Origin of the sequence: Dictyobacter arantiisoli, assembly GCF_008326305.1 — a bacterium.
Lineage (GTDB): Bacteria > Chloroflexota > Ktedonobacteria > Ktedonobacterales > Ktedonobacteraceae > Dictyobacter > Dictyobacter arantiisoli.
Genome location: NZ_BIXY01000014.1, coordinates 57672 through 101758, shown reverse-complemented (window position 1 = coordinate 101758; position 44087 = coordinate 57672). Strand labels below are relative to the sequence as shown.

Genomic DNA, 44087 nt, shown 5'->3' with positions numbered 1-44087 from the left:
GGAGACGGAGAGCCAGGCTGGAAAACCCTCTGGAAAGGTTGGCTATACATCCAAACGCTTGTAGAAGGAATTCACCTGGCTTCTGAACTCACACTTGAATAGAAATATGTGGGTAACAGACAGGGTCGCAACCGAGGTGCGCTTTGCCGTTGCTCGTACGATTCCCTCGGTCGTGGCATAGTGTCCAGGAGAGCGTTGGGGGCGAAATGGAGGTACGAGACGAGGAAAGCGCACCTCGGCTGCGGCCTTGGCACGCACCTACACTTCTCCATCGAGATCCTCGTTCGTTGAGCGGTCTTGTCCGTGAAGGGTGGCTCCTACGGTGGAGGGAGATTGCAAGATTGAGTTGATCCACCCGACAATAGGTGATAATTGGTTGATTGAGAGGACAGATTGATGCTGTTTCTAACCGAGCCACAGACACAATATAAGGAGAGCTTCCTGGAGGCTTTACAGGAGTTTCAGCAGGAAGGGGTCTTTTTACAATACAACCGGAATTATCTAATGAGCAACTTTGATAGCTTTGTGGAGCAGATGCGTAAAACTGCTTTTGCTCCACATTCCTCTCTCCCACCCAATTATGTGCCATATACTTCTTACTGGCTGATCGAAGGCGATGAGCAGTCTGGTGTCTATGTCGGCACTCTGACGGTGCGCCACGAATTGAATGCCTTTCTTTTGAAGGTTGCCGGTCATATCGGCTATCAAATTCGCCCTTCCTGGCGGCGCAAGGGCTATGGCCGCCAGATCTTGCAGTTAGGATTGCGTAAGGCGCTGGCCCTGGGGATTACACGTGCGTTGGTGACCTGCGATGAAACCAATATTGGTTCGAAGAAAGTGATTGAATATAACGGCGGACAATTTGAAAATGCAGTCTATATTGAAGGCTCTCCCGTCAAAAAGTTACGCTATTGGATTGATATCGCTTGATCGTGGATTGATAGCGCTTGATAGCGGATTGATATCGTTTGATCGCAAAATCCTGATGCTCGTTCATCTTCTATGAAAGAAAAAGGAGTGGTTTCATGTTTGATGTAGCTCCTCTTGTGCCCGAAGCGCGTGCCGTTGCTCAGGCCGCCGCTCGCATTTACTGGCAGCATCTTCAGAATGCTCTGCAAGGTATCCTGATCCATGGTTCGGCCCTGAAAGGTGGCATTATCGAGGGCTGTAGTGATATTGATTTTCGGCTCTATCTCTCTGCTACGCTACTCACACCAGCGGGACAACTGCCCCTGCCGCTCAGCATGGCAATCCAGCGTGATCTCACAGCGATTGATCTCGCGCCTTTCCAATATATCCAGGCATATGTCACCTCCTCGCAAACGGCCCATCAGCATGGAGGACCGCTTCCGGGAGCCTATCATATGCTCTATGGTACGCTTCCCGTGCCAGAAGCAACCCTGCCAGAGCTGCTACAACGCGCCAGAGAGACAATCGAGCGTGCCCAGCATGTCCCTGCCAGAGTAGCGGCCGAACTCCTGGAAGCCGGTGGAAATCGCCTCCAACTGCGCGTCCGCTATATGTGTACGGATGTCTGGCCCGTGATGTATAGCGTCCTGGCATTACAGGCTCCGCAACCCCTTGAAATCTGGCGGCTCTCCAAACAATCAGCTATGTATCTGCTGCCCGCCAATGCTCCGCTGGGACGGAGCATACGCCGCTTCTCGCAATGTGTGCATACCTATTATGAGCAATCTCACAGCACCGAAAACGCCCTGGCCGTCCTTGAACAAGGCGTTGCCTTTCTGGAAGCCGCCACGCACTGGTACGCAAGCTATCGCTAAGCGGCATCTGAAAATCCTACTTATCCTGATCAGTGAGCACCCTATAGCCTGTTAAAAGGTGATAACACTATGCTCACGGGCGCTGGCCTGGGCTGCTTCGATGACGCGAATGACATCGATCACACTGGCAGGATCTACCGGGACCGGAGCAATCTGGATAATAGAATCGCGCACCCCGGCATAGAATTGTTCATAGGCTCCTGGGACCGTTTCAATGGGTCCATCAAGATGCAGTCCAGTACTTTCGAGCGTAGTTGAGACGCGGCCCCATAATTCGCGGGGCTCGCTGCCCCAATCGGCTGCTCCAGGCTGTTTGCCTGCCCTGAGCGCGTCTTCCTGAGGATCGAGTCCCCATTTTTCATAAGTGCCGTGCAGCCCGCAGAGGCGTACGCGTGGCCCGGATATCCTGGCGACCTGACTCATCCAGAGATGAGCGGTGATGCCGCTGGGAAAGCGCAGAGCTACAAAGCTATCATCATCGACCAGGGCTCCGGGGCGGCGGATCTCCATTTCAGCGTAGACCTGTTCAGGCGTTCCAAAGAGGTGTAAGGCTTGATCGATCAGATGGCTACCGAGATCATAGAGTTGACCGCCAGCCGCCTGGGGATCGGCTGACTCGCGCCAGACACCGTGCCGTGGGGTTGGACGATAGCGCTCAAAGCGAGATTCAAAGCGGGTAATCGGTCCCAATAGATTAGATGCCAGGATCTTTTTGACAGTCAGAAAGTCGTTATCCCAGCGTCGATTCTGGAAGATGGTAAGGAGCTGACCGGTATCCTGACTGGTGCTCAGGAGTCGCTGGGCGTCAGCGACAGTGGCGGCCATAGGTTTATCGACGACCACCGGGAGACCTGCCCGCATGGCGGCGCTACCCAGTGTGACATGAGTACTATTGCTGGTCGCGACGACTACGAGGTCATAGTCACCGGCATCGTGCCAGAGCTCTTTGACATGCGTTAGGATTTTGGCATGAGGATAGCGTTGATGAGCGCTTTGCTGGCGTTCTGGCTTGCTGGTCACGATAGCAGAAACCTGCATCCCGGGTATCGCATCGATCAATGGGGCATGAAATACTGAACCGGCTAAGCCATAGCCGATAATTGCGACGCGTACAGATGGTGACGCGTTTATTTCTTGAGTTAACATGATATACTCCTTTGTGCTCATGGAGAGTGTGCGTTTGCTACAAAATAGCCGACCTTGATGTATAATAATGATATTTGCTGAATGATTGCAAGATGTGCAGTGCCTGCGACCTGAAAGAGAAGGTTTTTGGAAGGTTCAGTTCGTACAGAAGATGATAGCCCCACCATTTCGGCCAGGGCTATCATTAGTGAATACATGCGGTTATATTACTTCTCTTGAGGAAGGTCTTCTTCAGCGGGTAAGCGATTGGGATCGCGTGCGGCATCGGTTCCATAGATGTTGTTGCGCCAGGGCGATTCGGTTTCGATGTCGGCCGCCGATTGGGTATTGACCGAGGTGTTTTTTTTAGGTCTACGCGTTAACATAGGATCTTCATGATGCTGCGGGAAGCGCTCCATACGCCCATCTTTATCTCCCAGGGCGGTGCGATCCATGGAGGCATTGCGGCCACCAATGGTGTCATGCACGGGATCGAGCTCGGGCTGTGCCGTGGTTTCGGCTGGCTCATTGGCCCGGCTGGCGGTATCCTTTTCAGCCTGTCTGCGTAAGGCTTCAGCCTGCTCCTGGGCAGCCTGCGCAGTGCGCTCACGTTGCCGCTGGTGTTCAGCCTCTTCTTGCTGGCGTCGCCGTTGGCGAAGCTGCTCTTCCTGTTGAATGGAGCCCTGACGGGATTGCAGCGCCTGCTGATCCATCATGGGATCAGCGTTCATTGATGCTTTCTGTTGCGCGGTGATTTCATTCTTCGCTACACTACTGCCCTGATGGAACAGGTAATGGGAATCCATCGGATCGAGAGCCCCGGCGGGTGCCTCTTCAACCATTCTGGCGAAATTCTCAAGATCATGTTGGAGGACTTCCTCGAAGCGTATGTTCACACCCAGCGAATTGACGATTTTTCCGACTACGCCTGCTGGTGGTGTATAGCTGATATAAACAGAGACCCGTGTGCGGCTGGCATCAACTGCGGCAAAACGTACCCGTCCTTTATTCTCTAGCCCATTTGTCGAGCGCCAGCCAATCTGCTGATTGGGAATCCAGTCTTCGTTGATGGCATCCCATTCATGTGTTCCAACAATCTGAGCCACCCAATGGCTGCGTTGCTCGTCATCATACGTAACTTCTTTAATGAAGCTCATAAACTTGGGGAAATCATTGAAATGGCTGAAGAAGGCATAGACTTGTTGGAGTGGTGCCTGTACGACCACTGAACCCTGATGTTCTGACATACCGTTGTTCCTCCTTTATCCACATAACAGGGACATATCTATAGGTAAATGTGTGTCTTTTTGATGATTGACAGTTCTGACAACTAAGAATGAACTGACCAGGTTTGCTCTGCTTTATCTAGCAGTATGGGGAGCAAACCTGGTCATAGTTTTTTTTCTGGGCTGATAAGCTATCCTATATCATGTACACGTAAGAGAAGCCCAAACGGTTGTCCTGATGAAGGAGAAATGCTTACTCTTCGCCCTGTGGTTTGGCGGAAATGACGGGTTTACGGGGACGACGTGAGGTCATCGGGTCCTGTGCAAAGTTGGGTATGCGAGCTCGCATACCGTCCTTATCACCCAATCCATGGGCCCAGGCCGCATAGGTATGGCGAGGATCTAAGGGAATAGAGGCTGCTTTGCGCCGCGCCTCTTCGCGTTCCCGCATCTCCTGTTGGCGTTTGATCGCTTCCCTGGCTAAAATTTCGGATTGCTCACGTTGCCGTGCCTGTTCACTTTCCAGTTTTCGTTGCCGTTCAGTTGCCTGGGTGGCTGCCAGTTGTTGACGTAGTGTGGCCTCTTGCGCGATTTTTGCCTCACGTTCCGATAAGGCCTGTGGACTCATCATGGGATCGCGTTCCATGGCTGCTTTTTGACGGGGCGTGATATCCCCTTTGCGGGCCGCGCTCTCCTCATGGAACAGATAATGTGAGGACATAGGATCAAGTGCTCCAACGGGAGCCTCCTCGACCATACGTGCAAAGTTAGCGAGATCTTTATGCAGGCTGGCGTCAAAGTAGCCATTGGCTCCAAAATGATTCCCGAGATTGCCCAGTGGTCCGGTTGGAGGAGTATAGCGAATATAGACATCCACGCTGGTACGGTTAGGACCCAGAGCATGGAATTTTACCTTGCCCGTATTCTTCAAACCACGTGTTGAACGCCAACCAATCTGTTTATCTGGAATCCAATCTTCATTGATGGCATCCCATTCATACTGACCTAAGACTTTGACAACCCAATGGCTGCGCATATCATCGTGATATGTCACCTCTTTGACAAAGCTCATAAATTTGGGAAAATCGTTGAAATGCGTGAAGAGTTCGTAGACTTGATGAACCGGCGCTTTAACGATTACCGAGGCAGAATGCTCAACCATAGCTGTTCCTCCTTCAAGAGGGAGATGCACTCGCTTGTATACCACGCGCTACAAGGCAAAGTTAGCGATCAAACAGCGATCGATATGTAGGAGAGGATCGATACAATACACGTGCATGCATATCTACGTATAACTATTTGCGTTCTTGTATTGCGAAAGAAATCGTATATCGCTAGCAGCAGCAATGATATCTTAGTATACCATGCTGTTTTATGATAATCAATGCTACTGCATGCTGTCGGTTTATCAATACTTGAGCTTGTCAGGCATATGTAAGGGGCCGCAGACAATCTATCCCCGGGCTGGCTGGCGGAGGTGCGGACGGGCATCGACGCGATAGAAGATGATGAGGACGATGAGGCCAGTGCAACTGATGACCAGATTTGAGACCGAGAGAGGGATGCCGGGAGGGATGACCAGATAGATAGTCTGTGGTAAGCCATCCCAGGCTCCGTGCAGGATGGAGACAAAGAGATAGGTGATAATGACGGCGGGTGTGATGTGGAAGCGGTTGTTGTAACTGTTATGAAACAGGACCGAGGCCAGTATCGCGGTCCAGGTGCCGTGTCCAAAGGGAGCCAGCAGGCCACGGAAGATGGTGATAACAATTGAGCTTCCGAAATGTCCTTGTCCCATCATGAAGGTAGTGAATGCATAGCCAGTACTTTCGAGGGCCGCGAAACCCATACCAACTGCAGCCCCAAGCAAGAGACCATCCAGAGCTGAGGTATGGCGCATCTTACGGGCCAGCCATACAACCGCCAGGATCTTACATCCCTCCTCGATCAGCCCCACCAGCATGCCAGCACCAAATGATAGCCTTCCATTCGCGGTTGGTGGGGGAACGAGCAGGGCTTCCAGGACCGCCGCGCCCAGTGTCCCCAGGATGCCTCCCATACCGAAACTTTTGGCGATTGTCTCCGCCGACAGAGAACTGATATTCTGATGATCATAGAGAAAGATTACAAATACAATTGGAATGAGAAAGTTGCCGATGATAATGACAGTGGGATAGAGATTACTATTCTCCGTCCAAAACATCACCAGGATAGAGATCACGAATAGGAGCAGACCGATAATGAGTGCCGAGAGCCATCCATGTCCTCGTCGCTGTGGCATCACTAGCTCGTTGGCTGGCTGTTCAGGTGGGACGCGGTTCGATGGCACCATACTCTTAACCCCTTTCGGCAAAAGCAGCACACAAACTCTCTGTATCCTATACTGGCCTGCAGAAGCGTTGCTTCATTCTATCGCAAGCAACCAGACTTTGCATGCTCGTCCATTCCCATCCCTTTTATCAAGCTATGAGACCTTGCCAGCGAATAGTGTACGCTGCTGGTGGATAGTAGTGGTCGATTGCACTCACCTTTTCCGATATGGGTGGACCCTTATGAAGTTACTGATGAAACTTCAGTTTATCGACAACTTTGTCGACGACTTTTCTCTCTGCTCTGATGGCGAGACCTACCAGATTCAGACTCTCTCGTTCGACACTGCGTACAGCATCACGATTGGCAGCATCATGGGTGGTCGAAAACATCTCTTCGGTATAAAGTGCAGGTTGTACACCTCGTGAGAGCGCGCGATCCAGCACCCGTGCTAAGGCGGCACGATCAGCTCCATAAACCAATATAGGTTGACCGATGAGCCGCTGATACTTATTCCCGGATGCATCCTCGTATGATTCTCCAATACTGTCCGGGTAAGAGGCAGCAATTCCGCTTGTCAGGAATGCTGCTACATTCATCTTCTGCCATACTGCTAAATCGTCTCGAATAATCAATGCGATTTTTGTATCAAAAAACATAAAAAGAATCCTCGCTTTACAATCTTTTGTGAAAACGTCCACGTGCGTAGTACCCTCATGAGGTTTCGTCGTGATATTTGCTTCTCTCTCAACTGCTATCAATTCGCAGATGGATGTTCCGCCTGCTTCCAGACAGCAATGGTCACGAGCAGATTCCGCAGAAGCTTTCTCTCTTCAGGAGGCAAGTCGCCGAGAAAATCCTCATTCATCTGGTCCATCTCACGGTCAAGTGGTGCTTGAAGATCGCGCCCACGAGCAGTGAGGGCCACCCTATTCACACGGCGATCGGTCTCATGCGCCTTGCGCTCGATCAGCCCCGCATGTTCCAGACGATCAAGCAGTCCTGTCATCGTTGCGCTATCTAACAGCAGGCGCTCGCCCAATTCGGCACCGCTCTGCTGATCGTGCTCCCAGAGGACCTTGAGCAGCGCGTACTGTACGGGCGTGATTCCATAGGGAACCAGGCGCAATTTGGCCGACTGCGTGACGCGCTGATATGCCTTGCCGAGATAGAAGCTTAGACAATCCTCAATCTTATCCATGAAAACCTCCTCTTGAGAGAGAAACAATCCTCTCTTACCGCACTGCATGTGGACAAGTATAAAACACACAGAATGCTTTTACAATAGTTGCTTGTATGCAAGATACTTTGTGCAAAGGCATCCACCCTTCGTGAGGCAGAAGCCATCTTTGGAAATCATTTAGCGGCTCAATGAATGGGATCTATGGAGTTTGGGGAAGCAGGAGAGGGCAGAAAGAAAGGCACGAGCGTGTTGTACGCCGTGCCTTTCCTGTCAAAAAGCTGATATGCTCTGTCGATCAGGGTTTTAATACCGCTTTTTCCTGCTGGATGAATTGAACTTTGCCCATAACTTTTGTGGTACGCTTTGTGTTTTGCTGATAGGCATAGAAAGGTCCACTATGGTTGTCGGGCACATGTCCACGGAGATGCGTACCCTGTTCTACATATTCCTCAAGCTCAATCGTGCCATACTGATGGAATTGAGCCACCAGATCACCACGATCGTAGGGAAGGATCACATCGAGGCTGACGAACTGCTCGATCAGGGCGTTGCTGATGCTGCGTAACAGATCCTCAACACCTGTGCCTTGCATGGCTGAGACTTTGACGACCGGCAAGGTCGCGGCGATCCCTTTGAGATGAATCACGAGATTCTCTGGCAAGAGATCGGCCTTATTCAAGGCCAGCACCATTGGCAAACCGCCCGCGCCGATATCTTCCAATACCTGCTCGACGGCCTCAATTTGATGGTGAACGTAGGGATGTGAGGCATCGACAACGTGAACCAGGAGATCAGCTTCGGACACCTCTTCCAGTGTGGCGCGGAAGGCCGCAACCAGCGTCGTAGGAAGGCGTTGTACAAAGCCCACGGTATCGGAGAAAAGTATCTCCTGACCGCCTGACAGCCGTACGCGACGGGTGGTAGGATCAAGCGTGGCGAAAAGCTTATCTTCAGCCAGTGTCTGTATCCCTCCAGCTAACTGATTGAGGAGTGTGGACTTACCTGCATTGGTATAGCCTACCAGGGCAACGACGGGCGCGCCAGCGTATTTACGGCGCTCACGATGGAGCTGGCGCTGGCTACGTACCAGATCCAACTCTTCTTCCAGTTGATCCTTCTGACGCCGTAGCATACGGCGGTCAACCTCGATCTGCTTTTCACCTTCACCACGCTGATTGGTACCACCACCGCTCTGACGGGATAAGTGGGACCATTGACGCGTCAGGCGTGGCAGATCATACTCGACCTGTGCCAACTCAACCTGTAAGCGGCCCTCACGTGTACGGGCACGCTGACCAAAGATGATCAAGATCAGGGCCGTACGATCCAGTACCTGTATTTCCAGTTCGCGTTCAAGATTGCGATGTTGATTAGGGCGTAGCTCCAGATCGAAGATCACCGCATCACAATCCTGCCCATGCAGCATTTCGGCTAATTCTTTTACCTTTCCCGAACCCAGCAGGGTCGCGGAATGGGGATGATCCATGCGCTGTATCACACGTTCAACGCACGTTACGCCTGCTGTCGTTGCCAATTGCTCCAACTCATCCAGCGACTCACCAATGGGCCAATCCGTCTCTTTTGAATCGATACTGACCAGGATTGCCCGCATCGGGGCATCGGCGAGCAAGCCGCGCATCGGTTTCTGTTCATTGTTCTCATCTTTTTTATCGTTTGTACGAGGTAAATCGTGTTCCGGCAAATTATGCTCCTTTAAGCTCTCTTCTCGGAAGCTGTCTGGTGACAGCGTGTTTTATCTATGTGTTTGTTGTTTGGTTGGGTTTGTGTTTATCCATTCCTGGTAGGTGCGTTGCCGTGAGAGCTTGTATGCTATGACTGTATAGCTAACAACTGAGTGGTGGTGTGCCTGCTAATAGAAGGATAACATGCATCTTATTCTTGCGTAGGGAGAAAATGAAAGTGCAGATGAGATGGATAACAACGAAAAGCCTTCATTAACAGGTACCGTACCACTCAGCGCAGCCAGTATCCTCTGAGGGCATACTAAAGCTGTCACCACCTGTGTTACACGGTTGATCCATGGTTAATTAAAAGCTATCACGCGTTGTTTCTCCTATAAATGATGTTGTACTATCAATAGTACCCAATAAAAACTCAAAAGTCAAGACTTTTCACATCTCATGCGTGAGAGCAGGACGCCAGATCCAACGCATGCGGGAGTGCGCAACCAGCTCACTCTCGTGCTGTGACCCAACCCCGTTACCTTTGCTCGTACAACGCTCTCGCCCCAACGCTCTGCACTGTCCACTGGCACGGATGTTGGGGAGGAATGGCCTACGAGTGGGATGCTCGTAGGATGAGATTTGGAATACCCTATTTTTTTTGGATGAGATAGGTGTTTTCGAGGAGATTGACATCCAACAGGGGATTGCCAGTGGTGCGGCACCAGACCTTAATATCCAGCGGTGCGGCTGGATCATTGGCGATGACAAGGAGCGTCTGACCTGTTGATAGATCCGCTATGGCATCTGCAATATTCTCTAATAAACGACTGCATCCTTCTGTACCAAGATCAAGTATCCGATCTGCCTGTGTCGTAGCGTTTGAACCATCCATATGAGAAGCCCTTTCGCGAGAATATACTAGCATATCGATCTTTGTGCGCCGCTGTCATCTTTAAAATAGCATCATTTCTTGTAGAATGATGAGATTGGAACCATTGTAACACATCCCTTATGGCTCTGGCATGTGTATTTATGACAATCTTGATCAAGTTTCTATGTACGAATTATGATGAAGAAAATCTATCCCGTGTGATTTCCAGTTTCTATCTCAGACATAAAAACTTGACAAAAGAGGACATTTCTCGCTACACTTACAGAAGACGCCTTTTTAAATGCGTAACTTTGATGAGCACTGCCCAGTTTATAGTGCAGCAGGGGAGTTGATACACTTTGCTACAGACACAATCAAATTCTCAATATTTTATGCATAGCATGCGTTCCCGGATACCCATGCCTCATATGAATATGATGGCAATGATGGTATGCCGTAAAGTGTCTGTGTCCTCCTTCTCGTGCGATAGCGGATCTCTGAAGCAGTAAAGTATCTCGACAGAGCAAATTCAGGAGTGCAGATGACACCATCTGCACTCCTTTCTTTTTGCGTTTCGTTGCCTCCCTTTCAGTTTATAGAGGATGAAATCATGACAATAGAGCCCCTTACTGATACCGCCAGTAGTACGTCAGCTACTGATAAGCCACGTTACTATGTGACGACCGCCATTGATTATCCCAATGGTGCGCCACATATTGGGCATGCGTTGGAGAAGGTTGCCGCCGATATCGTGGCCCGCTATCATCGCTTGCGCGGACACGATACCTTTTTTAGCATGGGTATTGATGAGAATAGCTTGCATGTCTTGCAGACGGCCCGTGCCCACAATGTCGAGCCCCACGCCTGGATCAATGCGTTGGATGAACAGTTCCGCCATGCCTGGAGCAAGCTCGATCTATCTTATGACTATTGGATGCGTACCACTGAGCCGCAGCATATCCGTGCCTCCCAGGAGATGTTTCAACGTGCGCTCGCTAAAGGGGATATCTACCGCGCTACCTATTCTGGCTGGTATTGTCCCAACTGTAATACCTTTTATAATACTGAAGATTTGATAGGTGGACGTTGTCCAAGTCATCCCTCGCTATCCCCAGAATGGCTGGATGAAGAGAATTACTTCTTCGCGCTCTCCAAATATAGTGACCAGCTTCTGGCGCATATCGAGTCGCATCCTGATTTTATCGTGCCTGCCTCACGCCGGGCCGAAGTGATCTCTTTCATTCATCAAGGACTCCGTGACTTCTCTGTCTCGCGTCAGGTACGGGCGGGTATCGAAAACTGGGGAATTCCGGTGCCTGGTGATCCACAGCACGTCATTTACGTCTGGTTCGATGCCCTGACTAACTATCTGACTGCCGTAGGTTTCCTCTCTGATGAGCAGCAATTTCAGCATTACTGGCCTGCCGATGCGCATGTAATTGGAAAAGATATCACGCGTTTCCACTGTCTCTACTGGCCCGCTATGTTGCTCTCGGTTGATTTACCACTTCCCAAACAGATTGCTGTGCATGGTTTCCTCGCATTGGAGAGCCATCGCATCTCCAAAACACTCGGCAACGTCATCGATCCCGTGACACTCGTCGACAAAGTTGGTGTGGATGCAGTACGTTATTATCTGGCCCGCCAGCTCTCATTTGCCTCAGATGGAGACTTCTCACGTACTGGATTGTTGCGCTTCTACAATGATGAACTCGGCAACGATCTGGGAAATCTGCTCAATCGTGTCGTCTCGATGCTCAACCGTTATCGCCAGGGAAATGTCCCGCTAGCCGGACCCGCGGGAGCACTTGAGCTGGAGCTACAGGGTATGGCGAAAAGCATCCGTCGCCGAGCCGAGCAATCTATTGAGCGCTGGGAGATTGGACAGGCACTGTCGACTATCTGGACCTTTGTGAAGCGTGTGAACCAGTACATTGAGCAGAATGCTCCCTGGCAACTCGCCAAAAATCCCGCCGAGGAACAACATCTGGATACTGTGCTTGCCAGTGCTGCAGAAGCCACGCGCATCCTTGCTATTCTCCTCGCACCCTATCTACCCACCTCCGCTTCTCGTATCATGGAGCAATTGGGATTGCCACCGATTGAGGCTGGAGCCTGGGATGAACAGAGTGCCTGGGGGAGTGTTCCACTTACCAGGATTGCTGGTGGCACGCTACTCTTTCCTCGTATTGATCCAGCAATTGCTGCCACCCTCTAGAAATTTAAATAGTGAGCACCCATACCTGTACTATGATTCCTATTGTCTCTGCGGTCTTCTCGCATGTTTTTTCGCACCTATGGTGCTCAAACATCTTTGTAGTGTGTGATGGAGAAAAAATTCGCAGAACTTTTTCTCCATCACACACTACAAAGGGTGGGCGCGATGCATTTTTGAGCTCACGTTTTCAAAATTGTATAAAGCCGAGCTGAGAGAGCGCTTGATTCCCATGCTTTTCACGATCTCAGTGCATGAATTTTCGCACCGATGGTGCTCAAGCATCTTTTTAGTATGTGGTGTAGAAAAAGTTCGCAGAACTTTTTCTACACCACATACTAAAAAGGGTGCAGGCGCGCAAGCGCCTGCCTGCAAGTGAGCGACAAGATTCTATTCCTTCTCTTGATCTTTTTTTGGATGGAATATTGGATAGTTGTTTGGTGTTTGCGTTGTTAGTAATATATGAATAGAGATAAAATGTAATAGTATAGGGAGCGAGAAGCGCGGTTTTCATCAAAGGCAGGGACATTATGGTTGCATTATTGCTAATGTTTGTGGTTGTGCTTGCCGTTCTACTTAGTGCTGTCCTTGTAAACATCTTTCTTAATTTAAGCGATCCTGAAGAGGATAGACCCCAGCGTCCTCCATTGCTGGATGATATACTCTTTGAATAAATGTCCTCCGTAACGCTCCTCATCTTTCATGTCATTCTGGCTTTCCTGGCCTTATTTTGCTACCAGATATCCTCTCTATGAGCACTGTTTACGAGTGTACATACAGAGGATGTTTGATTTTTGGCCTGTACTGTAGACTAAAAGTGTGGTATTTATCATGCAATGTATGCGTCACGATAGTGGAGAAAGAGGTTATCAGGCGATGAGACAGCGGCATTTTTTTTCTGGCTCTTTGAATGAGGTTCCGGGTGCTTTTTCTTGCTATGCTGTGCTCTGGAAAGCTCTCGCCAGTTTGGGGATGACTATCGGTGTGGTGGCCTTGTCGGCGATGGACGCGCATCCCATACAGGTTGGTGTTTTGCCTGAACAGGAGGTTGAATTGCCGCCTGCCTCAGCGGAAAAAACACCACTTGTCCATAGCATATCTGTAGTCTTGCCTGCCTATAATGAAGAGGCTGTGATCGAGCATACCCTCTCTGTCGTGGTGAGTGCATTGAAGAATTGGACGCATGATTTTGAAATTGTGCTGGTGAATGATGGCAGTAAAGATCGTACACGCACTCTGGTGGAACATACAGTACAGGTTGAACCGCGCATCCGCTTGATCAACCACCCTGCCAATAAAGGCTATGGCGCAGCTCTGGTCACTGGTTTCCATGCCGTTTCCAAGGATCTCGTCTTCTTTATGGATTCAGATGGACAGTTTGATATTCGCGATCTTGAACAGTTTTTTCCCTTGCTGGAGGATCACGATGCCGTGCTGGGCTATCGCAATCCTCGTCACGATCCCTGGATTCGCAAATTGAATGCCTGGGGCTGGAAGCAGTTAGTACGCCTGGTCTTTGGGGTGCAGGTCCGCGATCTGGATTGTGCCTTTAAGCTCTATCGAGCAGAATTCTTCCAGACGCTTGATCTTGAAACAGGCGGCGCGATGATTAATGCTGAGATTATGTATAAATTCAAACGTGCGGGCTATAGTTATACCGAAGTGGGTGTGAAACATTTGCCACGCGCTGGCGGTGAGGCAACGGGTGCAAAACCTCAAGTTATCCTGCGTGCATTGTACGAACTGTGTATTTTTGCCCGCAAGTGGAAGAAAGAAGAGCGTCTGCGGACAAGCAGGCATACTTCTCTGCCCAAATAGTACGCCTCTCCCCTCCTCTTCTCTCCTCTCTCTCATGCATTGGATAAGGACATTCCCCGCCAGCGCAGTGCGTGCGTTGAGCGGGGAAGGATGTGGATGACTCCAGTTAGTTTTTATATCCTCCCCAGCGGTTAGCACGCCGACGCGCTTTTTGCGCCTCTTGTGTATTACCCAGTGACTCATACACCTCAGCTTTTAATAACCAGGCACGAGGATAATTTTTATCCATTTCAGTGGCCTCGTTTAAGGCATCGAGCGCCGCTTTATTGTGCCCCAGTCGAATCAGTCCTTCGGCTTTATTGCACCAGGCTACCGCACTGCGGGGATTGATCAGCAGGGCACGGGTGTAGGCGTCGACGGCCCCGGTAAAATCATGCAGTACTGAGCGCGCATTGCCCAGACCATTCCATGCGTGGAAACTGCGTGCGTCAATCTTCAATGCCTGTTCATAGGATGCCCATGCCTCTTCAGGTGTGTTCATATCCAGTTGTGTATCAGCTTTACCATTCCAGGCCGCCACATAGAGTGGATCGATTGAGAGGGCCCGTTCAAAGTGGACCAGCGCCTGTTGATAGCGTTGTAGGCGGTTGAGCACTAATCCTGCGCTCACCCAGACCACAGCATTGTTTGGTTCAATCTCAGTTGCTCGCTGGTAGGATTCCAGGGCGCGACGATAATTTCCCTGATTATACAGCGCGGTTCCCTTGCCATTCCAGGCGTAGAAATTCAGTTGATCCATGCGCAAGGCTTCTTCGTACGCCTGCAATGCCTGTGAATAGAGCTGTTGTTTGAGATACTGATCACCCTCACGGCACTTTTCACGAATACTGCCTGTGCTGACATTGGCCTGCGCTGATGGATATTGCTGATTTTGATTATAGGTACTATTGGGAGAGATCCGCGCTTTATTCGTGCTCCGTACTACCGGGGGCGTACTAACGCGCGAGGAATTCGTCATATGGCGTGGCGTGCTGCCAGACGAATCATGGAGCACCGAACCAGAGAGCGAATTCCGTCCCCTCGCACCAGGACGATAGGCGTAATCGAAGGCACGCATAAATTCCATCATATCCGCATAGCGATCTTCGGGATGGGTCGCAAGGGCGCGCTGAAGTACCGTATCCAGCACGGATGGCAGATCTGGATTCAGCGTCGTAACCGGGGGAATAGCACCCCCGCGTGGATCTAATGGATGGTAGCCGGTTAACATTTCATACAGCACGACTGCGCTACCATACTGGTCACTGCGAGGATCGACGATGCCGCTACTCTGCTCGGGGGCCATATAGCCGACCGTGCCCCGGACCGTAATCGTCTTGCCCACACGTGCCCCGGGTTCCAGGGAGCGAGCAATGCCAAAATCAGTAATTACCAGGCGATAATCCTCTTGATGGATTAAAATATTTTCAGGTTTAATGTCACGATGAATAATTGGGCGTTGGCGGGTATGAGCATAATAGAGCGCACTGGCGAGTTGATGAAAATTATGGATAACTTCCTGAATCGGCAGCGGGCCATTTACCTGTGCGAGCCGGGTTCGCAAAGAACCATACGTATATAAAGGCATGACGAGAAAGACGCTTGAGCCATCCTTGCCATAATCGAGTATGGGAGCAATGTTGGGGTGATCTAGCGTCGCGGCGATCCGTGCTTCTCGCAAAAAGTGATCGCGTTCATTGGGCGTAGTTTTACTGGGTAACAGCACCTTGATGGCAATGTGACGTGATAGGTTTCTATCTATACCGCGAAATACTGCCGCATAACCACCCTTGCTCAGAAGAGCCTCCACAATATAACGACCAGCCAATGCGGTGTCTAATAACGGTAATGCACATGCTCTACAAAATAAATCGCTGTCCCGGTTGTCATATCCGCAGTCAACCTGATCGGCGCAGCGTCGCATTCCCTCCTCCGTATATGCATGACACCTTTCGTAGATGTCGGGTAGCTAGGGGCACCTGGTCAGTGGCACCGATGAGATGATTTGTCGCGTGAGATAGATAGCAGGCTTCTGGATAGATAACTGGCTCGGCATTGACCACTAGCGCGAACGAAGTTTTGCCAGATGAATGAACGTTTCCCTCTTCTTTATTTCTGCTCTTCTTCTTGTTGCCTGACCTGTTGGTCGAGTGAGCTGGCCCAATCCTGGCAGGTGACGGCTTCTGATGTGCGACCGAGCTTTTCCAGCACAACCGCTTTATTATACCAGGCATCTGGTTCTTCAGGCGCAAAGGATGTTGCTTGATCCAGGGCGGCCAGTGCCTCATCGAGTCGGCCCAGGGCGAAGAGTGAGAGTCCTTTATTATTCCAGGCTGCAATGTAATGCACATCGAGCGAGAGCGCACGATCAAAGGCGGCCAGTGCTTCTTGATGGCGGTGCAGTTCATGCAACAGACTTCCCTGATTATACCAGGCTGAGATGAGGCCGTCATCGTATTGCAGGGCGTGATCATAAGAATCGAGCGCATCTTCATAGTTCCTGAGTGCTGCTAATACGTTGCCTCGATTATACCACGCGCCAGCTAATGTTGGGTCAAGTGCTAAAGCTTGATCATAATCTGCCAGGGATTCCCGATAAAGACGTAAATCTCGTAAATCATTGGCCTTATCAAACCAGATCGTAGCATTGTTGGGATCAAGCTCGACGGCTCGTTCATGCAGGACGAGCGCCTTATCGGATTGCTTCAGACGGCGCAGGATATTGCCCTTGGTGTCCCAGAGCGCGGGTTGGCTGTCGTCAAGCGCGAAGGCACGATCAATAGCAATCAAGGATTCGTCATAGCGATGTAAACTGTAGAGAGTATCCCCCATCGCTTGCCAGATGGTGCTTTGCTGAGGATCCAGGAGCAAGGCGCGATCAAAAGCAACCAGGGCCTCTTCAGCGTAGCCCTGTTCTGCCAGCGCCATGCCGCGTCCACTCCAGGCGTACACATAATTTGGATCAAATGTGAGCGCCTGATCATAGCAGTACATCTCTTCATCATAGCGTTGAAGATCGTGCAGTACACTGGCCCGTGAGGTCCACAGTTCTGGATCATGTGGGCTGAGCGAAATCGCGTGGTTATAGGCTTGTAATGCCTCCTCTGCTCTTCCCAGATGCAACAGGGTGGCCCCCTTACCGCTCCATGCCTCGACTGAAGCTGTCTGTTGCTGGGATGCCATTTCGTAGGCAGCCAGTGCCTGTCCATAGACACCCTGCTCATACGCCAGATTGCCCTCCGAGAGCCAGTCATGAGCTTCAGGGATGGGCGTTTGTCGATTGGCGATGGGCTGACCCGTTTTGACAGCGCTCTCTCGCGCGCCGGGCACCGCGATCCGTAGTTGTGTCGCCTCTTCATCCCTGGTACTGACAGGTACAGGTGTTTGTGGAAAGAGGTCACTCGATATACGATTCACAAGCCGGGACAGCGTTGAGATAGGCGGTAGCTCAGGATTGGGCGCAGCTCCTGTTTTCACCATAAAGGCTACTGGACCATCCTGCCCATAATCAATCACGCGGATGCTGCCTGGATCATTCACATGGCTGGATAAAGACACCGCTAATTCAGCATCCTGCAAGAAATCCTCGCGCTCTCGGGCACTTGTATCCTTTGGAATAAGTGCCCGCACCGTCACTGGCTGTCGGGCATGCTGATCAGTAGCCTGGAAAGTAACCGTCCCACGATCCTTTCCGACCAGGGATTCTATTTGATAGCGGCCTTGTAGCAAGGTGCCCTTGATGGGGATACCGCAGTGTGAACAGAAGCGAGCCCCGTCTCGATTGTCAAATCCGCAACTTTTGAAGTCCAAACACTTCCCCATGACCGTCCGTCCTCCCTGTCCTACGCAATTCTTGTGTGCATAGAATGCATCGTTTCTCTACTGTATAGAAATTATTACTGCTTTGTCAATAGAGAGAGAGTGCCCACTCTGACCTCTATGACAAGAGAATGGAGCACATCAGTATCATCATTTGCACATAGTGTATCACTGCTGAGCAACATGATGCTGTAAATTCTTCTCTCTTATCTCATCTTCTTCCTGCTCGACTGGCTTATAGCGAGTATCGAGCGCAATGTCCATTGACTTGCTGAAATGTTTCTTTTTATACCCCCATCAATAGATGACTTCGAATGGTTTTTTCCCTGTCCCTGCAATTTTTTCTCACAGCATTCAAAATAGAGTTTCTGCTATATATACGCTCATCACCACGCTTTTGCGCTATATATTTACCAATAAAGACGCAAGGATCGTTTTTCCTCCTCCACAAGTGAGGATCATGCTATCCTCTGTTTATAAAGACGGAAGGCGGAGCTTTCAGGATGTAACATAGTACCTCTGATTTCTATTGTTATAAAGCGTTTTATGCATTGCTCATCTATGCTGAAAAGGAAAAAGAAGAGATGGTTGGCTTCGCCCTCAATCATCTGGTTGGTCGTGAATGTAGGATCGGTGAGACGGTTTTGCGTGGGCTAGCTTTACATGGCACCTTACACTTGCTAAGATTTATTTTATATATATAGTATAGCTTGTTGGTACTCTCTGTATAGAGAAATGCATGCCTACAAAGATTCTGAGGATGCTATATAATAAGGACGGAATGTAAGCTGTTTGTACCTGTAGGTTTGGCTCGCGCAGGCTTTTGTGCAGTCATCTGTTCCCTACAAGAAGTATTCCTAAAAGGATCTGATATGACGACCTACAAAGATGTATTTGGTGCTCGCACGCCATTGGATGGTGTGGCGGGCACTATCTATTACTATCGCCTGGCGGCACTGACTGAGCGCGGTGTGCAAGGCCTTGAGCGACTTCCGTTTACTGTGAAAATCTTGTTGGAGAATTTGCTGCGTCACGCTGGTGATGAATTGGTGACGGAAGACGATGTACTGGCACTGGCTGCCTGGCAGCCCGGCACCGCATCCTCTAGTGAGGCCGAGTATCCTTTCTTGCCTGGACGTGTCCTGCTCCAGGACTTCACTGGTGTGCCTGCGGTTGCTGATCTGGCAGCGATGCGTTCAGCAGTTGCTCGTTTGAATGGTGATCCGCAGAAAATTAATCCGCTGGTGCCTGCCGATCTGGTGATCGACCATTCAGTCCAGGTGGATTCCTTTGGTTCGACACTGGCGTTTGCGCGGAATGTGGAGCGTGAATATGAGCGTAACAGTGAGCGTTATGGTTTGTTACGCTGGGGCCAGCAGGCGTTTCATAATTTCCGCGTGGTGCCTCCTGGCACTGGTATCGTTCACCAGGTGAACCTGGAATATCTGGCGTCGGTCGTGATGACCAGGGATGATGCTGGCGAGACAGTGGCATATCCAGATTCATTGGTGGGTACTGATTCACATACAACCATGATCAATGGCCTGGGTGTGCTGGGCTGGGGTGTGGGTGGTATTGAAGCTGAGGCCGTCCTATTGGGCCAGGCGCTCTATTTATTAACGCCAGAGGTGATCGGCGTACGCCTGACTGGAAAATTGCCAGAAGGCGCAACGGCGACCGACCTGGTATTGACTGTCACACAGATACTGCGCAAGCGCGGTGTGGTTTCAAAGTTTGTCGAATTTACTGGTCCTGGTCTCAGTCAGTTAGGTCTGGCTGATCGTGCTACCATCTCAAATATGTCGCCAGAATTTGGCGCGACTGCTACGCTGTTTCCAGTGGATGAGATTACCCTGCGCTATCTGCGCGATACCGGGCGTGATCCCGAGTTGATTAATCTCGTGGAGCGCTATACCAAAGCCCAGGGACTATTCCGTACCGATGATCAGCCTGAGCCCCGTTTCGATGATCTGTTAGAACTGGATCTGAGCACCATCGAACCCAGCCTGGCCGGTCCTCGCCGTCCACAGGATCGTGTGCCAATGAGCGCATTATCCCAGACATTCCGTAGCGCCTATGCTGATCGCTTTACTCTTGTTGAAACTGGTACTGGTGCCGCGACTGCGGTCGCCGAAAAACCTGCCACAACGATGGTTGATCTGGGTGGAGTACAGACGCATCTGACCAATGGTTCGGTCGCGATTGCTGCTATCACCAGTTGCACTAATACCTCAAATCCATCGGTGATGATCGCTGCTGGATTGGTTGCCAAACGTGCCGTTGAGCGAGGGCTTTCGGTCAATCCTGCCGTTAAGACCAGTCTGGCTCCAGGCTCGCGCGCCGTCATGGACTATCTAGAGAACGCGGAATTGGTACCTTATCTGGAGGCTCTGCGTTTCCATCTGGTCGGTTTTGGTTGTACCACCTGTATCGGGAATAGTGGCCCACTGGCCGAGCCGATCGCTGAAGCTGTACAGGATAATGACCTGATCGTGGCGGCTGTCTTGAGCGGGAACCGCAACTTTGAAGGTCGTATCCATCCCCAGGTGCGTGCAAGTTTCCTGGCCTCTCCCCCACTTGTTGTTGCCTATGCCCTGGCTGGTACGGTTGATATCGATCTGACAACTGATCCAATTGGAACTGATGCCAATGGTGATAAGGTTTATCTGCGTGATATCTGGCCGTCCCAGGAAGAGGTACGAGAACTGGTTGAGAAGGCTGTTACGCCAGCCGTGTTCTCGAAGAACTACGCCCATGTCTTTGAGGGTGACGAGCACTGGCAGGCACTCTCCAACTCGACTGGTCCCCTCTTTGATTGGGACCCCAATTCCACCTATATTCAAGAGCCGCCCTTCTTCAAGGATATTACGCCCGAGCCAGCCCCCTTGCATGACATCCAGGCAGCCCGTGTACTGGTGATGGTGGATGATTCAATCACCACGGACCATATCTCGCCCGCTGGCAGTTTCGCCGAGAAAAGTCCCGCCGGACAATATCTGGTAGAACATGGGGTAGCTCGACGTGATTTCAATACCTATGGTGCCCGTCGTGGCAATCATGAGGTGATGATTCGCGGCACCTTCGGCAATATCCGCCTGCGCAACCGTCTGGTGGAGGGTAAGGAAGGCTTCTATACCCGTCATCTGCCCGATGAAGCTGAGACCACCATCTATGATGCTTCCATGCAATATCAGCAGGATGGCGTTCCTTTGATCGTGCTCGCAGGCAAGGAATATGGTTCTGGTAGCTCACGCGACTGGGCTGCTAAAGGACCCCTGCTCCTTGGTATCCGTGCTGCTATCGCAGAGAGTTTTGAGCGTATCCACCGCAGCAATCTGGTCGGTATGGGAATTTTACCCTTGCAATTCCTGCCTGGTCAAAGTAAGGACACATTGGGCCTCACCGGACGTGAAACGTACGACATTCTGGGAATTGAACAGGGTTTGAAGCCGCGTCAGGAGATCACGGTCAACGTGACGCGTGAGGATGGCTCGACCTTCTCCTTCCAGACCATTGCCCGTCTCGATGGTGCAATTGATGTAATCTATTATGAGAACGGAGGTATCCTCCCAACCGTCCTCCGCCGTCTCTTACAAGCATAATGCAGAGGGTGCAGGAGACGGCAGTCCCGGCCGAGTGTGGGAAGTTTCCTCAATTTGCCCCTGTACCCCCTAAAGCGCATGCAGGGAGTGCAGGGGACGGCAGTCCCGGCCGAGTGTGGGAAGTTTCCTCAATTTGCCCCTGTACCCCCTAAAGTGCATGCAGGGGGTGCAGGGGGACCGCAGTCCCCCTGCCGGGGCGTGGGGTGTCCCCACTCCATTCCTTCTCCCTCCCCGCCGCAGGCGGCCTAAAAGAGGGTAGGAAAGCCCTGGCTTTCCTACCCTCTTGTGATATCTCTTGTCACACAATGATACAATGATGAGATCAGACTATGTTTGTCTTGCAACATCTGGAAGCGATGTCGAATTATGTATATCTCAGTTCAAATGCTTCAGCGTATGAAGCGTGTGCAATGTGTTCTTGATCAGTTGCATCCGTCTAATGAGGCGGAGGCGTTGTGTGTGCCTGGAACAGAGCCACCACACAATACCGTGATCGTCTTTACTGGCTCGTTTAATCCTCCCACAGTGGCGCATATTGCCTTGCTTAAACAGGCACAGCACTACATACAGGCACGGCATGGAATGCACCTCTATGCTGCTTTTAGTAAGCGTACCGTGGATAAAGAAGGCGTGGAGCGCCCGTTAATCCTGGACCGCATTACGTTGCTACAAAGCATTCTCCATAAACGGATGCCCCGGACCGGTATTCTCTTATTTAATCGTGGCCTCTACGTTGAGCAGGCGCAAGCGATACGCCGTACTTTTCCTCGCGTGAAGCGGGTACTTTTCTTGATGGGCTTTGATAAAATTGTCCAGATCTTTGATCCGCATTATTATGCTGATCGCGACGCCGCTCTAGAGGCTCTGTTCGCGCAGGCTGAATTATTGGTGGCGCCGCGCGGCAATGGGGGCGAAAAAGAGGTGGCGGAACTGCTTGAGCAGCCACAGAACAAGCGCTTTGCTCAGTATGTACATATGCAGCCCTTTGATTCCGTGTATCGGGATGTTTCTGCTACACAGGTGCGGCAAAGGGGAAGTCAGTACGAGCGCGATACACTACGGGAAGTACGTCGTTTTATGCATTATACCCGCGCTTATGCTCCTCCGATCAAGCGCCTGGATGGCAGTGAAGTTGATATTTACAAAGAGCGGGTGACATACCTGAGTCAGCGTCTGGGACCAGTTTCCTGAAAGATCCAGGGCGGCAGGTAGGCCGCTGTCAAAGCTAGAGAAGAGAAGCAGCATACCTATTCCGGCATCATACAGCAGAGAAGCGCAGCGCGAAGGTTGTATTGCCAATTTGAAGCACATCCCCTTCATGGAGTGTGCAATGGTTGATCGGCTTTCCGTTGACAAAAGTACCCGTCGCAGAGTGATTATCCACAATTTCATACTCACCATGGTTGACTTCATGAAGCGTTGCATGGTGACGACTGACCGTCAGATCCTCCAGGAAGATATCGCATTCGCGGCTACGTCCAATAATCATTTTGGGCAGGAGCTCAATGCTGTGCATCGTGCCTGGACTTTGGGTACCGGTGATGTGCAGACGGGCGATGGTAGTTGTGCTGGATGCTGGGGTCTTCCCGATATGTAATTCGCGTCCCCGTGACGAGGGTAATTGAAATGGACGCGTACCTTCGTTGGCAAAGAAGGTCATCTGCGTATTGCCGAATTGCAGTATATCGCCGCTATTCAACAGCTGTTCGCTGATCACCTGTTCATTGACAAAGCTGTCGTTACTCCCATGGTCATCGCGTAAAACATACCCATCGTGGGTAAACAAAATACGGGCCTGCTTGCGATGAACACTGATATCTTCTAAAAAGATATCGCTATCGCGGCTCCGGCCGATTGTTGTACACTCTTTCCACAATTCGATACGCTTGCCGACCAGAGAGCCTTTCTGAAGGACAAGGTATGCTCCCGATACTATTTCTTGTGGCATATGGCTCCACTCTATTTGCACGCGGATTGCAAGGATTATTTGTCGGGTTTTTCTCCCACTATTGGACTGAGTATAACGAATGCGATCAACGCATGTCAAGATGCATTGGCTAATAGAGTTGCTAGCCGCGCGTTCCGGTCGTCCTCCATTAATTGGTGATTAGCATAAATGGTTGTCAACCTTGCTTAAACTAATTGAGCAACATATACTGTATTGACAAGTTTGCTTATTCGTAATTTTACCAAAACGCATACATTATGGAGTAAAATACATGGATGCAAATACTCTTATTTTAACAGCGCTGGCAACAGGGGCTCAGGCATTTGCTACTGATGCCATTAAAGACGCATACCAGGGACTCAAAACTCTCATCCAACGCAAATTTGAACACAAACCCAAAGCTCAAGAAATCCTTGCAGACTATGAAGGCGATCCCGATATCTATCAAAAACCTCTTATGAAAGCCCTTCAACAAGAACAACTAGACCAGGATCCCGACGTTATCCAGGCCGCCCAACGCGTTATGCAACTCGTCCAACCCCAGCAAGCCTCCATGGGCAAATACAACATCCAGATCACTGGAGATGTCCATGGCTACGCTCAGGGCGATAACCAGAATGTCACAATGAATTTTGGCTCTACGCCCCAAAAAAACAAGTAACGGCACCTACATAAAAAATGGGGAGAGACATACGCATATCTCATGTATAACTCTTCCCTCGACAAAAAACAGAGCTAGATGACACCCAACCAAACAACTCACAATGCCCATTAGCAAAAAAATATACGTGCTGATCCTCATGAAGCTTGTGAGCTCGATTACCAGATGTATTCAAAACAGATGAGTTTAAGATCCTCTCGTTTGAGCCTGTTCTTTTGTGTTGGTTCCTCGTTTTCTTTTCCCTTTGGTTCGCTTATTTCTCCGATGTTCCTGGCTGCCTGCAAAAGTTCTTCGAGGTTTCTATTTCGTTTGAAGAGATCATAAGCTTTCTTCAGGCTCTTGATGTAAACACGAGGTTGCGGCGCTTGCAGTCGTTGCAGCGCTTCGAGAATCTCGGCTCGCTTATCTATAGATTGAGTAAGATAAACGCTCAAAATTTGAGTAACTGCCTGTTGGCTAGGATCAAGTTGACGCGGTGCTTCTTCACGGGCAACTTGTTCTGCCGCGTGGCGCATGATCGAATCTATCACTTTTTCCTGTAATGTGAAGATGTTAATTTCGTCGGCAATTGGCATGAAGCGTGGCGTATCAGGCTCACATTGAATACGGTTAGTGATCAGATAACGATTCTCTTCTATTTCACCACCCTGATGGTGTTGGCTAATATCGATATAACGCCAGAAGTGCTGACGTTTTACTTCTTTACTTTCCTTGCCACTTTTGCTCTGGCCGTTCAGTCGCGGCTTTTTTTCTTTGGTAGTGAAATAGAAAAAAACGCCCTTCGCTCCCTGACCCATAAGACCGCTGTGAATACCATCGGGTAGCAATTCGAGATGCTGGCGCATCCCTTTGTCGAGTAAATCCTTGAGGCTCTGTAAGAGAAATTCGCTGCTGACCAACTCTGCAAATTGTTCCTGCTCTTCGACTACTCCGTTATCCTCACCTTCAATGCGCTTTAAGGTATTGAAGTTCTGGGGATGAGCAACTTCACCAAGAATACTGGCGTCAAGCAGACCGTTGCGATCAATTTCTGAGATTTTGAGTGAGAGGCTCTCAACGAGACCCAGCAAATGTTCCAGGCCATCATCAGGAAACATGTTCATCACCCACAATGTCTCAAAGCTCGTGCCGAGACGATCGATACGGCCTGCGCGCTGAATCATGCGCGTGGGATTCCAGTGCAGGTCATAGTTGATGAGGATACCACAATCTTGTAAGTTCTGGCCCTCGGAAAGCACATCAGTTGAGATGAGAATGTCTATCTCTTGATCTGTGCCAATAATATCGTCACGTTTGTTGATACGTGGAGCAAAGCATGTGACCAATTTAGCACGTTCACGAGCGTCTGCGCTGCTATCCATGCGGCGAATAGTGGGATCACCAAGCAGGTGCCGCCATGCCACCACGGAAGGATTATTGCTACATAATTGCTGTGTTACGTAACGGGCGGTATCTTTGTAATAGGTGAATATAAGGATCTTTTTTCCCTTGAGGTCGCCTGCCAATAACTCTTTTAGTTGATTAAGCTTGGCATCTTGACCTGGCGTAATCACGTTAATATGCTGCCATATTTCGCGTAGAGCAGTGACATCTTTGCGCAGGTCGCTCTTCAGCCGTTTGAGATCGTATTGAGCGGAGTCGAGTTTGGGTAGCTTCTCGATAAACTGGCTGGCCTCGGCATGGGAGTCAATATCGTCGGCGCGAGAATCTGGAATCGTGGCATCATCCTCTTCGTCTTCACGCTCCAGGAAACGTAGCGCCTTCTGAAAATGAGCACTATCCAGAACTTTGCCCGCGTTGATATAGCTTTCAAAGGTCTCTAGAAATTCGAGGGCACGCCGTACACTGATACGAAAAGCTTCGATACTGCTCTCGAAGCGTTTAAGGTAGCGACTCTTAAAAATACCTGCCAGAGCCTCTTCACGCCCTTCTTCAAAGGTGTCACGCTCAATGCCTTTTCTTTTGTAGGTTTCAAGACGATATGGGGCCAGTCGCAAACCTTCAATCTGATCCACAACACGATTATAGATGCCCTCGTAGGTGTCTTCAAGCTGGTAGCGAATCGTTCGCAGCTTGCGCTCTGGCCAGCGAATAGGCTCACCTTTGATGAGCGCGTCAGGATAGGTCTTCTTGATGAAGGGACGGGTACGGCGCACTACAACCTCTTCCAGTAGATTGAAAAGGGCGACGCTGCTCTCTTGTTGACGAGTATTGCGGCGTGCGGCGGCGAAGTAGCTTTTGAGATCACCAATCCCGGCTGTGGCAAAATAACTGAGGTCGCCACCTGTGAAGAGATTGATCTGATTGTAAAGATCAAAGACGCTGTTATTAATGGGCGTAGCGGTAAGTAAGATCAGTTTTTTGCGTGTGCCACTATTCGCACCCCGACGTTGGTTAGCCGCAAGCAAGCGCTCAAGATTTTCATAACGGCGTGTGGTATGATTACGGAAGTTGTGGCTCTCATCGATCAGGACGATGTCAGCATCATGAATGTCGTAGAAGTCAAAGCTTTCACGTCCCAGTGCCTCCTGAGTGATGACACGAGCCGAGATACCCGCGCTGAACAGTTCATCGTGCCACATTTTTTGCAGGGCTGCGGGACAGATGACAAGCGCTTTATAGCGACGATGATAGGCATAATCTTCGAGCAGCTTTTTCCCAATCCAGGTCTTACCAAGGCCCACGCTGTCAGCTATCATTACTCCATCATAACGCTCAAGGATGCGGCGCGCTTTCTTGACTGCGTCCTCCTGGAACTCGCTTAATTCGACGGCGGAACGTATGCCGTTGTTCGTATCGTTCTCGCTCTCTACCTCGTCGCGGAAGTATTCGAAGATGGCTTTCATATAGATTTGATAGGGGGTATATTCTTTGCGTCCAAATTTGGAGGAGTTGAGCAGGTCGATCAAATCATCTTTGAAGTCGCTGGCCTCATTCCAACTATCCTCATACCAGGTATTAAGCTGATGCATAGCGAGGAGGCCTGGTATGTTTGCTGCGCGCATTCTTTGATCGTCAGGTAGGGCGGCAAGTTGCTGGCGTTCGGATTTTTCGATGATGCCGAGCATTCTTTTCGGGGCGACCTCTTGCTCGTCGAGGGTGGCGCGGTGAACCAGATTCAACTCACGACTGGCATAGAGACCGGCGCGGGTGAAATTGGAGGAGCCGACAATGGCGGTCTGAGGAGAGAAGCGTAGAAAGTCGCTATCGCCGTAGAAAAGATAGCACTTGGCATGGAGAAAGCTCTTTGTGTAATGACGTACCAGCACATTATCCTGGCGCAGGAAGGCGATTAGATCCTCTATCAGGCGCAGCGTCTTCTCATTAAAGCTCTCCTCTGACAGTTCACGGATCAAGCCTTTGATCGGCTTCTCTGCTTTCTCAGTCAGACCAATATCGCTGCCGCTCTCCAGATCATCTCCGAGCAGCAGGCGAAAGGTTCCCAGGGCCGTGATGGCCGGGGCAAGCAGATTCCAGCCTCCCACATTAAAATAAGCCGTAGCGATATCCAGGGCATGGCCCTGATGGCGTTGTAAGAGTCGGGAGAGCACTTCGCTCATATAGGCGTGCTGATTGTCTATCACAAAGGGAAGATCAGGCAAAAGCTCATCGTGTGACCACAGACTACTCTGTTGCATCTTCGTATCCAGTGCCTCTGACGCGGTTTCAGGATAGGTACGCTGCTTCTCGTCTGACTCATCATAGCTCATTGGACGCTTCCTTCCACCACGCGAATCTCATCCTCTGTCAGTCCGTAAAGCTTATAGACAATCTGATCGATTAATGTATCAGTCTGTTTGAGTTGCTTCTTCATCGGGAGTACCTGAGTCAAATTGGCTCGGTAACGGTCCTGAATCTCTAGCCACTTGCTTGACGTGAAGGGTAGCAGATAGCGCTTCTTATTCTCTTGCAAGATACGCTCCAATGCTTCCACGCTCAGTGCATCCTCGCCCTTCTGATAATCGCCAGGATAGTTGAGCAGATCACTCTTATGCGTCAATGCATCAATGCCTACCTTACCACTCTTAGGATCAGGCTGCGGCTGGATACGCAGATACTCTGCCAACCAGTCCAGAAACTCCCGCTGTAATGCCCGCTTCTCTTTATTAAGACGCAGCATATCATCGGTTAGCAATACCAACAGGTCATGTATCACATCAGACTCTTCTGGCTCCTTCGCCAGATGTTGATCTACCGAACTGAGAATGCTTTGCTGACCACTGAGATTGGAAACATAACTCTCATAGAGCTTTTGCGCTTGTCGCCTATGAAATTCTCGCAAATGCTCCGACTTGGCAAAGTTGATACGGCGAATGGGGAAGGCTTCTATATCAGTTATTTTTAGCTGCGCAAATGCATCGCCTATATTGTCTAACATAGATTGGTTATAATAATCAATTAGCCTAGAATTAATAAGAGCTAAGAGATACTTGGTTGTTAAATCTCTTTTAGGCAGAATGACATAGAGATTTTTTATTGCAAACAATTGTCGGTTGTCTAAGCCAGCTAAAATTTTACTACCAGTCCTTCTAAGCAGAATTTTTTCGTCAACCTTGTACATTTTAATGTCAGCATTGCTTTTTAACTCTTTAGGGACAAACTTTACATAGTTCCCCGACCATTCACTATAATATCTACCCACGTCCGTCCCCATTAATATTTCCTGATAGCTATCTGTTAACTTTTCATCGGATATGTATTTCTGATTATCTCTTGTCTCGATACCTCTATAAACAGTGAATGAAGATGAGAGTGGTTCAGAAAATTTCTTTAACGAATCCACATCACTTTTTCGCCGAAATAAATAAAAGCCACTTTCAATGTTATTTATAATATCTTGATAAAAAAGGTTATTTGGAAGTAACTGTATTTTGTCTGATTCGCTCCTATTTGCTAATTTTATCTGATAATTCATAAAACGAGTTTCTTTTTTTGATATGAATATGCTAGTTTCGACTACCTCTTTAAATACACCAAATCCAAGATTTGCTATTTGCAAGATCTTCCCTTGATGCATCATAAGCTTTCTCAGATTTGAAAGGTATGTATTGGTTAACCATAGAGATGGAATGATATAACTAACGAAGCCACTAGATTTACAAACGGAAAATCCTTTTTCAATCATCAAGGCGAAAAGGTTAGGATTATATTGAGAGGAATTATAATTTGCATTGAAATGTTTGATTAAATCTTGTCCAACCTGAGATTTGATGAGAACTCTATATGGTGGATTACTAATAACAGAATCAAATCCTCCAGATTCCTCCGGTTTTCTTCCTTTTTCATCAAAAAAGACATCAGGGAACTCTAACTCCCAATGGAAAAATTTGTTCTTTTCTAACTGTGCAATCACTTGTGCTGATTCCATGGCTTCTATATCTATTTGATTCATATTATTATATATCTGCTGAATCATATCTTTTAAATAAATTTTTACCGTAAGTTGAGCGCCTTTATTCCCAAAGTGCTCACTTGTCCATACATTCATTATATTTTTATATGGATCAATTTTCTTTGCGTATTCAGCATAAAATAATTTCGAAGCTTTAATATCTTCTATTGATATATCAAATTTTTTACTAAGATTTATTATTGCATTGGCACCGTTAGCTATATCTGAGTATTGGTTTCCCCAAAGGCTATCTTTTAGAACTCCTTCTATAGTAAGAGAATCAGTACCTATCAGCGAATTTCCACATTTTAAGTGATGATCTAAGAAAGAGAGAGGAGCACCGACTGTAAAGCTGTCAAGCCAGACGCTGACCTTGGCAAGTTCGACGGCCATAGGATTGAGATCGACACCATAGACGCAGCGTTTGAGAATCTGGCGTTTGAGCAGGTTGATGTCAGTTAATTTATTGCGGTCGATGAATACGTTTTGTATCTCCATCTCTTCGAGGATAGAAGTACGGATCGCTTTGAGCGCTTCGGTGACGGGATTGAGAGGAATACGGTTCAGGAAAGCCAGCATACGGCGTGTGATAAAGTCGACCGTCTCGACCAAAAAGTGTCCACTGCCCATCGCTGGATCCAGCACCTTGATATCAAAAAACTCATCCACTAAAGCCTGATTGACCAAACTTTTGTCCAGAGTATTTCTTTTATGATTGGGATCCCCTAATGCTTTATTGCGCTTTATACTGTTTCTTAATTTATTCTCCTGGTCACGAAACCTGGGTAAGATCTGTATTTCTTTCTCGTCCATGATCGGTCCCACGGTCTGGGCTACGATATACTCGACAATGTAGTCGGGAGTATAGTAGCTGCCACTGGTTTTCCGCTCGTGGTGATCGTTCTCGATATAGACGGTATTGCGTGGAATAAGTGGCGTCTTGCCAGACTTATATAGACCGCTTTTGATGGCTTCAGTAAAGGTAATAATCTTGTTCCCTTTGACCTCGACCATCTCTTCTAGCGCCAGACGTAGCTTGAATTCCAGCAACCCTTCATAAATACTGCCGAGCTGGCGTACACCCAGACTCTTATAATCAATCATGACAAGAGCATCTGAGCGATTACTATCTTTATCCCGTGTAAGCAGATCCAATCCTGTAACCAGTGCCTGATCATTGATCTGATGCTGCTTTAAAATCTCCTCTGGCGTGGCCTGCGCGATCAGCGGAAACCCCTCTGTATCCATCCCTCTGAAGTTGCGTTCCGCAACCTCGGTCTGGAAGAGTCCACCGTTATAGACCGGAATATTCCATTCCTCATTTCCTTTATCGATGGCCTTAAACAGGGCTTGCAACTGCTCATAGTAGTCGTAGCGATCAGTCTTATATTTATCCAACTTGTCATAAGCCTGAGCGCGGTTATTCTTAAGCTCATCCGCAATCTTGCGCTTCATCTGGCTCAGGCTATGAGTACGATAGCCATGTTGTTCATAGATCGGCAACAGGCTACGGCTCTCTGCGTAGAGCAGGAAGAGCAAACGATACAGGAAAGTGAGCGTTGCATCGAAAAAGGGTTTGAGCAGGCGCTGTTGCTGCTGTTCATCATAGATTGAAAGATCTAGTGGTAGTGTTCCTTTTGCGCGGGCTGAGGCCACCAGCCCACCTGCGAAATGAGCAAAGACCTCATCAAAGATCATCTTCTTCAGCGAGTCGCCCAGTTTAATCGCATACTCGGTACTCTCATGCAACACATAATCCAGGAATGTTTGCTCTTCTTTGTAATCATCGTAATTGCGTAGCACAAAAGCCTGTGCCCGAAAAAAGAGCCAGAAATAGCGGAAAGCATCCTTGGCCTCTTGTGGATTATCACGCGAGATTGCCAGGGTATCTTCCAGATCGATTTCATAATAGTTCGTAGCGCGATTATGCGCCTTTGCTGAATAAAGCCGCCAAATCTTGCCATTGGTCAGAATAGCCCAATTGACCTGCTGCTCTGGCTGCTGATCAAACAATGACACAATCGCCGCGCCAGGATTCTCGAAGTCGGTGGAATTGAGATCAAGGGCATCCTCATTATCCCCATTGAAGACATCCGCCTTATCTGAATAACCATCCAGATTGCGATTCCATTCGTAGGCCAGACAAACACTCATCTTGTTTTGTTCTTTATCAATGGGCTGACCTTCTGCTCGTCGAGGCAACCGACTCGAAAAGAGCACATAGTCAGGCAAACGTTGCCCGGTTGTCGTACGTGGACTACGCTCTATAGTATAGTCAAAGCCCAGCGTACGTAGTGTTTCATCGAGTAAACGTTCACGTAACACGCTAGCTGGTTGACCAGCCAATGCATCCCCAGCCTCCTCATATGCCTGCTTGAGCTTATTCCAGGCGCGTGTGAAATTAGCATCATGCTCAACATCTTTCCATGGCTGCTTCTCGCGTAAAGTCGAGTTCAGATAATAGTCTGAAAAGAGTGCCCGGTTGGTAAAATAATCCTCGCTCCATTCGGCCACATCAAAGGCACTACTTAAAACCGCACGTTGTGTAATGACAGGGCGCTCGGCAGGCCAGAAAAAGCGATTGAGAACGCGTACAACCTTATCAGAAATATCGGTGCGCGAGAACGATAGTGAGCGGAACTGTGCTGGAGCCGAACTAGTAGCCAGACCTGGCAGGGGTTGCTGTAACGCCGCTGCTGCGCTAGCGTGGCGATCAACATAGACGATCTCAATTTCATTAAAAATCGGGTCAGCGAGGATCACCAGAAATTCGCCATTGAGCTTGACCAGATCTTTAAAGATCTGCTTTGCCAGTGTCTGTGTCACAGTCGGTAAGAGATAGAGGTAGACAGTAAACTCTCCCATCATGTCTTTGCGTTGGGCCACTCGAAAGAGCTTGATGCCTTGCTGAGAGAAAGCATGACGAGGATGGAGTTCCTGTAAGAGGGATTTTAGCTCAATTTCTGAGAGTACGTTCGCAGAATGCTTATCAAAGCCGAGGGAAGAGAAAAAATCGGCGCACAGCTTGTCAGAAGAGATTTGCCGAACGTTAGCCTTGGTGACAACAAATGTGGCATTTTGTGGCATTGCTATCAGCTCGAATTTCTATGTAGTTCTGCTCTATAAAGCGACAAGTTTATCATGTATATCAATATAGGCAAAAGGTTAACATTATTGCATATTATTGTCAATAGTATTAATAAGTAGTTGATAGTATCAGTCTATTGTTAAAAGTAATAGTATATAATTGATAGTAACAACAGAGTGCCGATGGTAGAATAACTTATCAATTAACGTTTGATTAAACGGAAGCGAGCGCTCCCTGGCACCTCCTCGATAACGGTCAGGCCGCTACGTCGGCATACCTGATAAAGTGCCATATGAATATCATTCGCAATATCTGAGCGTGGCAAGCTATCTAGCAGTTTTTGAGCAACACGCCTGCCGTTTGCATGGCGAGCAATGACCCTGGCAATCTGTTGACGCACCTCGCTCATCATTGTTCGTTGCGTGAGCAAATCAATGAGTTGTAAAAAGAATTCCGTCGTGAAGAGTCTGGTTGTCTCCTCCAGACGTTGAGCAATAAACGTACGGAGCTTTGGCACCAGCTCTCTGCCCCCCAATAGATGAAGTAACACGTCTGAATTGAGCGTCGTAATCAGAACATCAACCAGACGGCCCAATGTCTGATCGTAATCTATCGAATAGGTACTATTTTGCACCGAGAGCATTCGATTTATCTCCTCAAGCATTGCTTGCAGGCGTGAGGGAACAATAGGATCGTTGAGCATGCCAAGCGTAGTACAAACCTCTCTCCTTTTGTCTCCCCCTGCACTTAGCAGGGGTAGCAGGCGTCCTACCTGTTGCAAGGCGGGCGTGTAATGCGTATCCCCAATTGCTCTCAGCACCTCAATCTTGATGCTATTGTCAGGTGCACTGTGTGTATATTCAGGCCAGGGATCATCAATAGGTTCACAGACATAGCGCTTTACCAGCGTAGCGCGTATCTCATCATTGGCAATCTTAAACAGGGTATAGACAAGGGAACTCTGCGCCTCGATGTCCAACCACTCATAGGTAAGCACTTCCCAGAGTTTCTCTTGCAGTGATGGATCATCCAATGCTCTCAGACACATGGCAATACTTCGTTGGGACTCTGCTGTCAGATTTTTATCCGCAAGCAATCCCGTGAGGCGTTCAGGAATGGTTGGATCGCCATGAATGATCAATCCTGTCATACAATCCAGGCTAAATTCTGTATTCTTTGTCAGCAATCCACCAATCAGAAATGGGATAACGCTGCTATGACCTGTATACCCAAGCGCTACAGGTATCCACCCGTTAACAGCTTGATCGATAGGATTTCTGGATAGATTCATAATATATTGAATGGTGGATTCACCACCGACTAATGCCATGATAGAAGCAAGATTGATTCCCGTGTCAGCAATAGTGTGCAGAGCAGGACGCGTGAAGAACGAGTAGATGTCTGGCAGCAGAGAGCTATCGCAGAGCCGACTTAATGTGGCTTCCAACAAATCGGCGTCATAATAAGCAAGCCAGAGAAACTGGCCCTGGCTCAGCATATTTAATAGTGGTCGCGCTAACACTGGAGCACCAGCGCGATTGATGGCATAGAGCACATCTAATTTGCGCTCTGCATCTCCGATTCTAAGTGCAGAGAGGATGAGCTTATTAACTGGCCCGATGGTGCTCTCCGTATTACCAATCTCAGCCAGTGCCTCGGCACATCGCTGGCGCGGAATCGCGTAGCGGCTATCCTGTATCATTTCAAAGAGTTTCTCTGGAATCTCTTCCGCCATCTCTTTATATGTGCGCAGTCGCGGTCGTGTGGCCAGACAATGACCTGCCAGCACCAATCTGCTTGCGAAGATATCCTCCTGGTACTGTCCATCTTTTTGTTCCTGGCTTAAGTGCCACAGCAGAGGGCCCGCATCAGCCAATTGAGGTACCATCAACAGCGTCACTTCATACCACCAGGGATCGCCAAGATGATCAAAAATTGTGTCACTCTTCCCTTTGAAGTGGGTAGCCGTCAAGTATTCCTGGATTGTAAGATGCAGAAAGCTGTAGTAGCCAGTCTCAGTTTCGTGTAGGAGACTATTGTCCCCAGTGATCGCCTTCAGGGTCTTCATTGCCTCATCAGCCTCGGACAGATCTGCGTAGCGCATAATTTGTCCCACTAGTTGTTGCTCACTGAAGGTGCGCTGGCCCCGTTGATGAAAATGGGCCGCGAGCTGGACTAACAAAGATAGTTGTTGATGCGCATCCAACACTTGAAAACGTTCTCTTTGTTGGTCTCTATCCCAGCGTTGCAGTAGCATGTCTACACATTGCTCGTATAGCTCGGCGCGGCTACCTGGCAACTGATATTGATGGCTTTCATAAGTACGCACAATCAAGTAGAGGAGCAGGGGATTAGCCGCCAGCGCTTGGATACGCGGCTTATTTTTGAGTTCAGCAATCAAACTTTGGCCCTGCGTGCGACGTTGCACATCGTCAGAATGATCGAACCATTTAAGGATAAAGCGTTCGATATCTCGTGGCAAAAAGTCTACTATTTCTAGTTCGGTGAACAGCCTTAACCGACGATGCGCAAAATAGCCTGCTCGACGTGCCGTCACCATCACGTAAGCCTGAGGAAAACGACTGGCTAAGCGATCAATAGCCTCAGCAATACGTTTTTGAGAAGCACGAGCCTCATCCTCTGTTTCACCGATAATAGTCTCATCCAATGCATCCAGCAAAAAAAATGCGTTGCCATCGGTAAGCTGCTGGCTTATAAAGGGAGTAATATCCGCTAAAGACAGGCCATAGGCTTTTTGATAGGAATGTAAAATGTAGTCAAATAAGTTTTCGCATTGTGCCTGTGCAGCTTCATGGAGATTGAGAAAGATGGGCAAGCCAGGGAGGCCATGTGCCTTGCCTTGCAACGCCAAAATAGCCAGCCGCTTGAGGAGAGTCGTTTTACCTGATCCTGAATCACCCAATACAACGCAGCGTTGGTAATGGTGTAATGCCTGTGCAGGCTCAATCGCTGTGTTGTTGCTCTGCTCAAGCCTGTTCTGCTGCTGTTGCATCACCGTTAGTGGATCCTGAGTCCCTTTCGGTTGCTCTGATGTTTTCTCGCTATGGCGGCTTTGAATTTTATGGAGGCGCACATGCACATAGAGATCTGACACTTGCATCGGACTGCTCATGCCCGGCATTTTCATACTATTGAGGCCAGGATCATTCAAGAGTTTCTCTCGATAGATTGCTGCCAGCTCTTCGGGCGATGGGGTTGCTATATTCAGTCTTTCTGGCGTATGTTCATTACCATTGTAGTTGTTTGTCGTATTGTTGAAGTTTTGGGTTACATTGTTATGTTGTCCAATAGTTGTTCCTTGCGCCTCATTCAGCTCGGTTTCGAAATGTTTGTTGGATTGTTGCTCCGGCCCAGGCGTCATCTGCTGGTGGTTTGTTCCATCATTCCCCATACATATCAACTTCCCTTTATTTGCATCCTTGTCAAGAGAGTATCTTTATTGGATAATTATTCTGTTTAAGATGTAAAAAATTATAATATGACATAAGAAAATAGTCAATGTAGATAGCCACTTTGGAGCATGTCACAAGAGAAATGGTGTGAGTAAAAAAATGAATACATAAAGGAATAGCCGCTGCCAGGGGATATAATATGTTTGTTGCATATGTTTGTTCTATCTTCTTGATGGGACACGCGACTTTCTATCGAGCTAACAGGCAAAGGAGTGCTTTTATGTCCAAACATATTGTAGTGGAATTTGATGTGCCAGCTCAGATGCGCGATGGCGTGACATTACGTGCGAATGTTTATCGACCCTCCGGCGAGGGGCGTTGGCCTGTCCTTTTGACGCGTTTGCCGTATGGAAAAGACTTTCCCAATGCGGCTGGCGTATTAGATCCCATTGTGGCGGCACGCCGTGGCTATGTGGTGATTGTACAGGATACACGCGGGCGTTTCGCATCTGAAGGCGAATGGGACCCTATGCGCAATGAGGCCCTGGATGGCGTGGATACAATCTCCTGGGCGGCTGAATTGCCGTATAGCAACGGATCTGTGGGCATGTTCGGTGCCTCTTACTATGGTTTTACGCAATGGGCCGCCGCCGTACATAATCCTCCTGCGTTAAAAGTCATGGCTCCCTATATTACCTTTGATACCCCTTTGAATGGTCTGATGTTCCGTGGTGGTGCGTTAGAATTTGGTTTGCAGGTTGCCTGGCATCTCGCCATGGGTGCCAATGTACTGGTGCGCAGGCATGCCGGGGAGACCGATCCAATGGTCCTAGGACGAGATTTCTCTATCTGGTCAAAGACTATGGATGCTTTAGGTGAACAGGGTTACTGGTCATTGCCGCTGCGGGCACTGGCACCTCTCAAATTACAGGATGTTGCTCCGAGCTTCTTTGAATCCATTGAGACGCCGATGGATCGAGAACAACTGGAGCCAATCACGATTTTGGGCAAGCATGAGCAGGTGACTGTGCCAGCCTTTAATATTGGTGGCTGGTACGATATCTTCTTGCAGGGAACATTGGAAAATTTTCAGATTATGCGCGAGCGTGGAAGCACCCCGGAAGCCCGTCAGAGTAAGCTCTTAATCGGTCCCTGGGTCCATGGGGGCAATTCTAATCCCGTTGGTGAGGTGAACTTTGGCTTCGCCTCTACGCCCGCTCTGATCAATCTCCAGAGTGATGTCATAAGCATGCAGTTGCGCTGGTTTGATCACTTTTTGCAGGATAAGCAGGATAACGGCGTTTTGGACGAAGCCCCGATCAAGCTCTTTGTGATGGGCACAAATGTCTGGCGCGATGAGTATGAGTGGCCGCTGGCTCGTGCGGTAGAGACACGCTATTATTTGCATAGCGGCGGACAGGCCAATACTCTGACGGGCGATGGCTCTTTGAGCACTACCACACCTGAGCAGGAGCAGGAGGATCACTTTGATTATGATCCTGCGCATCCTGTCATGACGCGGGGCGGTGCCTTATTAATGACCCCGGAGTATCCCGCCGGTCCTTTCGATCAGCGACCCACCGAGCAGCGCTCGGATGTCCTGGTCTATAGTACCGAGATCCTGACAGAGGCCGTTGAGGTCACAGGTCCTATTTCAGTGCGACTATGGGCTATCTCTAGCGCGCCGGATACTGACTTCGTGGCGCGCCTGGTGGATGTGTATCCTGATGGCTCTGCACGTAATCTGACGGACGGAATTATCCGTGCCCGCTATCGCAATTTTACGGCTGGTGAAGCGCCTTCCTTACTGGAGCCAGGTCAGGCTTATGAATATACCATTGATTTATGGGCAACCAGTAATGTATTCCAGGCTGGCCATCGTATCCGCCTGGATATCACCAGCAGCAATTTCCCGCGTTGGGATCGCAATCCTAATACCGGCCATGATCTGGGTGTGGATAGTGAACTGGCGGTGGCGCATCAGACTATCCTGCATGATGCCGCCCATCCCTCGTTTGTCTCCTTGCCATTGATCCCGCTGGCTTGATTGATATGCCGGGATCTGTATAACTGTAACGCAGCATACTACTGAAGAGTAGCATGGCCTGTTGGTAATTTGAGATAGAATGCTACTCTTCTTTTCTATCGTCCATGCAAGACGATAAGCATGGTTGTTAAGATACCAACTGCCATCAGTAATAGGATAACAATGCCCAGCAGAATAAATGAGAGCGTGGGCGAGAGACGCATCAGACGCAATGGAATGGTTTTCTGTAGTTCAGTTAACGTTGGTATCGCTGAAAACAAGGTTGGATGATCGGCAATGATCTTGCCCTTGTTGTCAGGCCGTTGCTCTAATAGTCGCTGTTTCGTTTTTTCGGGTTCTTCCATAACCGCTACCTGTGCGACGGCGCGTCTTTCCGCTGTTGCCAGTAAAGGGGCCTGACGCAGCATTTTATTATCCCCTGGCACTGCTACGGTAACCACTTCGCGGGGTTTGTGGATCGCAAACGATCTGATCTCCTTGCTGGTTTCGCGTTGAATTGTAGCTGGTCGTGCGCTTCTATGCTGGGTTTGACGCGTCAGCAAGGCTGGTTGGAGAGCCTCATCGTAGGCGTGGGCAAATGACAGGATATTTGGATAACGCTGTTCCGGTTTTTTTGCCAGGGCGCGTAGAAAGACATCATCGAGCTCCCGGGGAATCGTCGGATTAAATTTGCTGGGTGGCTCCGGTGGTGTGTGATGGTGATGATGCAGTAACTGTGCCGCTGTACCTTCAAAGACCGCTCGTCCGGTCATCAATTGATACATCATCACGGCCAGCGCGTATTGGTCAGCGTACGGACCGACATGGACGGAACTGGCGAGTGAAGGATCATCAAATTGTTCGGGGGCCATATAGAGTGGCGTACCTACCGAGCGATGGAGCGAGCGACCGGCGCGATAAAAAGAAGCCAGCCCGAAATCTGCCAGCAATAAATGTGGTCGTCCATGTGGAAAAATATTTGCCAGATAGGCATATTGTTCTTCTCTTAACGGACCGCGCTCGACGCGAATCAAAAAATTCGTCGGTTTAATATCGCGGTGAATAATTCCATGATCATGAGCATATTGCAGTGCTGAAGCAGCTTGTAAGAGATAATAGCCTGCTTCTTCGGCTGAAATAGGCCAGCCAAAGCCAAATTGTTGTGTTCGCTGCTGTAACCAGTTCCAGAGTGAGCCCTCAGAAATATAAGGCATCACCAGATAGGTAATGGGTCCTGTACCGGCATCGAGCGTTTCCTCGCCAAAGTGATAGAGCGGCAAAATATGTTCATGTTCCAATTCGGCTACGGCCCGCGCCTCTCGTTCGAAACGCTGTGCGGCCTGTTTCCCTTCCGGGGTATTGGGGACCGAACGCAAATCTCCACAGACAACTTTAATTGCCACCCGACGCCCGATGCGTGCGTGTTGAGCCAGGTAGATGTCACCCATACCACCACTCTCAATGAGCCGTTGTAAGCGGTACCCACCAAGATGTTTCCCCACCAACATATTCATCTTTGATCCCTCGTGATGTTTAAGACGGCGAGAGCAGCATACTGCAGAATTATAGGCATACTCTCAACCAATGAATTATACTCATCTTCCCTATTTTCAGTATACTGAAAGAGAGTAAAAGTTTTAGGACTGTATAAGACAATAGTGCTATTGTCGTCCGTGATCCGGTATCATGGATGAAGAGGTTTTTGGCGACCTACCAGTTCTCCCAATCAAAGAAGGCCCGAACCCCTTCAGTTGATGCGTATGGGTTAGCTTAGTTGTCTGATCGTGTCATTGATGGTGCTGGCGAGTTCTGGATGTTCTTCGGCGCTTTGTTCCATGGTAGAGATGGCTTCCATATCGGCATATTGCAGGATGAGTTGGAGTGCCAGACGCACGATAGTTTCGCGTGGGTCGTTCAGGGCATTGCGCGCGGCATGCTTGCTCTGGGGCAGGCTCCCTTCGGGATCGAGTTGCCGCAATGCTTCTAGTGCCTGGGTGCGTACATAGGGATCGAGATCCTGGGTGGCGTCCCATACACCATGCATAATCGTACGATCACCGATCAGGCCGCAGGCGTGAATGATAGCGGCATAGACGATACTGCCGGGAATGTTGGCATCGCCAGCGGGCAAATTATCTTTGCGTTTGGGATGTTGATTGCGCCGGGCTACATCTACTGTGCGCATCAAAAGTTGATAGAGGGGTGTGGCGGCGCGCTGTTCGCCAGAACGTCCAAGGGTGTCGCAGAGCGCACCAATGGTCAGTGCCTGCGCACGGTTCTCTATGTTCTGGATAGTTTCGATGCGTTGGATAATCAAATTGGTGGCGCGGGGATCACGCAGGTCTCCCAGTACGCGGACGGTGGAAAGGATGTTTTTTTCTTGTGGATCAGCAATCGTCTGGAGCAACACATCACGTCCAGGTCCATTCATCCAGCGTTCTACCTCATTCATCAGCGGCAACACCTGGTAGATGGGCTCGATAATGCGGGCATCCTTGATATTTTCCTGGTTGATCTCCCCCCAGTAGCGGCCGAGCACAATGCCAAGATAGTGCAGGGCTACTGCATATTGCCAGTGTGGCTCATACTGGGCGCTCTGTAGCAGGGCGGTGGCGATAGAGGGAAAGTGGCGCGCAAAAAGCGGTGGGAGCGCAGTTTCATCCTCAGTATTGGTTGTAAGTGGTGGGGTGGCGCTTTCTTGTAAGATATACTGGAAGATCTGCGCCGTGTTGCTTTTTAGTCGGGTCGCGACGTTTTTGTTGCTTAGATAGTTGGCGAGTGGCATGGCACGATATATAGGAACTGAAACATAACTTTCCAGGCCAGTCACATTGTCAAAGGCAGAGGCCAGGATGAGATCGTAGAAACGTTCCTGCTTAAACTCTAAAATACTGGAGATGGTATCCACTTTAGCCCAACCCTGTGCGTCTTTGAATGCCTCCAATAGGGCTTGCAAAGAAGACATGGTTGCCTGTTTGACCAGGGCCTGGGTCGCATAAAGTGAAACTTCTGGATCGCGTGCCAGTTGTCCCAGATACTCTGTCAGATCTGTCGCATATGTAGCATCCTCATCCCCACGACTGGCGAAGCGAGATTGTGAGCCCTGCCCTGCGATACCAGTCGTGCGATAATTGCCCAGCATCAGGATTGCATACCGTCTGGCTCTTCCCTGTTCTGTCTCAGCGGGATTAGAAATAGTTGGTGCCTCAGGATCTCCCTGTGCAATAAGATAGGTCCAGGTTGGGATCAGGATACCGCCGCGATCAATCTCATACAGATAAGGGATAAGCAGAGGTTGCCATTGTCTGATTGGGCCAACATTGAGTAATGGCTGCAGGCGTTGCGCGGTCTCCACAACTGACTGGTTTTCCCAGCGCAGGCTGGTAAGGATACGGGTGACCTCAGTGCGCAACGCATTCAGGCGTTGTTTTATCACCGGGGTATTCGGATCTAATGGCGTGGCGGGTTTACGGGCTGCAAGATGCTCCATCGTACCCACACGGTCCCGGGCTCGCACTGGCGGGGCGATTGGCGTTATATTTCTGGCCGTGCCAGGATCATCCTCCTTGTGTTGAGGAGCATCAGCCTCTTGTTCGAGATGCAGAAAGCCTTCTGGGTCGGCATCATTTCCGGCGGGAAGCATAGGTTGTGCCTGTTCATTCTCATTATCATTCTCAGACATAGACGTATGGCCCTCTCTTACCCTGGTATGGCATACTCATACATTAGTATGATAGCACGGGAACCTAGCATTATCTGATGTGCAGACAGGTCTGGCCTTGTCCAACCTACTTACTTGTTTGCTTGTATCTTACTGAAGAAGTATGTCATACTGCCAGTTGTAAGCCCGAATGCATCGATAAAAAAGATAGTACCTCAACATGGCTGAAATTGGCTGGAAAGTTCCTACATTTTATTGGTGCTCGTGCTCTAATTGTACCGTTCATTCGTCGGCTGGTCAAGGGAATAGAGCGTGTTTGCTGTCTGATTACTCCTCTATGAATGCCGGTTGCTTCTTGGCTGTTTCGCTATACTAAAAGGGAATTCGGCACGGGGAAGTTGGAGAGAGGAGGTGGAAAAGAGTGATAGAAGAAATGCAGTCGCCATCGTTTACTGAATCGGTTGTCTATATTCGTGATCTTCTGTGTTGTGATAGCATCTCGATTATTTTATCCTGTAACGATCCAGCCTTATGTCACCCTCTTCTGGAGAGCGCATCGTCTGGTATGGGCTATAATGCCGAAAGTTGGCTCGCCATAGAATGTGTTCGAGCGACCTGCGATATCGTGATACAAACGGGACGGATCTGGTGGCAGCGCATACGCATCGGCGCGGAAGATAGCACACCAAAAGATGTCGTATTAATCCTCGCTCCCCTGATACGCCCGGCCGGTACGCTCGGTGTGATGCTCTGTATTATTCATTCACAGCGATCCTTTGGTGTAAGCGAATATTGTCTGTTGGATCAACAACGCGCCTGGCTGGCTGAGCGTATCGAGCACATCCTCTATAATCTTCGTATAGCACGAAGATTAACTTCTACCACCGCCAATCCCTGTACTCCTCCCGTCGCCTCCGTCGAGAGTCCACTGACATTAGCGGGACAGGATACGCTCCTCTCTATGGTCAGTCATGATTTACGCTTGCCATTGAGTGTCATGAAAGGGTATGTAGGACTGTTGCAGTCCTACGGTTTGGCTGCTATTGATATTGCTCCCACGGAAATGATGAGCGCGCAATGCCAACAAACGTATCTGACCGCCATCATGGAACAAGTTGAACACCTGGAAATTTTAATTCGCGATGTGTTGGACATTTCCCGGGCGCAGGTTGGGCAATTGCTGCTGCATCCCGCACCCATCGATATCGCCTCCCTCTGCCAGGGGGTCTCGCAATATATGCAGAGCAATATGATTCAGCTTCAGAGAGGTCATTGCAGCCTGCACTATCTTCTGGATAGTCCCTTGCCGCCAGCCTGGGCTGATGAGGATCGTGTGCGGCAAATCCTCTTTAATCTGATTGAGAACGCCATCAAATACTCTCCCGACGGAGGCCCGATAGAGATCCTGGCCTCTACTCTACCCGTATCCTCGCCATCCTGGTTACCACCAGCGGAACATGAGCAGCCAGGATATATCAGCATCACCATTCGCGATCATGGTGTTGGCATTGCTTCCCAGCAACAATATGCCGTTTTTCAGCCCTTTGTACGTCTGCAACAGCCAGCGGTACGCGATGTGGCAGGCACGGGTCTGGGCTTATATATTTCCCACGTTCTCGTTGAAGCTATGCATGGATCAATTGTTGTGCAGAGTGGGGAAGGACAAGGTACCAGCGTCACCTTTACTTTACCTATCGCCATACCTGTTCCGCAACAGGCTGCAACTCCCCTGAGCAATATTGTCTCAACCTATTGATAGCAATCCTAGTTTTTTAACTTTTGTAACAAAGTGTTTGATTCCCCCTCCTAGCGGGATCTTGCTGCTCACCTGCTGGCAGGCGCGTGCGCGCCTGCGCCCTTTATATTGTATGTTGCTGTAAATGTGCATAGCACATTTACAGCAACATACAATATAGACAGTTTTGAGCACCGCAGGTGCAAAAACTCATGCACCAGGATGGCGAAGATCATGGGAATCAAACACTTTGTTAGCTCGACTTTGTACATTTTTAGGCTTTTGAGCCTGAGAAAAAGGGCGAGTGCGACGCATTTTTGAGCTCACATTTTCAAATTGTACAAAGTCGAGGTTAGATAGTGTTTGATTCCCATCACCATCGGGATTGTGTGGCTCACCTGCTGGCAGGCGCGTGCGCGCCTGCGCCCTTTTTATTGTGTGGTGCAGAAAAGGTGCTATGCACATTTACAGCACCACACAATAAAGACAGTTTTGAGCACCGCAGGTGCGAAAACTCATGCGCCAGGATGGCGAAGACCATGGGAA

General features: G+C 49.4%; 25 protein-coding genes. 9 read left to right on the top strand and 16 right to left on the bottom strand.

What is annotated here, in order from left to right; genetic code table 11:
• Window positions 1-396 precede the first annotated feature (396 nt).
• Together F1593_RS06875 and F1593_RS06870 are read left to right on the top strand one after the other, a co-directional pair.
• The gene (locus F1593_RS06875) at window positions 397-930 is read left to right on the top strand and encodes a GNAT family N-acetyltransferase (RefSeq protein WP_149400816.1); all 534 of its coding nucleotides are present in this window, start codon (window positions 397-399) and stop codon (window positions 928-930) included.
• A 95-nt stretch (window positions 931-1025) separates the two neighbouring features.
• Window positions 1026-1784, top strand: coding sequence for a hypothetical protein (locus F1593_RS06870; protein WP_149400815.1), 759 nt, complete (start codon window positions 1026-1028; stop codon window positions 1782-1784).
• 51 nt (window positions 1785-1835) lie between these two features.
• Here the strand turns inward: F1593_RS06870 and F1593_RS06865 are convergent, their stop codons facing one another.
• From F1593_RS06865 to F1593_RS06830, 8 genes are all read right to left on the bottom strand, one after another.
• Window positions 1836-2930, bottom strand: coding sequence for a Gfo/Idh/MocA family protein (locus tag F1593_RS06865; protein WP_172631923.1), 1095 nt, complete (start codon window positions 2928-2930; stop codon window positions 1836-1838).
• Window positions 2931-3136: 206 nt separating this feature from the next.
• Window positions 3137-4156, bottom strand: a complete 1020-nt coding sequence (locus F1593_RS06860; protein ID WP_149400813.1) for an SRPBCC family protein — start codon at window positions 4154-4156, stop codon at window positions 3137-3139.
• Between the two features lie 232 nt (window positions 4157-4388).
• Window positions 4389-5297 (bottom strand): SRPBCC family protein, encoded by a 909-nt coding sequence (locus F1593_RS06855; RefSeq protein ID WP_149400812.1) that lies wholly within the window; start codon window positions 5295-5297, stop codon window positions 4389-4391.
• A 291-nt stretch (window positions 5298-5588) separates the two neighbouring features.
• Window positions 5589-6467 carry a PrsW family intramembrane metalloprotease gene (locus tag F1593_RS06850; protein WP_149400811.1) on the bottom strand — a complete coding sequence of 293 codons (879 nt, stop codon included), beginning with the start codon at window positions 6465-6467 and terminating at the stop codon, window positions 5589-5591.
• Between the two features lie 226 nt (window positions 6468-6693).
• Window positions 6694-7104, bottom strand: a complete 411-nt coding sequence (locus F1593_RS06845) for a DUF2000 family protein (RefSeq protein WP_149400810.1) — start codon at window positions 7102-7104, stop codon at window positions 6694-6696.
• Between the two features lie 98 nt (window positions 7105-7202).
• Window positions 7203-7646, bottom strand: a complete 444-nt coding sequence (locus tag F1593_RS06840; protein WP_149400809.1) for a MarR family winged helix-turn-helix transcriptional regulator — start codon at window positions 7644-7646, stop codon at window positions 7203-7205.
• A 277-nt stretch (window positions 7647-7923) separates the two neighbouring features.
• A complete protein-coding gene (gene hflX / locus F1593_RS06835) occupies window positions 7924-9330 on the bottom strand; it encodes a GTPase HflX (protein ID WP_235932509.1) in 1407 nt (468 codons plus the stop codon).
• Between the two features lie 632 nt (window positions 9331-9962).
• Window positions 9963-10205 (bottom strand): sulfurtransferase TusA family protein, encoded by a 243-nt coding sequence (locus F1593_RS06830; RefSeq protein ID WP_149400808.1) that lies wholly within the window; start codon window positions 10203-10205, stop codon window positions 9963-9965.
• Window positions 10206-10794: 589 nt separating this feature from the next.
• Between F1593_RS06830 and metG the strand changes: the two genes are divergently transcribed.
• Together metG and F1593_RS06820 are read left to right on the top strand one after the other, a co-directional pair.
• Complete coding sequence (metG, locus tag F1593_RS06825) at window positions 10795-12402, top strand: methionine--tRNA ligase (RefSeq protein WP_172631922.1); 1608 nt, start codon at window positions 10795-10797, stop codon at window positions 12400-12402.
• An 873-nt stretch (window positions 12403-13275) separates the two neighbouring features.
• The gene (locus F1593_RS06820) at window positions 13276-14217 is read left to right on the top strand and encodes a glycosyltransferase family 2 protein (protein ID WP_235932508.1); all 942 of its coding nucleotides are present in this window, start codon (window positions 13276-13278) and stop codon (window positions 14215-14217) included.
• Window positions 14218-14323: 106 nt separating this feature from the next.
• On the opposite strand, the gene F1593_RS06815 is transcribed toward F1593_RS06820, so the two are convergent.
• Together F1593_RS06815 and F1593_RS06810 are read right to left on the bottom strand one after the other, a co-directional pair.
• Window positions 14324-16120, bottom strand: coding sequence for a serine/threonine-protein kinase (locus F1593_RS06815; protein WP_149400806.1), 1797 nt, complete (start codon window positions 16118-16120; stop codon window positions 14324-14326).
• 185 nt (window positions 16121-16305) lie between these two features.
• Complete coding sequence (locus tag F1593_RS06810) at window positions 16306-18018, bottom strand: tetratricopeptide repeat protein (protein WP_149400805.1); 1713 nt, start codon at window positions 18016-18018, stop codon at window positions 16306-16308.
• An 869-nt stretch (window positions 18019-18887) separates the two neighbouring features.
• On the opposite strand from F1593_RS06810, the gene acnA reads away from it, so the two are divergent.
• Both acnA and F1593_RS06800 read left to right on the top strand, forming a co-directional pair.
• A complete protein-coding gene (gene acnA, locus F1593_RS06805; RefSeq protein WP_149400804.1) occupies window positions 18888-21617 on the top strand; it encodes an aconitate hydratase AcnA in 2730 nt (909 codons plus the stop codon).
• A gap of 459 nt (window positions 21618-22076) precedes the next feature.
• Window positions 22077-22808, top strand: coding sequence for a nucleotidyl transferase family protein (locus tag F1593_RS06800; protein ID WP_172631921.1), 732 nt, complete (start codon window positions 22077-22079; stop codon window positions 22806-22808).
• Window positions 22809-22875: 67 nt separating this feature from the next.
• Here the strand turns inward: F1593_RS06800 and F1593_RS06795 are convergent, their stop codons facing one another.
• Window positions 22876-23565: an FHA domain-containing protein gene (locus F1593_RS06795; protein ID WP_149400802.1), complete on the bottom strand. Its 690-nt coding sequence runs from the start codon at window positions 23563-23565 to the stop codon at window positions 22876-22878.
• A 271-nt stretch (window positions 23566-23836) separates the two neighbouring features.
• On the opposite strand from F1593_RS06795, the gene F1593_RS06790 reads away from it, so the two are divergent.
• Window positions 23837-24226, top strand: a complete 390-nt coding sequence (locus tag F1593_RS06790) for a Het-E N-terminal domain-containing protein (RefSeq protein ID WP_149400801.1) — start codon at window positions 23837-23839, stop codon at window positions 24224-24226.
• 158 nt (window positions 24227-24384) lie between these two features.
• Here F1593_RS06790 and F1593_RS06785 read toward each other — a convergent pair whose 3' ends face one another.
• The 3 genes from F1593_RS06785 to F1593_RS06775 all read right to left on the bottom strand — a co-directional run bounded on the left by F1593_RS06785 (window position 24385) and on the right by F1593_RS06775 (window position 36118).
• Complete coding sequence (locus F1593_RS06785; protein ID WP_149400800.1) at window positions 24385-27936, bottom strand: helicase-related protein; 3552 nt, start codon at window positions 27934-27936, stop codon at window positions 24385-24387.
• Window positions 27933-32705 (bottom strand): Eco57I restriction-modification methylase domain-containing protein, encoded by a 4773-nt coding sequence (locus tag F1593_RS06780; RefSeq protein WP_149400799.1) that lies wholly within the window; start codon window positions 32703-32705, stop codon window positions 27933-27935. The genes F1593_RS06785 and F1593_RS06780 overlap by 4 nt, the downstream gene beginning before the upstream one ends.
• 203 nt (window positions 32706-32908) lie before the next feature.
• Entirely contained in the window at window positions 32909-36118 is a 3210-nt protein-coding gene (locus tag F1593_RS06775; protein ID WP_149400798.1) for an NACHT domain-containing protein, read from the bottom strand.
• A gap of 281 nt (window positions 36119-36399) precedes the next feature.
• On the opposite strand from F1593_RS06775, the gene F1593_RS06770 reads away from it, so the two are divergent.
• A complete protein-coding gene (locus F1593_RS06770) occupies window positions 36400-38166 on the top strand; it encodes a CocE/NonD family hydrolase (protein ID WP_149400797.1) in 1767 nt (588 codons plus the stop codon).
• A gap of 95 nt (window positions 38167-38261) precedes the next feature.
• Here the strand turns inward: F1593_RS06770 and F1593_RS06765 are convergent, their stop codons facing one another.
• The gene (locus F1593_RS06765; RefSeq protein WP_149400796.1) at window positions 38262-39659 is read right to left on the bottom strand and encodes a serine/threonine protein kinase; all 1398 of its coding nucleotides are present in this window, start codon (window positions 39657-39659) and stop codon (window positions 38262-38264) included.
• 251 nt (window positions 39660-39910) lie between these two features.
• On the bottom strand, window positions 39911-41827 hold the full coding sequence (locus F1593_RS06760; RefSeq protein WP_149400795.1) for a HEAT repeat domain-containing protein: 1917 nt from the start codon (window positions 41825-41827) through the stop codon (window positions 39911-39913).
• A gap of 400 nt (window positions 41828-42227) precedes the next feature.
• Between F1593_RS06760 and F1593_RS06755 the strand changes: the two genes are divergently transcribed.
• Window positions 42228-43562 carry a sensor histidine kinase gene (locus F1593_RS06755; RefSeq protein ID WP_149400794.1) on the top strand — a complete coding sequence of 445 codons (1335 nt, stop codon included), beginning with the start codon at window positions 42228-42230 and terminating at the stop codon, window positions 43560-43562.
• Window positions 43563-44087 lie beyond the last annotated feature (525 nt).

Excerpts from the sequence above, each read along its gene's own strand:
- F1593_RS06795 (WP_149400802.1), bottom strand. The coding sequence starts at position 23,565 with ATGCCACAAGAAATAGTATCGGGAGCATACCTTGTCCTTCAGAAAGGC.
- F1593_RS06790 (WP_149400801.1), top strand. The coding sequence starts at position 23,837 with ATGGATGCAAATACTCTTATTTTAACAGCGCTGGCAACAGGGGCTCAG.
- F1593_RS06850 (WP_149400811.1), bottom strand. The coding sequence starts at position 6,467 with ATGGTGCCATCGAACCGCGTCCCACCTGAACAGCCAGCCAACGAGCTA.
- F1593_RS06865 (WP_172631923.1), bottom strand. The coding sequence starts at position 2,930 with ATGTTAACTCAAGAAATAAACGCGTCACCATCTGTACGCGTCGCAATT.
- F1593_RS06815 (WP_149400806.1), bottom strand. The coding sequence starts at position 16,120 with ATGCGACGCTGCGCCGATCAGGTTGACTGCGGATATGACAACCGGGAC.
- F1593_RS06870 (WP_149400815.1), top strand. The coding sequence starts at position 1,026 with ATGTTTGATGTAGCTCCTCTTGTGCCCGAAGCGCGTGCCGTTGCTCAG.
- F1593_RS06860 (WP_149400813.1), bottom strand. The coding sequence starts at position 4,156 with ATGTCAGAACATCAGGGTTCAGTGGTCGTACAGGCACCACTCCAACAA.
- F1593_RS06820 (WP_235932508.1), top strand. The coding sequence starts at position 13,276 with ATGAGACAGCGGCATTTTTTTTCTGGCTCTTTGAATGAGGTTCCGGGT.
- acnA (WP_149400804.1), top strand. The coding sequence starts at position 18,888 with ATGACGACCTACAAAGATGTATTTGGTGCTCGCACGCCATTGGATGGT.
- F1593_RS06810 (WP_149400805.1), bottom strand. The coding sequence starts at position 18,018 with ATGGGGAAGTGTTTGGACTTCAAAAGTTGCGGATTTGACAATCGAGAC.
- F1593_RS06780 (WP_149400799.1), bottom strand. The coding sequence starts at position 32,705 with ATGCCACAAAATGCCACATTTGTTGTCACCAAGGCTAACGTTCGGCAA.
- F1593_RS06845 (WP_149400810.1), bottom strand. The coding sequence starts at position 7,104 with ATGTTTTTTGATACAAAAATCGCATTGATTATTCGAGACGATTTAGCA.
- F1593_RS06875 (WP_149400816.1), top strand. The coding sequence starts at position 397 with ATGCTGTTTCTAACCGAGCCACAGACACAATATAAGGAGAGCTTCCTG.
- F1593_RS06765 (WP_149400796.1), bottom strand. The coding sequence starts at position 39,659 with ATGAATATGTTGGTGGGGAAACATCTTGGTGGGTACCGCTTACAACGG.
- F1593_RS06770 (WP_149400797.1), top strand. The coding sequence starts at position 36,400 with ATGTCCAAACATATTGTAGTGGAATTTGATGTGCCAGCTCAGATGCGC.
- F1593_RS06840 (WP_149400809.1), bottom strand. The coding sequence starts at position 7,646 with ATGGATAAGATTGAGGATTGTCTAAGCTTCTATCTCGGCAAGGCATAT.
- metG (WP_172631922.1), top strand. The coding sequence starts at position 10,795 with ATGACAATAGAGCCCCTTACTGATACCGCCAGTAGTACGTCAGCTACT.
- F1593_RS06785 (WP_149400800.1), bottom strand. The coding sequence starts at position 27,936 with ATGAGCTATGATGAGTCAGACGAGAAGCAGCGTACCTATCCTGAAACC.
- F1593_RS06775 (WP_149400798.1), bottom strand. The coding sequence starts at position 36,118 with ATGGGGAATGATGGAACAAACCACCAGCAGATGACGCCTGGGCCGGAG.
- F1593_RS06760 (WP_149400795.1), bottom strand. The coding sequence starts at position 41,827 with ATGTCTGAGAATGATAATGAGAATGAACAGGCACAACCTATGCTTCCC.
- F1593_RS06830 (WP_149400808.1), bottom strand. The coding sequence starts at position 10,205 with ATGGATGGTTCAAACGCTACGACACAGGCAGATCGGATACTTGATCTT.
- F1593_RS06855 (WP_149400812.1), bottom strand. The coding sequence starts at position 5,297 with ATGGTTGAGCATTCTGCCTCGGTAATCGTTAAAGCGCCGGTTCATCAA.